This window comes from Nonomuraea sp. NPDC048901, from assembly GCF_040649695.1.
Lineage (GTDB): Bacteria > Actinomycetota > Actinomycetes > Streptosporangiales > Streptosporangiaceae > Nonomuraea.
This window is the reverse complement of the sequence record NZ_JBEZFW010000005.1, coordinates 1-56448: the sequence shown is the minus strand read 5'-3', so window position 1 is coordinate 56448 and position 56448 is coordinate 1. Positions and strand designations below refer to the sequence as shown.

Genomic DNA, 56448 nt, shown 5'->3' with positions numbered 1-56448 from the left:
GACATCGACCTGGACGCCGACACCCGCCTGATCACGACCGCCGCCTTCGGGAGCCTGGCGGGACGTCTCTGCCTGGCCACGGGCGGGCTCGACGGGACGGTGCAGGTGTGGGACGCGCAGACGCCGCACCAGCACCGGCGGACCGGCTACGGCGGGTCAGGGCTGGCGCTGTTCACCACGGAGCAAGGCACGCCCGCCCTGGCCGTCGGCACGCACAGCGACACCGTGCTCCTGGTGGACGCGGCGGACGGGAAGAAGATCGGCTCAGTGGGCTGCCGCCAGAGCGGCCGTGGCCACGACTGCGACATCTCGCCCTACGACCACTGCTGCCGAGGCTTGACGGCCGGGCAGGTGGCCGGTCGGCCGTACATCGCGAGCAGTGGCTGTGCCTCGTACGGCACCATGCTGTGGCAGCCGCTGAGCAAGATCCGCGGGATCGCGCGGAAGGACGACGCCGAGGGCGGCCGGGTCACCTTCGGCGGCCTGGACCACTCCTCACCCACCGCTCTCGCCTTCGGCGAGGTCGACGGCCGGGCGCTGCTCGCCGCCGGCGCCGAGGTGTGGGACCCGGTCACCCAGGAGTGCGTGGCCAAGCTGCCCAGGTGGGGGTTCGCGCTGAGCGAGAGCGCCTTCGGCCGGGCCGGGGATCAGCCGGTGCTGGCCACGCGGCGCGACGGCGAGGTGGACCTGTGGAACCCGCTGACCGGCCGGCACATCCGGACGCTCGGCGTGGACGACGCCGGTGCGGGCCTGGCCATGAGTCACATCGCCGATCACGACGTACTCGCCGTCGGCAGCGGGAGGTATGTACACCTTTGGGACGCCGCCGCCGGAGAGCTCCGGGAGTGGATCCCGCACACTTCGACCGTCACCTGCCTGAGCCTGGTCGAGCACGACGATCGGGTCCTGCTGGTGACCGGGACCGAGGACGGCACGGTGACGCTGTGGGACGCCGCCGCCCCGCGGCGCCGGGTGGCCGTCCTGGGCGCGTTCGCCCGCCCGGTACGCTCCGTGGCCGCGGCGACCATCCGCGGGGAACTGCACGTGTACGGCCAGTCGCGATACGGCCGCGTGCTCGCCTGGCGCGTCGACGCGGTTTGAGCGAATCGCCGGGCCGGAGATCGACCACGCGAAAACGGCGGAGGCCGCGCCGGCAGGCGCCGCCTGCAGAGGATGCGGAGTGTATCGACGCGCGCGGCCCCTCACCGCATTTTGCTGGTGAAGGGCCGCCCTGGCCGGACGAGGTCTGAACTAAGCGAAAGTACGACTTTCGCTCCGACTTTCGGCAAGCGAGTTCAGATCGTCTCTACCCAGGTATTGGTCCATGTGTTCCGCCCGACGCGACCGTCGACCACGAGAGCGTGCTCTTTCTGGAATTGGCGGCAGATTTCTTCGCTCTTTGGCCCGTAGCTCCCGTCGACCATGAGGGGCCAGCCGCGCTTGTTAATCTCGTCCTGCCACTGCCGCACATCCTCGCCGTTCATGATCGGCGGCTGCATGAGGACGCGACCGGGGAACGGCGGGGCCACCGCGCTCGGGGCCGTCCACGTCTTGTCCCACGTCGTCTCGTCGACGATGCCGGTGACCTGCAGGTGCTTCTCGGCCTGGAAGTTCTTGCAGAGACGCTCGCTCTCTGGTCCATAGATCCCGTCTACTTTGATGTGCCAGCCGCGGTCCTGAATCCGCTGCTGCCATTTCTTTACGGCTTCGCCCTCCTGAGGCTTTTTGATGACGCCGGGAAATGGCGGTGCCTGCAAAGTCGGCGTAATGGTCACGAGTCGTCCTCCGTCGAGTCGTCGGCAAGGGCGGCGTCAGTCCCGCTTTCTGGGACAATTCGCCGCCCTAATCCAGGTTTCCGGCAGGTGGATACCCGGCACCCTCGGCGGTACTCTGGGGAAGCCGACGATTTAACTCGTTCTGGAAAATGTCGATACGACCTGTTGACACCAAGCCGAGGTGCGGCACCGACACCGTCGGGCGCGAAGCTCGGGCGGCGGGTGTCACGACGGACCCGCCGCCCCGCGCTTACAGGACCGGCAGGTAGCGGCCAAGCTCGAACTCCGTGACCTGGCGGCGGAAGTCGCGCCACTCCGCCCGCTTGTTGCGCAGGAAGAAGTCGAAGACGTGCTCGCCCAGCGTCTCGGCCACCAGCTCGCTCTGCTCCATGACCGCGATGGCCTCGTCCAGCGACTGCGGCAGCGGCTGGATGCCCAGGGCGCGCCGCTCGGCGCTGGTGAGCGTCCACACGTTGTCCTCGGCGGCGGCCGGGAGCTCGTAGCCCTCCTCGATGCCCTTCAGGCCGGCCGAGAGGATCAGCGCGAAGGCCAGGTAGGGGTTGCAGGCCGAGTCGAGCGAGCGGAACTCGATGCGGGTCGAGCCGCCCTTGTGCGGCTTGTACATCGGCACTCGTACCAGCGCGGACCGGTTGTTGTGGCCCCAGCAGACGTAGGACGGCGCCTCGCCGCCCTGGCCCGCGATGGCCTCCGCGCCGCCCCAGAGGCGCTTGTAGGAGTTGACCCACTGGTTGGTGATGGCCGTGATCTCGGCGGCGTGCTTGAGCAGCCCGGCGATGAACGAGCGGCCGGTCTTGGAGAGCTGGTAGTCGGCGCCGGCCTCGTAGAAGGCGTTGCGGTCGCCCTCGAACAGCGACATGTGGGTGTGCATGCCGGAGCCCGGGTGCTCGGTGAACGGCTTGGGCATGAAGGAGGCCCAGATGCCCTGCTCCAGCGCGACCTCCTTCATCACCAGCCGGAAGGTCATGATGTTGTCGGCCGTGGTGAGCGCGTCGGCGTAGCGCAGGTCGATCTCCTGCTGGCCGGGCGCGCCCTCGTGGTGGCTGAACTCGACCGAGATGCCCATCGACTCCAGCATCATGATCGCCTGGCGCCTGAAGTCGTGGCCCGAGCTGTGCGGGGTGTGGTCGAAGTAGCCGCCGGAGTCGATCGGCTCGGGGCGCTGACCCGGCTCGGGCCGGTTCTTCAGCAGGAAGAACTCGATCTCCGGGTGGGTGTAGAAGGTGAAGCCCATGTCGGCGCACTTGGCGAGCGTGCGCTTGAGCACCCAGCGCGGGTCGGCGTGCGACGGCGAGCCGTCCGGCATGAGGATGTCGCAGAAGATGCGGCCCGCGCCCGGCGTCTCACTGCGCCACGGCAGGATCTGGAACGTCGCCGGGTCCGGCTTGGCCAGCATGTCGGCCTCGTAGACCCGGGCGAAGCCCTCGATGGCCGAGCCGTCGAAGCCGATGCCCTCGGCGAAGGCGCCTTCGAGCTCGGCCGGGGCTATCGCCACCGACTTCAGGAAGCCGAGAACGTCGGTGAACCAGAGCCGGATGAACCGGATGTCGCGTTCCTCGAGCGTGCGGAGCACGAACTCCTGCTGGCGGTCCAAAGCATCCCCTAGCGAAGACAGTACTGAGTTCCCTATCAGGATGCCGTGTCCGTGTTTCGCACACGTTACGTGGGGTCCCGGTGCGAGCCTCGCTGACAAAGAGCCCGGCCGGACCTATCGTGATCACGCAGTCAGTCTCGGGGGAGGCATTGGTGGCTATCGACCTGCTCAATCACAAGCTTGATAGGGCTTTCGACCACATCGACGCGGGCGACGGGGGCGTCATCGAGCGTGTGGACCTGCTGGGGTTGGGTGCACGGCTCCTGGTGGGATTCGGAGAGTCCCCAACCTCGGTCACCGGCAGCGATCTCGTCGCCGGTTTCGACGGGATCTGGTCGACTCTGTCCGAAGTGCTCGGCCGGGACGCCGACTGCCAGATCTTGCGGGAGGAGTTCCGCGAAGGCATGGCGGCGGCGTTCGTCGAGGGCGACCTGTACGACCCGGTGTTCCGGCCGGCCACGGCGGCCGTGGCCGACCTCTGCGACGACGACGGCGACGGCCTGATCGGGCCCCGCGAGTTCCGTACGCTGCTGAGCGCCTTCGGCACCGCCTACGACGACGTGGACGAGGCGTTCGACCGGCTCGACCGGGCGGGCAGGGGCGTGCTGACCGTGGACGAGCTGATCGTGGCCGCCTGGCAGTACTACGTCAGTGACGACCCGAGCGCCGCGGGCAACTGGCTCTTTGGTCCCCTATGAGCACCGACGTGATCACCTCGGTGCGCACCGCCCTGAGGTCCATGCTGCAGTGGAAGCCGCTGGCTCCCGGACCGCGCCGCGGGGCGCCCGCCGCCACCACGCTGCTGGTGCTCACCGAGCGGGTGCCCGGCATGGCGGAGCCCTGCCGCATGCATCCGGCCGTGTACGCGATCGAGGCGGCCGTTCTTGACTGGGCCCGGCGGACCCATCTCCACGCGGGTCCCGGTGTGGGGTTCCACCGCATGGCGGGCCGCGCGTTCGCCGAGTTCGACGCGGCCGCGGCGGCGCTGTTCGCGCAGTGGCTGACCTGGCTGTTCAACCTCGACGACGAGCTCGACGAGGGGCCGGGCCGGCTGGAGGTCTTCCAGGGCCTGCTGGCGGGCGGCGCGGCCCATCCGCTGGAGGCGGCCTTCGCCGACCTGTGGCGGGTGACCAGCGCCCGGATGAGCGACCTGTGGCGGAGCAGGTTCGCGGCCAACCTGCGGCGTCAGCACGACGCCTGCCGCATCGAGGCCGAGAACCGCGCCACGGGCCGCGTACCGACCCTGGAGCAGTATCCGGCGCTGCGCAGGGGGACCGTCGGCCCGTACCTCTACGACCTCGTGGAGCCGTGCCTGCGCGTGGAGGTGCCCGCGTGGGTGCACGCCTGCGAGCCGTGGCAGCAGCTCGTCGACGCCTGTACCGACGTGACCGCCTGGTGCAACGACGTGGCCTCACTGCCCAAGGAACGCGGCGACGGGCACAACCTCGTCGTGGTCGTGATGCACCAGCTCGGCCTGGACCAGCCGGAGGCCACGGCCTGGGTGCTCGACCGGATCGCCGAGCGCTGCCAGGACATGCACGAGGCGGCCCGGAGCCTGCCGCTCGACACGCTCACGCCCAGGCTGGCGCGCGACGTGAGCAAGGTGGCGTGCGCCTACCTGGCCGCGCCGCGCGCCCACCTCGACTGGCTCCTGGAGTCGACCCGCTACACCTGACGACCGGCGATGGCGGGCGTGGGAGCAAGCGTGGGGGCGGGCGTGACCGGCATTGCGGGCGTGGGGGCCGGCGTGACCGGCATTGCGGGCGTGCTCGCGGCCAGCGCGTCGCCCGCGGCGGTGCGGCGGTACACGACCTGCTTGCCGACGCGCATCCCGACGGCCAGCCCGCCGCCGCTGAGTACGCCGAGGTGCTGGCTGACCGCGCCGGGCGTGAGCGACATGCGCCCGGCCAGCGCCGAGGTCGTGCTGGGCTCGGCCAGCGCGAGCAGGATCCGCGCCCGGCTGCGCCCGATGAGCGCCGCCAGCGCCTCGGGCGCGGGCGGCGGGCCCTGCTCCCACAGCGTCCCGACGCCCAGCACCGGATAGACCAGCATCGACTGGTACGGGGCCGACATCACGGCCACCGACGGCCAGTAGAACGCGCTCGGCACCAGCACCAGCCCGTCGCCGTGCAGCCCGGCGCCGTCCCTGTCCATCGTGCACCACGGCCGGTCGATGTGCAGCCGCTCCCCCGTCCACTCCACGGCCGGATCGAGCGCCGCGAACAGCTCGCGGGCACCGCCCTGGGCCAGCTGCCGCGACCTGCGCAGCACGTCGCGCTCCAGCAGCCCGTAGACGCGCGGCCAGAACTCGGCGAAGCACGTCTCCCAGTAGGCCTGCAGCGCGTCGGCGACCCGGGCCACGCCCGCCGCCGGATCATCCATGAACCGTTCGATCACCGCCGGGTCGGTTCCCCGTACCTCGGCCGCCTCGGCGCGGGCCCGTTCGGGCGGAGTGAGCCGTACGCGATCCAGCTCGGCGGTGAAGTCCGGCAGCGGCGTGTCGGGCGGCGGCGTGATGAAGTCGGCGAGATAGCCGCTCGGCGGGACGAGCGCGAACAGCTCGGTCAGGTCCAGCGCCGCGAGGCGGGGGCGCACGCACTTGATCCACGGCAGGTGGATCGACTGCCTGGCCGGGTCCTGCAGCGTACGCAGGCTGGCGACCAGCTCCCACATCGGCGAGAACGCGAACCTGATCCGCGCGACGTCCTCAGGCCGCATCACCCACATCACCGACATACCTTTTAGTGTGCCCTAAATCGTTCGCGGCCACCAAAGGCGAAAGCTCAGTCTTAGTCCCATGACTAGCACTGTTGTTGAGAAGCAATCGTTCCTGAGGTCCCAGGTGGGCGGGCTCCCCCGGCCGTTCTGGGCCCTGTGGAGTGGCACGCTGGTGAACCGCCTGGGCACCATGGTGATGCCGTTCACCGGCGTCTATCTGACACAGGCCAGAGGCGTCTCGGTGGCGGGCGCGGGGCTCGTGATGGCCGTGTTCGGCGCGGGGTCGCTGATCTCGCAGTTGCTCGGCGGGTGGCTGACCGACCGGATCGGGCGGCGGGCCACGCTGTCCGGCAGCATGATCGCCACCGCGGCCGCGATGCTGGGCCTGGGATACAGCACCTCCCTGGCCGCGATCACGACCTCGATGTTCGTGCTGGGGCTGGTGGTCGACGCCTACCGGCCCGCGTCCAACGCGCTGGTGGCGGACCTGGTCTCGCCGGTGGAGCGGCCCAGGGCGTACGGACTGCTGTTCTGGGCCATCAACCTCGGCTACGCGGTCGGGATGACGGCGGGCGGGTGGCTGGCCCAGCTCGGGTTCGGCTGGCTGTTCTGGATCGACGCCGTCAGCAGCGTGATCTTCGCCGTACTGGTCTGGCGGGCGGTTCCCGAGACCCGCACGGCCGAGCGGGAGTCGGCGGGCGGGTTCGGCGTCGTGCTGCGTGACCGGGTGATGGTCGCCTTCACGCTCGTCGTGCTGGGGCAGGCGCTGGTGTACATGCAGACGGTGACCATGCTGCCGGTCGCGATGGTCAAGCAGGCGGGACTGTCCACCGGGGAGTTCGGCGTGGCGATGGCGCTGAACGGGGTGCTGATCGTCATCGTGCAGCCGCTGGTGTCCGGCTGGATCGGCCGCCTGGACGCCGCCAGGACGCTCGCGCTGGGGCTGGCCATCACGGGGGCCGGATTCGCGCTCACCGCCTTCGTCACCGACGCCGTCTGGCTGGGCGTCACCATCGCCGTCTGGACGGCCGGCGAGATCATGACGGCGGGCATCGCGGGGACCATCGTCGCGGCGCTGGCGCCCGCGCACCTGCGGGGGCGGTATTCGGGGCTGTTCGGATTCGCGTGGTCGGTCGCCTCGGTGCTGGCGCCGCTGGCCGGTGGAGCGCTGCTGGACGTGGGGCCGCAGGCCCTGTGGTTCACGGTGGGCGGCGTCGGGCTGCTGTCGGCGGTGGCCATGCTGGCGCTCGGCCCGGCGATCAGGCGGCGCGCCCTCCAGCCGGCTCTGTGAGCGAGCCCACTTTTCGTCGCTTGGACGATAAAAACGGCACCGTACTAGGCTGACCTTTGTGGCACAACTCCGTATCGCGCTGGCACAGACCAAACCGACCGTAGGCGACCTCTCCGGCAACGCCGACCGACTGCTCACGTGGACCCGCGACGCCGCGGACCGCGGCGCGCACCTCGTCGTGTTCACGGAGATGTTCTTGACCGGCTATCCGGTGGAGGACCTGGTCCTGCGTACATCCTTCGTGGACGCCAGCATCAGGACGCTGGGCGAGGTCGCGCTCAGGCTGCGAGAGGAGGGGCTGGGCGAGCTGCCCGTGGTCGTCGGCTACGTCGACCGGGCGGGGCTCGCGCCGCGCATCGGCCAGCCCAAGGGCGCCTCGCTCGACGCCGCCGCGGTGCTCCACCGGGGCGAGGTCGTCGTCCGCACGGCCAAGCACCACCTGCCCAACTACGGCGTGTTCGACGAATACCGCTACTTCGTGCGCGGCGACCGGCTGCCGATCTTCCGGCTGCACGGGGTCGACGTGGCGATCGCGGTCTGCGAGGACCTGTGGCAGGAGGGCGGCCCGGTGGCCGTGGTCGGCCAGGCCGGCGCCGGTCTGCTGGTGGCGCCCAACGCCTCGCCGTACGAGAAGGAGAAGGACGACGTACGCCTGGAGCTGTGCGCGCGCAGGGCGCGTGAGGCCGGGTGCGCGCTCGTCTACGTCAACCAGGTCGGCGGGCAGGACGAGCTGGTCTTCGACGGCGACTCGATCGTGGTGGACGCGGCCGGCGAGCTGGTGGCGCGCGCCGGGCAGTTCCGCGAGGAGCTGCTCGTGGTGGACCTGGATCTCCCGGTCTCCACCGCCGAGACCGGGTCGTTCCCGTACGACGCCGGCGACGGCTCCACCATCACCGTGGACCGCCTGGTGCTGTCGTCCGACCCGGTCGAGCCGCGCGAGCCCGTGCCCGCGCCGGTGGCCGAGCGCCTGGACCCGCACGCGGAGGTCTACTCGGCGCTGGTGCTGGCCGTACGCGACTATGTGGTCAAGAACGGCTTCCAGTCGGTGATCCTCGGCCTGTCCGGCGGCATCGACTCGGCGCTGACCGCGACCATCGCCTCCGACGCGATCGGGCCCGATCGGGTCCACGTGGTGCTGATGCCCTCGCGCTACTCCTCCGACCACTCGCTCGGCGACGCCGAAGAGCTGGTACGCAGGCAGGGCATCAACGCCCAGGTGGTGCCGATCGGCGAGATCGTCGACGCCTTCGAGAAGGAGATCGACCTGTCCGGGCTGGCCGCCGAGAACCTGCAGGCCCGCGTCCGCGGCACGATCCTCATGGGCCTGTCCAACGAACACGGCCACCTGGTGCTGACGACCGGCAACAAGAGCGAGCTGGCGACGGGCTACTCCACGCTGTACGGCGACTCGGCGGGCGGCTTCGCCCCGATCAAGGACGTACCGAAAACGATGGTGTGGGAGCTGTCCCGCTGGCGCAACGCCCACGGCGACCCGTCGTTCCGCCTCGACGCCGAGCGGCCCATCCCGGAGAACTCGATCACCAAGGAGCCGAGCGCCGAGCTGCGTCCCGACCAGCGCGACACCGACTCGCTGCCGCCGTACGAGGTGCTGGACCGGCTGCTCGACGACTACGTCGAGAAGGACATGGGCGTACAGGAGCTCATCGCGGCCGGCCACGACCCCGCCCTGGTGACGCGCATCATCCGGCTGGTGGACACGGCGGAGTACAAGCGCCGGCAGTACCCGCCGGGCCCGAAGATCACCCCGAAGAACTTCGGCCGCGACCGCCGCCTCCCCATCACCAACAGGTGGCGCGAAACCACCTCCTAAGGCAAGGTCCTCATTGCGGAGGCGCTGCGCGCCCATGGCTCGGGCAGCGCCTCCCAGGGGGCTGCCGCCCCCTTCGACCCCCGACAGGCATGGTCCTCGCTGCGCTCGGGCAGCCTCACTGGGGGCTTCGCCCTTAGCGAGGGGGCTTGCCAGCCCCCTCGCGCTCCCCCGGCCCCAGGCCTCTCCCGACTCATGCTCACTTTTCGTGATTACGCTAGCGCGGAGAGCGACGACATGTTGTCATTGGACTCGCCCTTCCCCCGGACGAGAACCTCCGATGCCACCACGTTCCCGTGCCCGCACCGCCGCCCGCCCCCGGACACAGAAAGAGCCGCAGAAAGAGAAATCAGCCCGAGAAGAGGAGCCTCACCGGCGGGTCGATCGCCACACGTTCTTGATGTGGCTGGCCGGAGCCGTGCTGATCCCAGCCATCGCCGCGATACCCGCCTATGTGCGCTTCCTCGGCGATGACACACCACCCTCGCAGACCGCGAAGGTGGCGCAGACGCTCCCATCCTTCGCAAAGGCGAGAAAGATCACCTATGCGGGTTCCGGCGTGCTCTACGCGATCTTCGCCGACGGAACCCTCCGCCGATTCGTCCACACCGATCCCGAGAACGGCGGCGCCAAGTGGCTGGCCCCAAAGGGAGAGGAACTTGGCGGCGGCTGGAACCGATTCCGCTGGCTGGAGGCAGGAGCGGACGGTTCCCTTTATGGGGTGGACGCGTCAGGCGACCTGTTCCTCTTCAAATATCAGCCGGGCGCACGTATGGAAGCCGACTCCGGCCAGGGCATCGGGCACGGGTTCAACGCATTCAGGGATTTCACCGCCGCCCCCGGAAACGGCTCGGATCAGATCTTCTACGGCCTCCTGCCCAACGGCCGACTCTGCTGGTATCGCTATCTGGGACCCGACGCTGTCGAACCATGGGTGAACGCCGGGCGCTGCAAGGTGGTCAAGCGGGGCTGGCAACGCTACCGCCGCATCATCGCATTGGAAGACGGCGTCCTGTTCACCATCGACGCACGCGGAGACCTGTACTGGCACCGCCAGCACGCACCCGAGAAAGGCGGCCGGACCTGGTTCAGAGACGATTACGAACCCAACGGCACCGGATGGCTGATCCACCAGGACGAGACGGCCTACCGGGGCGTCTTTTACATCCTGCTCCGCAGTGGCGAGCTCAGATGGTTCAAGTATCTCGAACCAGGCGTCTACAAGCCGGGCTACACCGGGTGGACATACCTCGGCAGTCCACGTTTCCCCGCCGGACAGATCACCGGCTAAGACGACCGCCTCCTCGCCCTCACCCGCACGCACGTAGGGGAAATATCCTCCCTGGAAGACGGTCAGGTGACCCGGTAGTCATATACGGCTCCGAGCGTTTCACGGTCGTCAGGCGAAGCGGCGCTTACGCCTCAGGGATGACGATCCCCAGGCTGATCGGGTCCCGCTCGTCGGGGTCCGGACCGCTGCGCACGCCGGTGTCGAGCGCGTCGACGCGGGCGATCTCCTCGGCTGACAGTTCGAAGTCGAACACGTCGAAGTTCTCGGCGATGCGGGCGGGATTGACGGACTTCGGGATGGCGGAACGCCCCTGCTGCAGGTGCCAGCGGAGCATCACCTGGGCCGGAGTCTTCCCGTGCGCGTCCGCGATCTCACGCAGCACCGGATCGGAAAGCACGCTTCTGCGGTGCTCGCCCCAGCCGGGATAGAAGGTGATGCCGCCGATGGGCGACCACGCCTGGGTGAGGATGCCGTGCTCCGCGTCGGCCTTCTGCACCTCGGGCTGGGTGAAGTAGGGGTGCAGCTCGATCTGGTTCACCGCGGGCACGACATCGGTGCGTTCGATCAGCTCGGCCAGGTGCCGGGGCATGAAGTTGCTGATCCCGATGGAGCGGACCTTCCCGTCGGACAGAAGTTTCTCGAGCGCTCGATAGGCGGCGATGGTCGCCTCGAATCCCTTCGGCGCCGGCTGGTGCAGGATCAGCAGGTCGATCTGCTCCACACCGAGCTTCCCGGCGGCCTTGTCGAAGGCATGCAGGGTCTGGTCGTACCCGTAGTCGCTCACCCAGACCTTGGTCTCGATGAACACCTCCGAGCGGTCCAGCCCCGAACGGCGGATGCCCTCGCCCACCTGGCGCTCGTTGCCGTACGCGGCGGCGGTGTCGATGTGCCGGTAGCCAGTCTTCAGCGCGGTCTCGACCGCCGCGGCGGTCTCTTCCGGAGACGACTGGAAGACGCCGAAGCCGAGAGCCGGCATCACGACGCCGTTGTTCAACTGGAGAGAAGTGGTGCTCATGACTCCACCTTAGGAAGCCTCGGCCGCGTGAGGGAGAGCACGCCAGTACCTCTCAGGCCAGGAATAGACGAAGCGCCGAACTGACAGCTTCTGGCACCACCGGTCAAGCCAGGCCCTCCCGCGGCGGCTGGGTCAGGGGCGTATGGATGCGAAGAGTTCAGCGAGGCAGCTAGTGGAGTGCCGCCTCCGCCTTTTCATAGGCCTCTTGGGCGATCTGGGGGAGCAGTTTGGCGGGATTGGCGCGAGGGCGCGGTTCCTGATTCGGGATCCGGATCTCCAGCAGATACCGCGAGGTCTGGATCACCTCCACCCAGTGCCAGATGGGGACCTTCCCGCTGCCGGTGATGCGATAGGCCCAGGCTCGTTCGCCCAGGCGTGGAACATCTATCGGCTGGATGTCTCCGGATCCGACGTCCGCATCGGACAAGTGGCGGCATCGCGCGGGCAGACTCGGATCCCCAAGACGGTTCAGCATGTCCGGGGAGCCGGTGATGATCGCCTCGTGGAAGCCCGCACCCTCGGGCCGTCGCAGGTGCTGCGTCCCTGAGTTGGGGACGGACTCGGTGATCGCGGTGACGGCCATCTGCGCACCTGCGGTGTTGTACCTACGCAGCACCTCGAACCACATTCCGGCGGTCCACTTGTCGCACTCCTCCGGCCCCACAAAAGGGGTGCTGATCTGGCGCAGTGGAATAAAAGTGGACTCCAGGTCGGCGACGGGCAACGCAACGACGGCACCCGGCACGTACGACCACTCCCGCACGTCTCGGAAGCGAGTGAGCAGGGCTGCGACCAGCCGTGGGTCGCCCGCGCCCGAACCGGGATTGGGAGTTTTGTCCTCCTGCCCCCGTTTCATGATCCTCACATCCAGCCACGCCGACGCGGACGCACTCGGCGAGGGAGACACGGATAACGACGCCGACGCGGACGCACTCGGCGGAGGAGATACGGATGTGGCGGTCCGGGCTGCGATGTTGGCCGGTTGTGCTCCACATCCCGACGCGGCCACGCCCAATACTGCGGCGACCGCTACCCACCTCACCGCCCTGTGACTTGTCATGCTCCACCTCCCGAAGCCAGGCGCTCGAAAGGTCGAGGCCGAAGATCAATTATCGACCCTTTCCGTGCTGCGCCCGCGAATGCGTCGATCTCCTGACCACCCTGCCGACGACGCACACGCCTCCCGACTGGCACCGTCGGTCACATTGATCGTGTCACTGATGAGCAGCAGCCGTACTTCGTCGTCAGGGACGCGCACCGGGAACTCGGCGATACCCGATCCCACCCAATACGCGGCAGAGACAGCCAACGAATGGGAGCGCCAGATTGCCCCCGCCCCCGTTACACTCCGGCAATGATGGATGTGATCTTCCCTCCCAAGCTGACCGATGGTGACGTCATACGAGTGGTGGCGCCGGCCGTGTCCCGCGCGTTCGTGATGGAACACGACCACACCGACATCATCAACTCCCGTTTCGCCGAACTTGGCCTGACGCTCTCCTATGGCAGCCATGTCGACGAGCGAGACGCGTTCAACTCCTCCAGCATCGCCTCACGCGTCACCGACCTGCACGAGGCATTCGCGGATCCATCGGTCGCGGCGATTCTGACGGTCATCGGCGGCTACAACTCCAATGAGCTCCTGCCGTACCTGGACTGGGAATTGATCCGCGCCAACCCGAAAATCTTGTGCGGATACTCCGATATCACGGCGCTGCAGAACGCCATCCTCACCCGCACCGGGTTGGTCACCTACTCCGGCCCGCACTGGTCGACCTTCGGGATGCGAGACCACCTCGAGCAGACCCTGCGCTGGTTCACCTCGGTCACGTTCGACACCGCCCCGATCACCCTGACCCCGGCAGCACAATGGAGCGACGATCTCTGGTTCCTCGACCAGGACAAGCGCGAACTGACACCCAACGAGGGATGGTGGCCGATCCGGCCCGGCATCGCCGAAGGGCGGATCGTCGGCGGCAATCTGTGCACCCTCAACCTGCTGCAAGGCACTCCCTACATGCCAGCCCTTGCCGACGCGATATTGATCATCGAGGACGACTTCGAGTCACAGCCGGCGACCTTCGCCCGCAATCTGACCTCGCTGCTCCAGCTTCCCGACGCTCCGGGGATTCGAGGACTGGCGATCGGACGGTTCCAGCGCGCCAGCAATATGACCCGCCCATTGCTGGAACAGATCATCGACGCCCAGCCGATACTGACCGGCATCCCCGTCCTGGCCAACATCGACGTCGGCCATACCAACCCCTTGGCCACTTTTCCGGTCGGCGGCCAGGCCCAGCTCACCGTCGCCGATGGCCAGACAAACCTGACGCTCCTACGCCACTGACCGGGGGCTGGTCGCCCTCGACGGGGTTCAGTTCGGGCGCGTAGGCGGGTAACTGGACGATGCGCGTGCTCGGCGGCGAAAACCCCCGGCGCCGGCGACATCGTGCACTTCAACAACGCCGGCTGCGGCCTGCTGGCCACGCCCGTGCTGGCCGCGATGGGTCGACCACCTGCGGCTGGAAGCGCACATCGGCGGCTACGAGGCCTCGGCCGCCCGCGCCGAGCAGGTGCGCGAGTTCTACACCGAGACCGCCGCCCTGATCAACTGCACTCCCGAGAACATCGCCTTCGCCGGTAGCGCAACCCATGCGTTCTCCACCGCCTTGTCGGCGATCCCGTTCAAGGCCGACGATGTCATCCTGACCACCCGCAACGACTTCATCTCCAACGAAGGTCGGGCGCCTGCCAGTCGGTCGGCCAGTACCCGGTCGACGTGGCCGAGATCGGCTGCGGCCGGGGACCCGCCGGTCCGCGAGCTGATCGCTGAGCCTGGTCCCGCGTTCATGCTCACCGCCACCTGCCGCAAGTTCCTGCGTGGACCTCGCGGTTCGGGCTTCCTGTACGTCTCCGACCGCGTGCTGCGCGCCGGCTATGAGCCGCTCTTCATCGACATGTACGGCGCGCGCTGGGTGGAGCCCGGCCGTTACGAACCCGTCGAGACGGCAGCCAGGTTCGAGGACTCGGAGTTCCCCTACGCCCTCGTGCTCGGCTGCGCGGCCGCCGCACGCTACGCCCGCGAGGTCGGCATGGACGCCACGCCCGCCGTACCCCCGCACTGGCCGCCAGCCTGCGCGACAGGCTCGCCGACCTGCCCGGAGTCCGCGTTCGACCACGGCCGGCAGCTGGGCGCCCTGGTCACCTTCGCCATCGACGGCTGGCAGCCGGGCACGTGGCCCCGCGACGGCGATACTGACCGCAGGGGCCGCGCTGGGCGGGCCTGCTCGTGGTGGCGATCACATGACCGCTGTCAGGCGGTGGTCGATGCGATCTGCCGGTTGTACGTATTGACGATGGCGTCCAGGAGACCAGGAAAGCGGTTCTCGAGATCCCCCAAGCGGAGTGTGGTCCAGCGACGGTTGCCGTCCTCGCGCTGGTGGATGATGCCGGCCTCTCGGAGTACCCGGAAGTGGTGCGTGAGCGTGGAGGGCGCGACGTCGACCGGGAAGGTGCCGCATGCTCGCTCGGGATCGACGCGCAGGGTTCGTACGATGGTCATGCGGGTCGGGTCGGCGAGCGCATGCAGCACGTCCAGCACGTCGAACTGGTCGGTGTCCGGGTGGGTCAATGTTGCTCGGCGGCCGTGTGACCGGGGCATCCCGCACCTCCTTTTACAGACATCGTACAAGCATGATACTACTTTCGTCGTACGACGAACGTCGAAATAGGAGCCCGTTATGCGTGCTTTGCTGATGGCCGCACCGTCACAGGGATCGGACCGCACTCAGGTCCAGGAGATCGACGAGCCACGTCCGGGCCCGGGAGAGGTGACCATCGATGTCGCCTACGCCGGGGTGAACTTCATGGACGTGATGGCGCGCCGCGGCGACCCCGGATACGCATCTGCCTGGCCGTACGTGCCCGGCCTGGAAGTTGCCGGGACCGTGCGCGAGGTGGGTGCGGACGTCGGCGACCTCGCCGTGGGGCAGCGGGTGGCCGCGTTCACTTCTGGGGGCGGCCTGGCCGAGGTCGCACGCGCTCGTGCGGCGCTCACCGTTGCAATACCGGACCAGGTCTCGTTGCTCTCGGCGGCGGGCGCTCCGATGGTGTTCACGACCGCCCTGCTCCTGCTGACCGACGCCGCCCGGCTCGGCTCTACCGACAGCGTGCTGGTGCACTCGGCCAGCGGTGGCGTGGGCAGCGCTCTCGCGCAGGTGGCGCCCACGGTAGGGGGCGGACTGCTCATCGGCACCGTCGGCCGCCCTAACAAGGTCGACTCGGCGCGCAAGAGCGGCTATGACATCGCCATCGCCCGTGGGGACGATCTGGTCGAGGCGGTACGTGCGGCCACCGGAGGCAAAGGCGTCGACGTCGTACTGGATCCTCTTGGCACCAGCATGCTCGACGTCGATCTGGCGGTCACGGCGCCCGGCGGGCGGATCGTGCTGTTCGGCAACGCCGGCGGCGCGCAACCCGCCCCGCTCCCGCCCGCAGGCAGGCTCATCGGCGGCAACGTCGCGATCGGTGGGTTCAGCATCACCGGCCTGAGCGCTTCCGCTCCCGAGCGCGTCGCCGCAGCCCTGCGCCGCGTCCTGGACATGCTCGCCACCGGCCGGCTCGACGTTGCCGCCACCGAGGTCGACTCACTCGCCGGCGTACCCGCCGTGCACCAGCTGCTCGCAGACGGGCGCGGCAACGGCAAGTACGTGGCACGAGTGACCGCCGGCGAATAGCACTCCCATGCCAACATCAACATCGATTGCCCCGTCCACGCGGCCTGGACTACAGGATCCTCTCGTGTTTCGCGGTTTTCCTTGATCATTATGCATGCGGGAGGGGGATGTTTCCGCGTGCCTTCGCTGGTCTGCGGGGCGGATATGGAGATATCAGAGGAGCATCGGCGGTGTCTGCAACACCCTGCTAGAAGGTGAATCCGCCGATGCTCTACCCGTTCTTGGCGCCATCCATACTTCTGATCCCAACGCCGACGGCCCCACAACCGCCGTACGTGCTCGAACCGCTTGCCGCGCCCGCCGGGCGAGTGGCACCTTGATCGCCATGACTGCTGTGCCCCCGGCCTGGGTCGACGACCTGTTCCCTTTTCCCACGCCGCCCGCGCTCGCCAAACTGGTCGACATCGCCTGGCCGCACGCCTTCATCGACGAGGAGCTGTACGACGACGGACTCCTGACAACGCACTACGACTTCATGTTCGACCTGGAATCCGTTCCCCGCGCTCCCGACGGCTGGGAAGAGGCCTATCCAGGTCCGGCGTGGCGAGGTGACCACGTGCCGTTGTTCGCCACGCCGGAGTATCTGCAGTTCGGCCATCTGGGCAATGGCATATACGTCGGATGGGTGGTGCCCGCGCCGGAACTCGGCGGAACCGACCACCCTGTCGCCCTCTTCGGCCAGGAACCCGGAGGACGCGTCGTCGCCAGGGACACTCGGGCCGGTCTGGAGTGGATGCTCTCGTTCGGCCTCCGCAAGGAGAACCTCAGCGACGACGACCGCTCCCTCATCGCCCGCGTCGCCGCCGAGCTCGACCTCGACCCCGCCTCTGAACGCGCCGTCACCCCGGACGGTTTCGACGTGGTGGTGCCCCTTGAGCTCGCGGTCCCGTCCGGATGGAGACACGAGCCCGGTGCGTACGGAATCGGCCCCGGGGTTCTGGCCCCGGCGGACGCGTTCGCCCCGGACGGCCCCATGGACTCCTACCGGCTGGATGACGTCCTCGCCGACGCCGCCCAACTGCTGGGCGCGGGGTTCCCGGCAACCGCCCTGCACGGAATCATGGACGCGTTCCACCGTGACATCGCCCACTTCACCAGCCTGCTCCCCCTCTGGGTGCGCGCCTACCAGGACCTGGGCCGACCGCAATTCACGACCCGGCTCGATCACATCCTGCCGATGTACGAAGGCCTGCAGCCGCTTTCGTGATTCGCGGTACTTCGCGACAGCCGGATTCATTTTCTGGACAGCACGAGCCCTTGGGGGAAGGTGGTCATGGGCACGAGCAGAACCAACTGCTCCCCCTGACGAACAAGGTGAGCGCCTAATCCCACTAAGTCTTCAAAACTGACAAAATTCCAAGAGAAGCGCATTACGACTACTCTTGACTTCTTCGGGAACTCCACTTTGACCTCCCAGGCTGGCGCGTCCCGATATGTGCGCATATCGTAAGTGGCATGGCAGAACATAATGGTCCTGTTCTGTGGCGGGCAATGCGGCCGGTCATGCCGTAACTGACGAAGAAGGCCCTCGATGACATCGAACAAGCCGGATTTCATTACACTCGTGCTCGTAGGGGCATTCTCCCTCGCCCTGGCCGCCTGCGATGCCCATGGCCAGATGGCCATTCGCGGGAGCACATCCGCATCCCCATCGAAGGCAGCCGTCAACGCACCATCGCCATCCCCGTCCGTTTTTGCCACCGGGCTATCGACGACTGGGGCTACACCAGATCCGAACAACGACTCCCCTGTGCTGAACATGATCCAGGAGCGCGGAGGCGGCAGCCTTGCCGCCCCGAGGGGAGCCATGGCCTACAGCGACAATCCCAGGAATACTACGGTTGTAGTACCCCAACAAGAAGGTTCCGAGTACTGGGGGACGGACTGGTGTCATTACTTCTACCGCCAGGCTCGCTGGTACGGGGATCTTTGCTTGCGACAGGCGCTCGCCGGTAATGGCCAAGCATTGACCAACATATACAATTTTTATCTCTACCAACCTGGCACGCTCGGCCAGTTGGTCCTGCAGGCTGATTTCAACGATCCACGCTGGAGAGTTATCAGCAGCCCGCTATTTCCGATGTCCAATGTGGTTCATTGGTTGGCGTGGCCAACTGCTGGCGAGGCGACGGCAAACACGCTGTGGCTTAACATGACAGACTACCAACAGAACCAGAATATCTGGCTTCCCTACCAGAAAGTGGCTGCTGAGATTCGAGCCGGAAACGGTTCCCGATTCGGCATTCAGGCAAACCAGCCACCACAAGACCTGTCCGCATGGGCTTGGGGGGTCTCCACTTTTACCAGCATGACCAACGCCATCGGCACACAATGGACTGCGCCGCAATGCGCCGCCAGCTATAACGGCTGCGGAACAGGTTGAATTCGTAGAGTGAACGCCACCTGGGCCTTCCATGCGCCTTCTTCCGCCTGCACCTCGACACCTGACAGCATCTGAGCTTCGACCGTGAACCCGGCATCGCGCAGCCAGGCTGCCACCTGGGCGGGCTGACGGTGGTGAACGTGGACCTTCATGGGATGGCCGCCATAACCTTGCGTCTTCAATCGTGACCCGTCACGACATGGAAGCCGACCAACACGAGTCCGCCGGGCCGCAGCACCCTCTGGAAGTGGCCGAAGACAGCGGGGATCTCAATATCTGGGACGTGAATCACCGACCAGAAGGCGAGCAGCTCGGCGTCTCAGGCCTCCTGGCCGAACTGACCGGGACCGGGGTGTGCGGCGTCCTCCGCTTCGCGGTCGCCACCGGCGGCCCGGAGTCCTGATCCGGTGACGAGGGCGTCGCCGAGCTCCGAGCGTAGATAGAGGACCGAGCGGCCGTGGCGGGCGCTGGCGAGGAGGCCGGCGGCGCGGAGGGTGCGGAGGTGCTGGTTGACGGCCGATGGGGTGACGCCCAGGCGGCCGGAGAGTTCGGTCGATGAGGCGGGGGTCTCGAGCATGGTGAGCAGCCCTGCCCGGGTGGCGCCCAGAAGGTCGGTGAGCACCCCTGGGGAGTGACGGGGCTCCGGTTGCCACAGCGTGCCGACGCCCCGAGTGCCGTACATGATCAAAGGGGGCTCGGACGGGGAGATGGGGACGGTGGAGGCCCGGGTGAAGAGGGTCGGGACCAGGGTGATGCCCTCGCCGCTGGTGGAGCGCCGGTAGCGGGTGTCGCTGATCAGCCTCATGCGTACGACGCCGTCCTTCAGCTGAACACGCTCGCTGAGGTCGGCGAACATCGTGGCCAGGCCGCGGGCCGAGATGACCTGGCCGCGGTGGACCACGTCGGCCTGCAGGACCGCGCGCATCCTGGGCCACCAGGGCGCGAAGCAGGTACGCCAGTAGTCCCGCAGCGCGTCCAGGATGCGGGACGACGGGTCGCCGCGCAGCGGCTCGGGGAGCCGGGGGTGGATGACGCGCAGGTCATCGAGCACCCGGTCCACCGGGACGCGGGCGACTGTGGCGAGTTCGTCGTCGATGCGGGTAAGCGGGGCGTGGGGGCGGGGCGACAGGTAGTCCGGTGTCCACATGTCGTCGTTGGTGAGCGCTTTCAGCAGGGGCACGTCCAGCGTGGATCGGGCCTGCTCCGTGCGGCGCAGCCAGGGCAGGTGCACGGGATAGCGTCCGGGGTCGCGGAACGTGCGCAACGACAACGTGAGCTCGTTGAGCGGCGAGATGGCGAAGCGGACGTCGGCCACATCCATCCCCGCGAGCTCGTACTCGACCAGCCCGGCCATGAAGCCATACGCTACATCAATTGGCGACAAAGGCCCTATTGCGAGATAAAAGCCCCCGTGATCCAGACCTTCTTCCCTCAGGACCGCGTCGCCCGCTCACTGACCGTCAGCACGATGGCGTTCGCGCTCTCCAGCGGCGTCTTCTACACCGTCAGCACGCTGTACTTCACGCTCGTCATCGGGCTCAGCGCGACGACGGTGGGTCTCGGGCTGGGCATCGCGGGCGGCACCGGGGTGATGGCCTCGTACGCGGGAGGGTGGCTGGCTGACCGGGTCGGCGCGCACCGCGTCCAGACGGTGGCGACGGGGCTCAACGGGGTTGCGCTGCTCGCCTACACGTTCGCCTCCGACGCCGTCGTGTTCGCCCTGATCGCCTGCTTGGCCGTGATCATGCGTTCGGTGTGCTCCTCGTCGAAGCAGGCGATGCTGGCGCGGTGGTACACCGGCCCGGAGCGAGTCGAGGTACGGGCCCGGATGCGCGTGGTCACGAACGTCTTCATCGGCCTGGGCACGGTGGCCGCTGCGGCGGCGCTCCTGATCGGCACCGCTTCGGCGTACCGTGTGGCGATGATCGTCGCCGGCGTCTTGCTGCTGGCGGCCACCGTGCCGCTGGCCGGGCTCGGGCGTCAGGTGCCGGAGCTCGCCGCCAGGATGACCGCCGTCAGGGAGCGCACCGCGTCCACCGGGCCTTCGCCGCTCCGGGACCGTACGTACATCGCGAGCGTGGCGTGCAACGCCGTGGTGGCCACGCACTTCGGCCTGCTGACCGTCGGCATGCCGCTCTGGGTGGCCACCATCGACGCGCCCACCGCCATCGTCTCGGTGCTCCTCGTCCTCAACACCGTGGTCGTGGCCGCACTCCAGGTGCGCGCCTCGCGCGGCACCGACGACGTGCGCAAGGCCGGGCGCACGGTCAGGCGCGCGTCGTGGCTGCTCGCGATGGCATGCGGTCTGTACGCCCTGGCCGGCTACGGAAACATGATCGTCGCCTGCGTCCTGTTCGTCCTGGCCGCGTTCGCCCACACCATGGGTGAGATCCTGGGCGAGGCGGGTGGCTGGGGCATGGCCTTCGAACTGGCCGACCAGCGCAGCGCCGGTGCTTACCAAGGCCTCAGTCAGACCGGCTACGCGATCGCCGCCATGTTCTCCCCGATCCTCGCCACCACCGCCGTCGAACACGGCACCGCGGGCTGGGTCGGCCTGGCCGCCCTCTTCGTCCTGGCGGGCACGGGCGCCGCCGCGGTGGCCCGGCACGCGGCCACGATGATCCCCGCCGCCTAGCGAAGAGACGGAGCTGCGACGAGTCCACGTCCAGATGGTCCCGCTCCCGACCACACCAGGCACACCGTCGAGGCCGCTCACCGCGTGGATGGTATGGCCGGAGAAGCAGTGGAACATCCGAAGATCATTCATGCGCGAGACCGCATCCCCGCTAGTGGGCGGTGTGGCGCGGGAGTGCCGGTACACCGTCCAGGTGTTCAGGTCCCGCTAGTCATGGATCGGAGGGCGTCGGTGACGTGCCCGCGGGCGAGCCTGACGCCGCGCGGATGGTTCCAGCCGATCGCCGCGGTGGGGACGCCGTCCACTTCGGCCAGGGCGGCGAACCGGCCGCTGCCCGGCTCGCCGTCGAGTGGGCGCAGGCGGGCGCCGGGTGGGATGTGGCCGTGGATCTGGAGCTTGACGTCGTACTGGTCGGTCCAGAAGTACGGGATCGGGGTGTACGGCGCGCCGTCGCCCATGATGTCGGCGGCTACGGCCATGGCTTGCTGGGTGGCGTTGGTGCGGTTCTCCAGGCGGATGCTCGTACCCAGAAGCTCGTGGTGCCAGCGGGCCACGTCGCCGACGGCGTACACGCCCGGTGCGGCCCGGCAGTGGGAGTCGCACTCGACGCCGTCGGTGAGCGACAGGCCGCTTCCGGCCAGCCAGCCGGTGGCCGGGATGGACCCGACGGCGATCACCACCACGTCGGCGGGGACACTCTCGCCGCTGGTCAACTCGACGGCACCGACCCGCTCGGCCGGACCACCCCCGCCTAGACGATCCGCACCCGGGCCGTCCCTGCCCGAACCATCCCCGGCAGCCGCTCCTGTCAGGCCGGCCACGCCCACCCCGGTGCGTACCCGGACTCCATGGCTTTCGTGGAGTGCCCCCACCAGGCTGCCGAGCTCGTCGCCCAGCTGGCGGACCATCACGGTCGGCAGGGGGTCGACGAGCGTGACCTCGGCGCCCAGGGTGCGGGAGGTGGCGGCGATCTCGCAGCCGAGTACGCCCGCACCGATGACCGCGACCCGCCGCGCCCCGCGCAGCCGCTCGCGCAGGGCCAGGGCATCGTCGAGAGTGCGCAACGTATGCACCCCGCCGAGGTCATCAGCGCCCAACGTGTGCGCGCCGGCAAGGTCCCGCAGGAACGGCGGTCGGCGCGGGCTCAGCCCGGTGGCGATGACGAGCGTGTCATAGGACAGCGTCCGCCCGTCGTCGAGATCCACCGTACGGGCGGTGGTGTCGAGCCGTTCGGCGCGGCGGCCGAGGATGAACTCGGCGCCGAGCGCGTCGAGCCGCGCGGGGTCGCGCAGGAAGACGCGTTCGGCGGGCCAGGCTCCGGCCAGCACCTCCTTCGACAGCGGTGGCCGGTCATAGGGCAGATGCGGCTCCTGCCCGACCAGCCGGATCTGCCCGGCGTACCCCTTGGCCCGCAACATCTCCGCCACGGTGAGCCCCCCGGCCGAGGCGCCGACGATGAGCACGCCGCTCACGGCTCCTCCGTCAAAGCGATGGCCGTGGCCGGGCACAGCAGCGCGGCCTCGCGGACGGCCGCGTGGAGTTCGGGCGGCGGCGCGGGGTCGAGCAGGACCACTACGCCGTCGTCGGGGTGCTGGTCGAAGACTTCAGGAGCGCTGAGCACGCACATGCCCGCGGCGCAGCAGCGTTCCGGGTCCACGTCGATGCGCATCACACCACGTCCCAGGTGACCGGGAGCCGGTGCACGCCGTAGATCATCATGTCGGTGCGCAGCGGCACCTCCTCCGCCGGTACGTCCAGGCGCAGCGTCGGGAACCGCTCGAACAGCGCGGGCAGGCCGACCTGCAGCTCGACGCGGGCCAGCTGCTGGCCCAGGCACTGGTGGACGCCATGGCCGAAGGCCACGTGCCCGGTGGCCGGGCTGCCCAGGTCGAGTACGTCGGGGTCGGCGAACTGGTGCGGGTCGTGGTTGGCCGCCGGGATCGACACGGTGACGGTCTGACCGGCCTTGATCAGCTGCCCGCCGAGCTCGATGTCCTCCAATGCGGCCCGGTGCAGGCCGGGGACGATGCTCAGGCGACGCAGCAGTTCCTCGACGGCCCTGCCGGCGTCGGCGCGCAGGAGCGCGAGCTGGTCGGGGTGGCTCATCAGGGCGAAGGCGCTCAGGGCGAGCATGTTCGCGGTGGTGTCGAACCCGGCGCCCATGAGGATGCCGCCGATGACGGACAGCTCGTCGTCGGTCAGGTCGCTGTCGTTGGCCAGGCCGCTGAACAGGTCGTCGGTGGGCTGGACGCGCTTGGCCGCCGCCAGGTCGCGCATGAACCCCTGCACCGCGGCGAAGGCGGCGACCTTGTCCTCCGGAGATATGCCCATGCCCCCGAGCACGGCCATGTGGTGCTGGAACTCGGCCCGGTCGGCGGTCGGCACGCCCAGCAGTTCGCAGATCATCAGGGCCGGGAGCGGCAGCGCGAACGCCTCCACCAGGTCCACCGGCGGGCCGTGCCGCTCCATCGCGTCCAGGTGTTCGGCGGTGATCTGCTCGATCCGGCCCGTGAGCTGACGCATCCGGCGGACGGTGAACTGGCCGGTGAGCAGCTGGCGGTAGCGGGTGTGCTCGGGCGGGTCCATCGAGGGAAAGGCGCCGGGCGGCGCGGGCCGGGGCTTCGCGCTGAGAGTCGCCCCGGGGAACGGGCTGTGGGTGAGCTCGGCCCGGTGGCTGAATCGCTTGTCGGCCAGGACCGCGCGGACCAGGTCGTGCCTGGTCACCAGCCAGCCGATATGGCCGTCGGGATAGGCCATCGGGGCCACGGGATGTTCGGAGCGCAGGTGCCCGAGCTCTTCGGGCGGGTCGAAGGGACAGCCTGGGCGACGCGTCATCGGAATCGGGATCGGGCTCGGGTACGAGGGTGCGGACATCTCATTCCTCTCTGGTCTGGAGGTGACGCGGCTCCACCTAACACCACTAAGAGCAAAAATACAACTAGTGTAAAAACAGTCGTGATGTAAGCTCGTCCCCGTGGAGGAGACACGGCGTGAGCGCAAGAAGCGCCAGACCAAGCAGCTGCTCGTCAGCACCGCGTACCGGCTGTTCAGCGAGCAGGGCTACGAACGGACCACCGTCGCGCAGATCACCTCCGAAGCGGATGTGGCCACGAAGACGTTCTTCAACTACTTCCCGAGCAAGGAGGACGTGCTGTTCTCCGACGCCGAGCACTACTACGAGGCGGCGCTGGAGGTCCTCGCCGAGCGGGCACCGGATGAAGGGGTCCCGGAGCTGCTGCTGCGGACCTACGACCGGGTCATCGCCCGCTATCTCGCCGACGGTCCGCTGGCCGGCGACCGCGAGCGGATGGAGGTCTACGGCAACCTGATCATGACCGTCCCGGCCGTACAGGCGAAGGCCCTGCACGTGCTGTTCGACCTGCAGAGCAGGATCGCGGGCGCGTTCGTGAAGGCCTTCCCGGACGAGCTGGACCCGATCAGCGCGGCGGCCGCGCTCGGCTCCCTGCTGGGCGCCGTCCAGGCGGCCACGCGCGCCTGCGGGGAACTGCACGGCCATTCGGAGGAGGAGTACTTGAAGGCGGGCCGCCGAGCCGTCGAGATCGCCATGCGCGGACTGGGGACATTGTGACCGGGCTCTTCTCGTACGAAATGCCGATGAACCCCGCCATGCCTAGTCCGCGACCACACGCTCAGGTGTGTCAAGCCAGAGCTGCTGCCCCTGAGAAGTGACGGTCATGCCGTACCTGGAGGTCATGCGCACCCGGGTGCCGGGCAGACACCAGATCAACGCCCGCTATGACGTCTGCTGCGCGCTGCCCACCCAGGGCATCGCGCCGGCCGCCCTAACGCCGGAGGCGTTGCCGCGACGGGCGCGACCATGAACGCTGGTCCATCACCGCCCCAAACCCCAGGAACCCGACCCCTCCCTTTCAGAGGCATGAGCCACGCAGCGCCGCTCATGAAACACGTCCTACATACCGTCTCCCACAAGGCCAGTTAACCGGCGCCTTCAGACGTCACCAACGTCGCCAGAGCATCGAGGATCGGCGACGAGGTGATAGCAACATGATATCAACCAGCTATCAGGCAGCACTGAGGCTCGTTGACTGCTGGACTCATCATGAGCGCGAACACGGGCAAGGACATGTCCGCACGTCGAATCGGTCGACGGCGGCGGTCGCAGGCGTCAATCGCACGGCGGCCGAGCGTGAGATCTTCGGGCCGCGCGGCGAACGGTCCTCGCCGACCGGATCCGTCGAGCGGCGTCGAGCCGGCCGCCACCTCTTCCGGCTGGTCCTGCGCTACGGCGATCGCGAAAGCCCTACCGATACGACCGGTGGTGATCACGACCGATGGTTGACGGCGTGGATGTGACGAGGTCGCCGGCGGGTTCCCGATCGTGGGCGGTGCCGTGGCCGGTGTGGCTGGTGGCCGGGCTGATGGTCGCCGGGTTGCTCAGCCTTTCGGGGGCGTACGGCTTCCATGGTGACGAGATGTACTTCGCGGTGGCGGGGCGGCATCCGGCGTTCGGGTACGTGGATCAGCCACCGCTGACGCCGTTGCTGTCGGCGGCCTCGGTCGCGATCCTGGGGGCCTCGCCGACGGCGGTGCGGATCCTGCCGGCGCTGGAGATGGCCTCGGTCGTGATGATCGTGGGGTTCATCGCCCGCGATCTGGGTGGCTCGCGCCGGGCGCAGATACTGGCCGCGGTGACGGCCGGCCTCTCCGGGTATCTCGGCGCGGGGCATCTGGACACCACCACCGAGCTGGACCTGCTGGTCTGGGCGGTGGTGATGTGGTTACTGGTGCGGCTGCTCGCCGGCGGGGATCGGCGGCTGTGGGTGGCGGTGGGGCTGAGCGCGGGCATCGGGCTGGAGAACAAGGACACGCTGCTGTTCCTCGCCGCGGGGCTCGCCATCGGGGTGCTGCTGTGCCGGCGCTGGGAAGTCGTCCGCTCACCGTGGGCGGGGGCTGCGGCCGTGATCGCGGCCATGATGTGGGCCCCGAACCTGGCATGGCAGGCCGTGAACGGCTGGCCGCAGCTGACGATGGCCTCGCAGATCGCCGGGTACGCGGCGACGAACCGCGCCCAGGCCCTGCCGTTGCTGTGGCTGTTCACCGGTCCCTTGCTGTTCCCGGTCTGCGTCATGGGCCTGGTCTGGGTGCTGGGGTCGCGGGCGGCCGCGCCTTGGCGACCGCTGGGGGTCGCCGCCCTCGTGGCCATGGTCTTGGTCCTGCTCAGCGGCGGCAAGGCGTACTACGCGATCGGCAGCGCCGCGCTGTTCATGGCGGCCGGCGGGATCGTCCTGGACAAGTGGATCGCCCGGGGCCATCGACGGCTCAAGATCGCGGGGTTCGGCGCGGCGGGCGTCGCCTCCGGTGGGCTGATCGCGCTGCTGACCCTGCCGGTCCTGCCGGTCGGTGCTTACGCCAAGACCACCCTGCCGGCCACGGTGCCCGACGTGGCCAACCAGATCGGCTGGCCACAGTTCGTTGGGACCGTGGAACAGGTCGTAGCCGGGCTGCCCCCGGCGCAACGCGCCCACGCGGTGATCCTGGCCAACAGCTACAGCGAGGCCAGCCCTCTCATCCTCCTCGGCAAGAGCCTGCCGCCGATCCACTCTGGCCACAATTCCTACTGGACCTGGGGACCCCCGCCCGCCGAGCGCACCGTCGTCGTCCACGTCGGGGACTGGCGACCGGCCAACTGGGCCCAGTACTTCACCGGCTGCCGGGACGCGGCCCGTATCGACAATCGGCTCGGGATCGACAACGGCGAACAGGGCAAGCCGGTCACGGTGTGCACCGGCATCCGCGCCCCGTGGACAACGATATGGCCCGCCCTCCGCACCATCAGCTGACCCAGCAAGCCCGCCTTGACCAGCAGCGCCGCAGCCCACGTCGCCGCCGTGAACCTCGGTATCCCGACATTCCGCGACATCGCCAGCGAACGATCATCGGGAACGAACGCTCAGGGCATTGACCCGGCTCAGCCGGGTTCCGGTGGGGTCTGCTCAGGACACCGATCGCGTGTCACGCGTACGGCCGCCCCGTGAGCCGCCTCTTAGCTTGACGTTTAACCTGCGATCTACACATTTGCCGTGAGGGTCGCATGGGTGACGTCTGCTGCTGTAACGGATTGTGGCGATCTGGGTACGGGCAGGCGCTATGCGTAGGGCGGCCATCGCCTCATCGTCGAGTTGAGAAGACCACGGGGAGAGGCGGTGGCCGTGACCTCCATTTTGGCGTGCGCGACGGCGAGCGTCCCAGCACCGGTCGGGGAAGGCTCGCGTACCCAGGCGCTGGATGACCTGTCGGAGTTCCGAGCCGAACTCTACGACCCCGCGTGTTCGGCCGGCCACCAGCAGTCCTTGCGCTCGATCCCGGACAGCAGCCCGGACAGATGGGCGCGGGCGGTACGGCGCGGTTCCACCCGGCAGAACCGGTCCGCGACCCGGCCCATCAGTTCCTCGAAGGTGACCGGCCAGTCTTCAGGCCCTACGCTGTCGCCCGCGGCCACGTCACGAGCGTCTCGAGTTCGAGCAGGCGCTCGAACTCACTGATGATCACGCGGTGGCCGTACTCATGTGGCCTCAACAGCGAGATCGCGAAGTGTCGCTGGGGCCCTCCCCTGGAGTGCTAGGAGACAGCGCATGCCCACGAAGCCGTCCCTGCCCGAGGTGGTCGCAGCGCTGCTACGCCGGGACCCGGTCGTGCTGTGTACCCGACTGGCGCTCACACACGAAGGAGTTGCCCGGCTGCCGATCCCGGGGCGCCGGAAGTTTTGGGTAGTGAGCGATCCCGACTGCCTTCATCGAATCCTGGTCACCGACGCGACACAGTTCGACAAGGGCGGGCCCATCTATCGGATCATCGCCGATGCCCTGGGCGAGGATGGACTATTCACGGTGAACGATGAGGCGACCTGGCGCCTGCTGCGCCAGATCATGAATCCCGCCTTTCGCCGAGCCGAACTGCGCACCGTAATGGAGTTGACGGCCGATGCTTGGCGGAGCCGAATGGACGCATGGGATCTGCGCGGTCCGATAGACATCTTCAGCGAGCTGAAGCTGCTGAGTGTCGAGGTGTTGATGCGGCATGCGCTGGGGAACGCAGTCGATACGGCCGAGCTCACGCAGCTCGCCCTGCCGGTCTTCGACGGCATGGCGGGGCGAATCTTCCTCCCGCACTGGGCACCTGGGGCGAGCGGCTATCGAAAGGCCATCGCGGCGCTGGATGACAGAGTTAGGTCAATCATCTCCTCGCGCCGGGATCAGGGCACCGAGGCCGGGGACCTGCTCGGGCAGCTGATGACCGCCACCGATCCGCAGACCGGTCACCGCCTAAGCGACCGGCAGGTACGAGACCAGGTCTTCACGCTGTTGATGGCGGGATTCGACTCCACGGCAACCGTGCTGTCGTGGGCGTGCGTCCTGATGGCCGAGCGAGGGGATCAGCTGGACCGGCTACGGACCGAGGTGGTCAATGTCTGCGCGGACCGCACCCCTACACTGGAGGACCTTCCGCGGCTCGTCACCGTGCAGGCTCTGCTGCAGGAGTCGCTGCGCCTGCATCCCGCGTTCCCCATGTTTTTCCGCAACGTCAAGGCGGAGACTCAACTTGGTAAGCACCGGCTCGCCGTGGGCGACCAGATCATCATCGCCCCCTATGCGACGCACCGCGATCCAGCCCGATGGCCCGGCCCGGCGGGCTTCGACTCCGGCCGATTCGCCGGCAGGCTCGACCACGAGCAACGGGCGGCTTATCTGCCGTTCGGCGAGGGAAAGCGGAAATGTATCGGTGAGGACATGGCCACCATGACCGGGCTCCTCATCCTGGCTATGTTGGCGCAGCGGTTTACCGCTTTTCGCCGCCCGGATGGCCATAGCGGCCAGGCGGCCCGATACGCGATGACCCGTCCATCGAGGGACAACGCCCGCTTGATCCTCACGCCGATCGGTGAGTAGGCCGACCTGGTGCGGCAGCCTCCATTTGTTTAAGCTGAGCTGCTTGTATGCGCTGGCCAGGCAGATTTGTTGGTGGAACCAGCGGGCGCGGGCTTGGTGCTGGCGTCGCCAGGCTGACCAGTGGGCGGTGTGTTCCAGTTCGTCGCGGGCAGAAATTTCGGCAAGATATGCGCGCACTACCATGTCGGCGGTCGCGTTAGCTTTTGGCAGGGCAGTGTTTCAGCGCGTTTGGTGGTCTTGCCAACGTCGTGGTGATGGGCAGGAGCCCGGTTCTTCGAGCCCGGGGTCTGCCGGGGCCGGGCCGGGTAGGTTTCGGTGCGCCGGCAGGTAGAGGCAGGCGCGGGGCGCAGGTGCCGAAACCCTCGGCGGACGCGAGCGGGGGTTAGTCGTTCAGGTGGAGCGGGACGTTCCCACGGGCGGCGCAGGTCGGGTGCAAGCAGGCGGGCGAGCCGGGGCTGGGCGTAGACGATGATGATCAGCCAGGTCCAGCGATCGGCGGCGTGCGGGTCGCGGATCTTCGGGGCGGTCCAGCCCAGGGTCTGCTTCCACATGCGGAAGGTGTGCTCAAGCAACGTCAAGCTAAGAGCAACTAACAAAATGACCCATCGGACGGCTGCCGATCGAGAGCATGACGGAGTGTGTAGTCCGCAGTGGCGTAGACGCCGCCCTGAAGCGGGTCACCGGTGAAGTACTGGGTCGCTCCAGGGATCCGGTCCGCATAGACCTCCGCGTCATCTTGAGGGCGATACCCGAGTTGGTCGTCGAGCTCCCAGAACCGGCGGGTATTGGCCGATACCGCGTACGCGGCGGTGAAGGTGATGTCGGGCCGGGTCAGGGCGGACCAGATGAACCCGGCGCAGTCGCGCGGGCTCAGCCAGGTGGCCAGGTGCCGGGGCTCGCTCGGCTCGTGTTCGAGGCTCCCGATGCGCAGGCACACTACCTCCATGCCGAACTTGTCGGCGTACAGCCGCCCCAAAGCTTCCACGGCGACCTTGCTGACGCCGTACAGGCCGTCGGGGCGAGGCGGCAGGTGCGGCGAGACCGTTTGCGCGGCCGGGTAGCAGCCGGTCAGGCGGTTGCTGCTGGCCAGTACCACGCGCTTGGTCCCCGTCCGCCGCGCCGCCTCCAGAACATGGTGGGTGCCCAGGACGTTGCCCTCCAGGAGGTCGGCGAGCGGCGCTTCATCTGGCACTCCGGCCAGGTGCACGACCGCATCGGCACCCCTGATGACCGACATCACGTCCTCGATGCCGGTCAACGAAGTTTGGCGGACTTCCTCGTTCGGCCCTTGAACGGTCAACGGCGCCCGGTCGACGGAGATCAGCCGGCTGAGTCGCCGCCGCAGCGGCTCACGCAACACACTTCCGACCCGTCCAGCGGCACCAGTAAGAACAACCGTCTCCATCGTCATGAACGGCAGTATGTCAACGCCGTCCGACGCTCCTGATCGCAGGAGGTCCCGCATTGATCTTCTCGCGACCGATATCCATGGGTGGGGCGCGGTGGGGATCGTTTTGTTTCGGCTACGTCGCAGCACCCCAGCACCTTCAGGCGAAGAGCAGGGTCAGGCCGCCGATCGTGTAGCAGATCATCAGGACGAACAGCGGGATCTGCCCCGCCACCGCCCTGTCGGGCCGCAGCGGGCGGACGGATCGGTCATGCGCGGCGACCACCCCAACCACGTGCCCGATCACGATGGCCAGCACCTGGACCGTGGCGATCGTGGCCGGGCTGACCACGTTCTGGTCCACCGAGGTGTCGAGGCCGAGTGACAGGATGATCGCGCGCTGGCCCTCGATGACCAGCAGTGAGAAATAGTGCGCGATCAGGTAACCGATCGCGATCGGCACCAGCGAATGGGCGAAGCGGGGCGCCAGTCCCCTGGTCCCGCCGATCAGTCCGGCCAGCCCGAGGCAGGCGCCGTACAGCACCGCCACCCCGGCGATGGCCGCCAGCAGGCCGAGCGTGCCGAGCCCGGCTCTGCCCAGGGAGCCGGACTGCAGGGCGTTCACCCAGGCGGGCGACGAGGAGAAGCCGTCGTAGCCGGTGCCGCCGAGCAGTACGCAGACGGTGGCCACCAGGCCGGGGGCCGGTTCGAGGGCGTCGAGGCCGTCGAACGGATTCCGCAGCACCGGCTTGCCGTCGGCCCGCCTGCCGAAGGGTGCCAGATGGCCGATCAGGGTCGAGTACACCTCGAACGGGTCGCCCCTGGACAGCCACGCGTGGCCGTACACCAAGGTCCCGGCCAGCTGCGCCATGCTGTACAGGCCGCAGAAGACCAGCAGCGTCGCGGGCGCGGCGGGCTCGGGCGCGACCAGCTCCATCCAGGTGTACGCCAGCAGGCCGACGGCGGCGGGCCAGTAGCCGAGCCGCGGTGGCAGTGGCGCGCGCGGCCGGTCGGGCAGCAGCCGGAACGGGTTCAGCACCCGCCACACCGGCCCGAACAGCAGCGAAGCGGGCACGAGTCCGACCCAGAAGAGCACATACACCAGGTACGGGCCGGCGTTGCCGTCAGCGGGGCCGACCACGAGCCAGCCCAGCGTGTACGCGACCGCCAGGAGGGTGAGCACCCGCAACGGCCGGGCAGGTGGGCGCAACGGGAGCACCCATCCCGCCCGATCGCCGCGGAAGCGGGAGTCCGCCCAGAGCAGCCCGAGCGCCAGGAATGACACCACGAGCGCGGCGAATGCCCCGGCATAGGCGTAGAAAAGCGGAATCGGCAGATCGCTGCGACTACCAATCCCATGCGCCAGCACGCCGGTCACCTATCCGCCCACCGTCTCGACCGCGCGCCCGCTACTTGGGCGCCCGCCATCTCGACCGCGCCCGTCATCGAACCGCCACCTGGGTGAGTACGAGCTTGCTCCGGTGTGTCTCCACCTGGAACACGCCGGTCAGGTCCGCGGTGAACCGCAGCGTCACCGGCTCGCCGGGTCGCAGCTCGGCCTTGAGGTCGTAGCCGTGCACGTGTACCTCGTCCGCGACATCACTGGTCACCGTGATGCTGACCGGCTGCCCCTTGGCCACCTCCAGCCACCCCGACGGCGGGCTCACCTTGCCCCCGGCGATAGTGATCGCCGTGTTCGGCCGCGCGCTGGGCTGTCCCGTGGAGACCTCGTGGCTGTTGCCGGGATTGTGGTGGGTCTGCGACAGCGGCCCGCACCCCGTCACCAGCCCACACGCCAACGCACACACCGGGGCACACACCAGGGCGACGACGGCTCTCCTCACGTGAGCACTCACCCGAGCACTCACGCCGGCATCCCGGCCTCGGCCGACGCCGTCTCCGCCGTACCGCCGCGCCGCCTGGGCGCCAGGACGACCACCGCGCAGAGCACCCAGAACCCGGTGAGCAGCCCGCGAACCCAGCCAGGCCCCAGCGGAATCACCGGGATCAGATAGACCACCCGGTCGAACGCGTCCAAAGCCGCCAGCACCCCCAGCACGATCGTGAACCAGCCGAACACCGGCCGCCCCCGCCGCAGCGCCGTGCCCAGGCAGAGCCACCAGCCCGCCATGAGCAGCAGCGCGAGCGCCGCCACCAGCGTGCCGCCCGTGGCGGCGGCCACCACGTCGAACGCCAGACCCATGAACCCGCACAGGCTCCCGGCCACGACCAGCCGGTGCCGGTACTCGCTGCGCGCGGCCATCGCCGGGGGCACCCCGTTGGCCGCCGGATCGCCCTTGCGCCGCCGTACGGCCTGGCCGGTCCGTCGCCAGAACAGGGCCGCGAGCAGCGCGAGCACGGCCGAGCCGCCCAACGCGAGCTGGGCCTCCACCTTGCCGAGGCCCGCGGCGCCGAACCAGTCGCAGCCTGCGGGCAGCCGCGCCTGCGCGGCGCTGAAGTCGGCGCACAGGTAGAGCTTGATGAGCTTCACCGGCTCGGCCAGCCAGCGGCTGGAGCCACCGGACAACGCGGGCGCCTCGGCCGCGCAGACCGGCAGCACCGCGGGCGAGGCCCGGCCCACGTCGGCCTGCCAGCAGTTGCCGGTCCCCTGGCCGTCCCACCAGACGTCCAGAGCGTTGGGGCGCCGCTCGCCGGTGGGGCTCACGCCGAAGACGTTGCCCTCGTAGCGGTTGAAGTTGGAGGTGTCGGCCTGCTTGGCGAGGTCGTTCTCGCCCCTGATGAACGCGGGGACGCCGAAGAGCCCGAAGGCCGCGCGGTTGTGGCCCCAGATCTGGTTGTTCTTGAAGACGTTGTAGTTGCCGCCCGCGACCAGCACGCCGGTGCCCGGCGGGGCGCCCGTCTGCGAGCAGACCACGCCCTGCTCGTAGCCGCGCTGGGCGGGCGGCTTGGCGCAGGTGCCGTTGCGCGTGTACTCGTAGTAGTCCTTGTTGTTGTCGTGGATCTTGTTGTTCTCGAACTTGGCGTGGTTCTGCGGCAGGCCAGGGTGGCTGGGCCAGAGGCTGTCCATCGTGGCGCCGACCATGTTGTCGTAGAACTCGTTGTCGTGGACCCACATGGAGTCGCCCGCGGTGCCCGAGTAGCCGAGCGCGTTGTCGTGGCTCTTGCAGCGGCGAATCTCGATGGCGTAGCGCGGGACCTCGTGGCCGCGGCCGTTGTTGATGTTGGAGGCGCTGCCGGGGTAGAGGCCGCCGTCGCCGTTGCCGTACGCCTCGCAGTCGGTGTAGAGGCCGTGGTCGCTGGCGAAGGTCAGGAAGCCGTACTCGTCGTTCCAGCGGGTGAGCACCTGGTCGATGACGAAGCCGTCGGTCTCCAGGATGTACAGGGAGTTGAACGTCGTGCGCTGGGCGGTGAGGTTCCTGAAGTAGACGCCGTCGGTACGGTCGGCGCGGATGGCGTTCAGCTTGCGGTACTGGGCGTCGACGATCACGTCGAGAGGGGACGCGCCGGTGCCCTCGATCTGGAGGTCCTTCTTGCCGAGGATGGCGACGAGGTTCTGGTTGTGCGGGCAGCGCTGCTGCTGTTCGAAGGAGAGGATCTGGTAGCCCCAGGTGGACCAGCGGGCCGGGAGGTGGGCGCAGTCGCCGGTCGGGGCGGCCTGGCTGGGTTCTTCCTGGTACAGGCCGGGGAGTACGGCGATGGTCATGCCCGGCCGGTCGACCTTGTCGACGGCCTCCTGCAGATCCCTCACCCCCTTTTCCCGACATTTCGCGAAAAGGTGGAGGTTGCGTTGTTTGATGGGTTCCGGGAAGGTCGCGATTCTTCGGGCGAAGTCGTCCGCGTCTGTTTTACAGACCAGCAGATCGGGCTCCGCCCCGCGTAAGCCGGGTCGTAAGACGGGTAAGGTGCCCGAACCGTCGGGCAGCGTGACCGGGCGCTCTTCGTGGGCCAGCGCCGGGGCGGCGAGCATGAGCAGCAGGGACGAGCTCAGGGCGACGACGGTGGCGACGGTGGCGAACCTGCGCATGGGGGGCATGGCCGCGAGGCTAGAACAGGACTCATGTTCTGCCTAGAGCCAAGATCAAAACGGCCGGGAGAATCTCCCGGCCGTCCGAACCTCAATCCTGAGAGCTGATCTCAGCTCTGGGGACCGATCCCCGCTATGACCGCGTCGACGATCCGCTCGGGCAGGTCGGCGGGCAGGTCGCCGGCGGGCGCCCACTTGGTGTGGTGCATCATGGTCCCGGACAGCATGGCCATGGCGAGGTCGATGTCGAGGTCCGGCCTCAGCTCACCCGAGGCGACGCCACGCTCCAGCGTGCCGCGCATGGCCCGCTTGCGCGGCTCGATGGCGCGCTTCATGAAGCGCTCCATCAGCCGCGGGTAGCGATCCGCCTCGCTCATCGCGATGTTCATCACGCACCGGCCCCGGGACTCGCCCGCTTCCTTGCGGATCAGTTCCAGCAGGACGATCAGGTCATCGCGCACCGACTCTTGGAGTAGCGGCGGCAGCGGTGCCCTGAGCGTGGCGAGCGCGTCGACCACCAGGTCTTCCTTGTTGGACCAGCGCCGGTAGATGGTCGTCTTGCCGACGCCCGCCCTCGACGCGATCGCCTCGATGGTCAGCTCCGACACGCCCATGCCCTCGGCGATCAGATCGAGGGTCGCCTCGATGATCGCCTTCTCGGCCTTTTCGCTGCGCGGACGGCCCGCCGGACGGGCCGTCGTGGATTCCTGGATCGTCATCGCGGCCTCACACTACCGCTGGTTCTTTCTTTTCCACCTGCTGGACCGGGCGCGCCTTGCCCGGCATCCACTTCAGCACCACCAGCACGCCCAGCAGCGCGATGACCGCGGAGACCAGGGCCGTGGTGTGCATCCCGTGGAGGAAGGCGTTGAAGGCGGGCTGGATGAGCGCCTGCCCGTGCTGGCCGAGGGCGTGCGCGGCGCCGACCGTCGCCATGATCGACTCACCGGCGGCGTGCTGGGCGTCGGCCGGGAGGCCGAGGCCGGACAGGGCGGGCGCGATCTCGCCCCGGTAGCTGGAGGACAGCACCGAGCCGAGCACGGCCACGCCGAGCGCGCCGGAGATCTGGCGGACGGTGTTGCTCATGGCCGAGCCGACACCGGCCTTCTCCCTGGGCAGCGCCTCCATGATGGCGGTGGTCGCCGGGGGCATGATGTTGGCCATCGCGGCGCCCTGCACGAAGAAGATGATCTCGATGATCACGATCGGCGTGCTCTGGTCGAGGAACGCGTAGCTGGTGAGCGCCGCGGTGACCACCAGCATGCTGACCACGGAGGAGAGCTTGGCTCCGAAGCGCTGGTTAACCCGCTGGCTGAGCGGCGCGAAGATGAGCTGCGCCGCGGCGAACGGGATCATCAGCGCGCCCGCCTGCACCGGGGTGAAGCCCAGCACGATCTGCATGTAGAAGGTCAGGAAGAACATCCCGCCCATCATCGCGAAGAAGACGATGCCCATCATGCCGATGGCGGAGGAGAACCGGACGTTGCCGAAGTTGCGCACGTCGAAGGCGGGGTGGTCGGTACGCCGCTCCCACCAGACGAACGCCGCCAGCACCGCCACACCGATCAGCGTCGGGGTGAGCACCTCGGCGGAGGCCACGGTGGCCAACTCGCCGCCGCGGATGATGCCGTAGACGATGGCGACCAGGCCGATGATGGACAGCACCACGCCGATCGGGTCGAGCTTCGACGGCTTGGGGTCACGCGACTCCGGCACGATCGTGCCGATGAGGATCATGCTGATGATCACAATCGGCACGTTGACCAGGAAGACCGAGCCCCACCAGAAGTGCTCGATGAGCACGCCGCCGGTGATCGGGCCGATCGCCACCGCCAAGCCGACGCCACCGGCCCAGACGCCGATGGCCTTGCCGCGCTCGCTCGGCGGGAAGACGTTGGAGATGATGGCCAGGGTCGCGGGCATGATGGCCGCGCCGCCGATGCCCATCGCCGCCCGGGCCAGGATCAGCTGCATTGGATCTTGTGCGTAGGCACTGGCCAGCGAGGCCAGGCCGAACATCAACATGCCGATGAACAGCATCCGCTTGCGTCCGGTGCGGTCACCGATCACCCCGAAGGTGAACAGCAATCCGGCGAACACCAGCGTGTAGGAGTTGATCGCCCACTCCAGCTCGCTCTGGGTCGCGCCCAGACCGACGTTGGGGTCCGCGATGGTCTTCATCGCCACGTTGAGGATCGTGTTGTCGAGCACGACCGCCAGCAGGCTGAACACCAGCACGCCGAGGATGGGCCAGCGGCGTGGATGTCCTGTGTTCGCATCCATGGAAAGCACCTTAATTTCGATACGCTTGAGTTTCGCAACGCTACCGTATCGCAAGGATATTCCGATACGCAACGGACTCGTTTCGTAAGGGTTAACTTGTGGCGACGACTGGCTCGGCCGGCTCCGTGACCACGGTCGGCGGCGCCTCGACCGGCTGGGGTCGCCGCCGCCAGAACGGCAGCGCGACCAGCACCATCGCCACCCCGGTGAGCCCGGCCACCACGAACGCCCAGGCAGGACCGTGCGCGTCGATGATCGCCCCGGCGACCGGCGCGGAGAGCGCGCCGCCGATCAGCAGGGCGGTGCCGTGGAAGCCCATCGCCTCTCCCCTGGCGCCCGCGGGCACCCAGCGGCTGACGGTGTCGACCGTGGAGGACAGCGAGGGGGCGCAGAGCACACCGGCGGGCAGCAGGGCCAGCATGAGCCACCACCAGTCGCCACCGGCCAGCGAGGCCAGCACGGTCAGCAGCCCCATGCCCGCGATGAGGGCCAAGGGCGAGACGCCGCGCGACAGCCCACCGTACACGAAGCCGCCCGTGAGTGAGTAAAGGCACCAGATCGCGACCGCGAGCCCGATCCACGGGGTCTGACCGGCGTGCTCCATGGTGCCGACCAGGGCGAGCTCGGTCGCGGTGAGCACGAACGTGGCTGCGGCCACCGTGCCCAGCAGCGCGACGAAGGCAGGTGTGAGCCACTGCCGCCGGGGCACCTTCATCGCCGGCGCCTTCAGCTCCTCGGCCGACCGGGTCGGCGGGTTGAGCGCGATCAGCGCCACGCCCGAGCCGGTCAGCCCGACCGCGATGGCCGCCAGCGTCGGCCCGCTGCCGAGGGTGGTCATCCCGGCCACGGCCAGCGCCGGGCCGACCATGTAGGCGAGCTCGACCAGCATCGAGTCGAGCGAGAAGCCGGCCCTGCGGTGCTCGACCGGCACCATGGCCGCCAGGCACTGCCTGATCACGCTGAACACCGGCTGCCCCAGCAGCCCCGCCACCGCCGCCGCCACGACCAGCCCCGCGTACGGCAGCGCCCACGCGCCCGCCCAGAAGGCCGCCTGCGCGACGGTGGTGACGGTGAGGATCGGCCGCAGCCCGTATTTGTCGACGAACCTGCCCGTCAGCGGCGACCCGACGGCCATGCCGACCGTGCTGGCCATGGTGACCAGCCCCGCCTGCCCGAAGCCGAGCCCCAGGCCGTTGACGACATAGAGCGTCAACGCCATGCCCGTCGCGGTGGTGGGGATGCGGGCGATCAGGCCCACCAGGAGTAACGTACGCACGCCGGGCAGCCGGAACAGCCGCTTGTAAGGGTCGAGAGCCATGTTGATTGCTTACCTCCAGGTCCATTGTGGCAAGCGGCACCGACAATTCCGCCACTGGTTATCGCCGTGCGCCGTCAGCCTCGTGCCATCATCGGAAGGGTCCGGGTACGCCACAGGGGCGCCTCGAGACTTCACCGGAGGGTTGTCATGTCCTCTTCCACCACGCTGAACGGTTCCACCACGCTCTACGGCGGCGCCACGGGCCGCCGCGTCACCGTCCGGGACCTCATCGCGGCCAAGGAGCGCGGAGAGAGGTGGCCCATGGTCACCTCCTACGACGCGATGACGGCCCGCGTGTTCGACCAGGCGGGCATCCCCGTCCTGCTGGTCGGCGACTCGGCGGCCATGGTCGTCTACGGTTACGACTCCACGCTGCCCGTCACGGTCGACGACCTGCTACCGCTGACGGCCGCCGTCGTCCGCGGCTCCGCGCGCGCCCTCGTGGTCGCCGACCTGCCGTTCGGCTCGTACCAGGGTTCGGCCCAGCAGGCGCTGGAGACGGCGGCGCGTTTCATGAAGGAGGCCGGCGCGCACGCGGTCAAGCTGGAAGGCGGCCGGCGTGTCCTGCCGCAGGTCGAGCTGCTGGTCTCGGCGGGCATCCCGGTCATGGGGCACCTCGGCCTGACCCCGCAGTCGGTCAACGTCCTCGGCGGCTACCGCGTCCAGGGGCGCGGGCAGTCGGGCGACGAGCTCATGTCGGACGCCAAGGACCTCGAACGGGCGGGCGCCTTCTCGGTGGTGCTCGAATGCGTGCCCACCGAGCTGGCCGAACGGGTCACCGCCTCGATCGCCATCCCGACGATCGGCATCGGCGCGGGACCGGCCACGGACGCGCAGGTGCTGGTGTGGCAGGACCTCATGGGGCTCACCCCGCGCCCGGCCAAGTTCGTCAAGCAGTACTCGGGGCTGGCCACGGAGATGGACCGCGCCGTACGCGCCTTCGCGGCCGACGTGACCTCGGGCACCTTCCCGGAGGCTGGTCATTCGTACGAGTGACGCGAGTGACCGGCCACGGCCAGACCCCTGGACACATCCCGACAAATGGGAAAAAGTTTATTGACAGCTTATAGTCCGGCCGGTTGGGGTGCGCGTCATGCCTTTCGTGGGACGAGAGCACGAACTCCGACAGCTGGCCGACGCCCTGAGCCGTCCCCCGCTCGTCCTCCTCATCGAGGGCGAGGCGGGGGTCGGCAAGACCCGGCTGCTGCATGAGCTCACCGGCCAGCCGATGCTCGTCGGGAGCTGCCACCCCATGCGGTTCCCGTACGGGCCGGTCGTGGAGGCGTTGCGCGAGGTACGCCCGCTACGCGACCTCAACCCGATCACCGGGGCGTTACGCCCGTTCCTCCCGGAGTGCGGCCATCTGCTGCCGCCCGCGCCGCCCCCGATCCAGGACGCGATGGTGGAACGGCATCGGCTGTTCAGGGCGGTGCTGTCGCTGCTGGGCTCGCTGCGGCCGATCACGCTGGTGGTCGAGGACGTGCACTGGGTCGATCCGGGGACCAGGGAGCTGCTGGCGTTCCTGGCCCGCTGCCTGCCCGACGGGGTCAACCTGGTGGTCACGTACCGCACGGAGGACCTGAGCCATCCCGTGACCGAGCTGCTCGCGCATCTGCCGCCGCGGATCGACCACGCCGAGATCGCGCTCGCCCCGCTCGCCACCGCCGAGACCGCGCTCCTGGTCAAGCATCTGCTGCCGGGCGCGGCCGACCTGTGGCCGCTCACCGGCGGCGTACCCCGCGCCATCGAGGAGCTGACCCGCATGCTGGCCGACGGCCAGGAGCCGGGCACGCCGCCCGCGCTGCGCGACGCCGTGCTGGTGAAGCTGGCCGCGCTGCCGCGCGCGGCGCGCCACATCGTGCAGGCGGCCTCCCAGGTCGAGCATCCGGTGTGCGAGGACGTGCTGACGGGCGTCGCGGGCGTGCCGCCGGAACAGGGCGAGCGCGGCCTCACCGAGGCGGTACGGTGCGGCCTGCTGCGCGAGTGGGCACCCGGCAGGTACGGCCTGCGCCAGCCGCTGGTCAGGCAGGCCGTCTCGGAGACGATCACCCCGGCGGCCGGCAGGCGGCTCCGGCGCAGGCTCGCCGGCCCGGCCGAACCTCAGGGCACGCTGTCGCCGCGCGAGGAGGAGGTGGCCAGGCTGGCCGCCGACGGTCTCACCAACAAGGAGATCGCCGAGAGCCTGTTCCTGTCGCCGCGCACGGTGGAGGTGCACATCGCCAACGCGCTGCGCAAGCTCGGCCTCACCTCACGCAAGCAGCTCAACGTCGGCACGACGTGAAACGCACTAAGTAGTCGCAATACGTGTCCTCCACGTATGGCCGCGAGCGCGCTTCTGACTCATGTTTTCAGTGATCCCCGTCCAATACCCCAGGAAGGGTTCACACCTGTCATGCGACCACGCACCCTGATGCTCGCATCGCTCGTCGGCGCGCTGGCTCTGTCCGCGGCGCCGCTCCCCGCCTCGGCCGCCGCGCCGGAGACCAGCACGTACATCGTCCAGCTCAACCCCAACGTCCGCGCCGGCACGCAGGCCGCCGCCCAGGACCAGGTCAGCAGGTACGGCGGGCACCTGATCGGCGTCTACGAGGACGCCTTCAAGGGTTACACCGCCACCTTGACCGCGGAGGCCGCGGAGAAGCTCCGGCAGACCCCTAACGTGCTCACCGTCGAAAAGGACGCCGTCGTCACGGCGTTCGCGCAGACGGTCCCGACGGGCGTCCGGCGGATCTTCGCCCCGTCCAACCCGAACCTGGACATCGACGGCGTCGACGACGTCCAGATCAACACGGACGTGGCCGTCGTGGACACCGGGGTGGACTACACCCATCCCGACCTGAACGTGGTGGCGCGGACCAACTGCGTGACCGGCGTCTGCGTGAACAACACGGGCACCGACGACAACGGCCACGGCTCGCACGTCGCGGGCATCATCGGCGCGCGCGACAACACCATCGGCTCCGTCGGCGTGGCCCCGGCCGCCCGCATCCACGCGGTGAAGGTGCTCAACGCGGCCGGCTCGGGCACCCTGTCGGCCATCGCCGCCGGGCTCAACTGGGTCGTGGCCCGCGCCTCCACCATCGAGGTCATCAACCTGAGCCTCGGCTGCAACGGATGCACGAGCAGCGCCATCAGCACCGCGATCACGAACGCCACCAACGCCGGCATCGTGGTCGTCGTCGCGGCGGGCAACAACCACGCGAACGCCTCGTCGTTCTTCCCGGCCAACCACCCCGACGTGGTCACCGTCTCGGCGCTGACCGACAACGACGGGCTGGCGGGCGGCCTCGGCGGCAGCACGCTGTCGTGCCGCAGCGAGACCGACCAGGACGACACCTCGGCGTTCTACTCGAACTTCGGCGCCACGATCGAGATCACCGCGCCCGGTACCTGCATCTACTCCACGTGGATGAACGGCGGCTACAACACGATCAGCGGCACCTCGATGGCCAGTCCGCACGTCGCGGGCGCGGCCGGCATCCTCACCTCGGGCGCCCGCAAGCCCACCAACCGGGCAGGGGCGCTGGCCGTGCGGAGCAAGCTGATCTCCACCGGCAACTCCAACTGGACCGACGACTCGGGCGACGGCGTCAAGGAGCCGCTGCTCGACGTACACGACGCGACACAGTACTGACCCCTCCCCTTCACTGACCGCTCCCCCTCACTGACCGCTCCCCCTCACTGACCGCTCCCCCTCCAGGTGCCCGGCACGCCGGGCGCCTGGAACGTCAGGCGAGCGTGGCGGGGTCGGTGTTCGAGCCGCACACCACGACCGCGACCCGCTCGCCGTCAGCGGGCACGTACGCCCCGGACAGCAGCGCGGCGTACGCGGCCGCTCCCGCGTGTTCGGTGGCCAGCCGGTGCTCCTCCCAGAGGGCATGGCGGGCGGCCACGATCGCGTCGTCGGACACGAGCACGCTCTGGACACTCGCCCGGGAGAGGACGTCGTAGGCCACGCCGCCGACCTGGCTCGCGCCCAGCGCGTCCGCTCCCACACCGCTGACCTGCACCGGCACCGGATGGCCCGCCCGGAGCGCCTCGTGCAGAGTCGGGCACAGCACCGGCTCGACGGCGACGATCCGCGGCCCGCTCCCGCCACCAGAGGCACCGACACCGACCGTGATGCCCGCGGCGAACCCGCCGCCTCCCACGGCCACCACTACCGTGTCCACCCCGCCCGTCTGCGCCATCAACTCCAGACCCGTGGTCCCCTGCCCCGCCACGACCTCCGCCTGGTCGTAGGCGTGCACCGCGAGCGCCCCGGTCTCCGCCGCCCGCTTGGCCGCCGCCTCCGCGGCCTCCGAGTAGATGGCCCCGATCTGGTTGATCTCCGCGCCCAGCCGCCGCAGCCCGGCCACCTTCACCGGGCTGGTCACCTCCGGTACGAAGATCTCCGCCCGGACGCCCAGCGCCCTGGCGGCGTAGGCGACGGCGAGGCCGTGGTTGCCGCCGCTGGCCGCGATCACCCCGCTCGGCGGCAGCTCGCCGGCCGACAGGATGCGGTTGAACGCCCCCCGCACCTTGAACGATCCCGAATGCTGCAGCTGCTCCAGCTTGAAGAAGAGCCCGGGAGAGATCTCGAGCACCGGTGTACGCAGCACATGCCCGCCGATCCGCTCGGCCGCGCTCGTCACGTCCTCGTACGTCACCGTCATCGAGATCTCCCTCCGAAGCATTTAGGCATTTTCCTAATTCCCTAAGCGTTATGTCAACGCCTGGGAGATGTCCGCCCACAGATCCTCGGGGTGCTCGATGCCCACGGCGATGCGTACGGTGCCCTCGCCGATCCCGTGCCTGGCCAGCTCCTCGGCGCTGAGCCCGAGGTGCGACGTGGTCGCCGGGTGCATGACGAGCGTCTCGACACCGCCCAGCGAGGGAGCCAGCAGCGCCAGCTTGATCGAGCTCATGAACTTCTCCCCGGCGGCCCGGCCGCCGACGAGGTCGAAGGAGAACACGCCGCCGAAGTCGGGCAGGAGCTTGGCCGCCAGCTCGTACGACGGGTGCGACGGCAGTCCCGGCCAGTGCACGGCGGCGACCGCCGGATGCTCGGCGAGCCGGGTGGCGAGCAGGCGGGTGTTGGCGCAGTGGCGTTCCATGCGCAGCGCCAGCGTCTGGATCCCGCGCAGCGTCAGCCACGCCGCGAACGGGTCCGCCGAGGCACCCAGCTTCGTCGCGAAGCGCCACACCTTCTCGTACAGCTCCTCGTCGGCGAACACCGCGATGCCGCCCACCACGTCCGTGTGCCCGGACAGGTACTTGGTCGTGGAGTGGACGACGATGTCGGCGCCGTGTTCGATGGGACGGCACAGCATGGGCGTGGCGAAGGTGTTGTCCACGACGGACACGATGCCGAGCTCCCGCGCGACGGCGAACATCCCGGGCAGGTCGGCGACCTGGGCGATCGGGTTGGCGATGGTCTCCAGGTAGACGAGCCTGGTCTCGGGGCGCACGGCGGCGCGCAGGGCGGCGGGGTCGTCCTCGGGCACGTAAGTGACCTCGACGCCGAACCTGGCGACCAGGTCGTTGATCATCCCGGCCGTCCCGCCGTACAGGGCCTTCTGGGCGATCAGGTGGTCGCCCGGCTTGAGCAGGCCCAGCAGCACGGTGTTGATCGCGCCCATGCCGGAGCCGGTGGCCATGGCGGCGACTCCGCCCTCCAGGCCGGAGACGGCCAGTTCCAGGGCTCGGACGGTGGGATTGCTGTAGCGCCCATACACGAACGGGCCGTCGGGGCGGCCCATCGCGTCGGCCATGATCGCCGGGTCGTCGAAGACGAAGCCGGAGGTCTGGTAGATGGGCATCGTGATCGGACGGCTGCCCTCGATGGGTGGCTGGGGCAGATGCACGGCTCGGGTCTCGGGGTGCAGTTCGCTCATACAGCGAGAATGTCCCAAGATGTGGCTCTTTGTCAGATCCAATGATAGAGAATTGGTCCATGAATGGGGCCAATCTCGATGACCTCGTCGACCTGCTGGGCCGCTGGGCGTCCGGGCGCGGGCCTCTCTACCTGCTGCTCACGGGCCGCCTGCGGGCGCTCATCGACGACGGCGTACTGCCGCCCGGCGAGCAGCTGCCGCCCGACCGGGCGCTGGCCAGGCGGCTGGCGGTCGGCCGGGGCACCGTCGTGGCCGCCTACGACCTGCTCCAGCAGGAGGGCCGCGTGGTGCGCCGCCAGGGCAGCGGCACCCGCGTCGCGGCCTGCGACCTGCCCTCCACCCGCGCCACGGACAGCGTCGTCGCCAACCCGCTGCTCCTGCACATCCTCCATCCCCCGGACGGCGTACAGCTGCTGACCTGCGCCGCCCCCGACGACCCCCCGCCCGAGCTGATCGAGGCCTACCAGGAGGCGGCCGGCCGCCTCGCCGGTATGCGCGACCTGGGTTACCAGCCCGCCGGGAACCCCGCCCTGCGCGAGGCCGTCGCCGCCTATTACCGCGAACGCGGCGTGCCCACCACCGCCGGGGAGATCCTGGTCACGAACGGCGCGCAGCAGGCGCTGACGCTGCTGTCGGGCCTGCTGGTCGCGCCGGGCGACACTGTGCTGACCGGGTCGCCGACGTACCCGGGCGCGCTGGAGGTGTTCAGGCACGCCGCCGCGGCCGTCCGCCCCGTGACCCTGGACCCGGTCCCCGCCGAGGCGATGCGCGAACGGCCCGCCCTGGTGTACGCCGTGCCGACCGCCAGCAACCCGGCCGGTTCGATCATGGAATCGGCTGACCGGAGGCGCCTGGCCGCCCTCGCCGCCGAGTACGACGTGCCGGTGATCGACGACGAGGTCTGCGCGGAGCTCTGCTTCTCCGGCGAGATCCCGCCGCCGCTGGCCGCGTACGGGACCGGCGAGCAGGTGATCACGATCGCCTCGCTGAGCAAGCTGGTGTGGGGCGGGCTGCGGGTGGGCTGGATCCGGGCGTCCGCGCCGCTGGTCTCGCGGCTGGCCCGGCTGCGGGCCGTACACGATCTGGGGGGCGAGATCCTCGGCCAGCTCGCCGCCGCCACGCTGCTGGGACGGCTGGCGGAGATCAGGCGAGCGCGCGTACGGACGCTGCGGGCGCGCCACGACCACCTCTGCGCCGAGCTGCGCGAACACCTGCCCTCGTGGGAGTTCGAGCCCGCGTGCGGCGGCCAGACGATCTGGGTACGGCTGCCGCGCGGCGAGGCCGACTCGTTCGCGCAGGTGGCGCTCAGGCACGGGGTGGCGGTGCCGCCGGGGCGCTCGTTCGACCCGCTCGGCGGGCACGCTGAGTACACGCGGCTGCACTTCCTGTTCCCCGAGGAGGAGCTGTCGCGGGCGGTCGCCGGCCTGGCGCGAGCCTGGCGCTCCTACGACGGCGCCCACGAGCCCGCCGCCCGCCACACCCTGATCGTCTGATTCGCCATCGTCTAATTCGCCATCGTCTGATCCGCTCTCCGCCGAGTCCGCCGACAGCTGACATCGGCGTGGCCGGATCATCGCGTGCGGGAAAGTAGAAGCATGAACGTGACGTTCGTGCTCGTGCACAGCCCGTCAGTGGGGCCTTCGACCTGGACGCCGGTGGCCGAGGCCCTGGGGCGCAGGGGTTATGCCGCCGTGGTGCCCGACCTGACCGGGGTGGCGCGGAGCGGCTCGCCGTACTGGCCGAAGGTGGTGGAGGCGGTGCGCGCGGCCGCGCCCGAGACGCCGCTCGTGCTGGTCCCGCACAGCAACGCCGGGCTCTTCCTGCCGGTGATCAAGGAGGGGCTGGGCGAGCGGGTGGTGTCGTGCGTGTTCGCCGACGCGCACATCCCGCCCCGTGACGGGCTGGTGCGGGCGGCGCAGGAGGCGTTCCTGCCGTTCCTGCGTGATCTGGCCGACGACGACGGCGTGCTGCCGCGCTGGACCGACTGGTGGAGCGACGACGACGTGGCCGCCATGCTGCCCGATCCGCGCGTCCGCGCCACGGTGGTCGAGGAGCAGCCGCGCCTGCCGCTCGGTTACTACACCGAGCCCATTCCCGTCCCCGCCGGGTGGGACGCGGTCAGGTGCGCCTGCCTCTGGTACGGCCCGCCCTACGACAAGGTGGCCGAGGAGGCGCACGGGCGGGGCTGGCCCGTGCTGCGGACGCCCGGCGAGCACCTGCAGCAGGTCGTCGATCCCGAGGGGGTGACCGACGCGCTGCTCAAGCTCTCACGGAAGTCGTGAATTCTTCACGGGCGCCGACCCGCACCTCCCGAAATAGTCGTACATATGACAGCGATTCATGTGGAAGAGGTCAGGAAGCGCTACGGGGACTTCGCGGCGGTCAAAGGCATCTCGTTCGAGGTCGCCGAGGGGGAGATCTTCGCCCTCCTGGGCCGCAACGGCGCGGGCAAGACCACGGTGATCGAGCTGCTGGCCGGGTTCCAGCAGCCGGACGGGGGCGCCTGCCGGGTGCTCGGCCTCGACCCCGCACGGGACCGGTCGGCCGTCAGACGGCGCACCGGCATCATGCTGCAGGACGCCGGGTTCTTCCCGGATCTGACCGTCGCCCAGACCGTCGACATCTGGCGTGACCTCACCGTCGCGCCGAGGCCCCGCGAGGAGGCGCTGGAGCTGGCGGGCCTGCTGCCGAAGGCGGGCACCCGGGTGCGCCAGCTCTCCGGCGGCGAGAAGCGGCGGCTCGACCTGGCGCTGGCTCTGCTGGGCCGACCCGAGGTCCTGTTCCTGGACGAGCCGACCACCGGCATGGATCCCGAGGCGCGCCGGAACACCTGGGAGGTCATCCGTGACCTGGCCGGGCAGGGCACCACGGTCCTGCTGACCACTCACTACCTTGACGAGGCGCAGCGGCTGGCCGCCTCGATGGCCATCATGGACGGGGGCGAGATCGTCGCGTCCGGCGGGATGGCGGAGACGCTCGCCGCGCGGAGCGGGCGGGTGGCGTTCCGGCTGCCCCCGGGGACGGCACCGGACGACCTGCCGCTCCCGGTGACCCTGGAGGGTGAGACGGCCGTGTGCCGGGCGGCCGATCCCGATCTGGCCGCGCAGACGCTGCTGAGCTGGGCGGCCGAACGCGGCCTGCGGCTGGCGGGCCTGGAGGTCCGCACCGCCACCCTCGAAGACCTCTTCCTCGACCTGTCCAGGAGCGCCCGATGAGCTACGCAGCGACCTACCGGCTCGGCACCAGGTTGTTCTGGCAGGACCGGGCCATGCTGTTCGCCTCGGTGATCACGCCCGTGGGGCTGAGCGTCGGCCTGCCGGTGCTCATGCGGCACGTGACGGCCGACGGCGTGGCCAACGCCACCCATCTCTCCCAGGGCATGACCTCGATCCTGCTGTCGCTCACCGCGTTCATGAACGTCGCCGTGGCGCTGACCACGCGCCGCGACCAGCTGGTGCTCAAGCGGCTGCGCGCCACCGGGCTGACCGACGGGCAGATCCTCTCCGGCCAGATCGCCAGCACCGCCACGCAGACCGTGGTCGTGGCCGCGCTGTGCGCCGTGGCGGTGCGCCTGCTCGCCGACGTGCCGGTCCCCGCGAACCCGCTGGTGTACGCCGGGGCGGTCGTCGTGGGCGCGGTCGTCATGGCCACACTCGGCGTCGCCTACACCGTGGTGATCCCGCGCGCCGAACTGGCCGCCGCCACCACGATGCCCATCTTCCTGGTGTCCGGGATCGCCTCCGGCGCGATGGGCCCGATCCGCGACGCCCTGCCCGCCTGGGTGGGATCCGTACTCGACCTGCTGCCCACCTCCGCCGTCGTGCACGCCCTCAGGACCGGCGAGGTGGCGCTGCCCGCGCTGAACCTGGCCGTGTGGGCGGTCATCGGCGTCGTCGCGATCCGGCTCTGGTTCCGGTGGGAGCCCCGGCGGTCATAATAAGTCCGGACATGAACTCCTCCTCTGCGCAGCGGCTCGCCCGCGTCCTGATCACGGCCGTATCTGTCGCGTACTCGTTCATCGGGCTGCTCTACTTCGCCAGCGGCCCGCGCAACGGATTCGTGGCGAGCGCGGCCGTGATCGGCGTCGTCGTGACCCATTACCTGAACATGCGGGCGGGGCTGCGCGGCGAGCGGCCGCCGCTCTTCCCGCTGACGCTGGTGCTGCAGGTGCTCGCCACGTACGTGCCCGACTACCTGCTGCCCTCGGGCTGGTCGGCCGTGTCGGCGCCGATGCTGGCCGGGAGCCTACTGGTCTTCCTGCCGCTGCGCTGGAGCGGTCCGCTGGTCGGCGCGATGACGCTGTGGGACGGCGGCTCGATCTTCGCCTGGTCCGCCAACCCGGTTTTAGCCCTCTTCTACGGTCTCTCCGTATCCACCACCGGCGCGATGATCTACGCCATGGTCCGGTTCGTCCGCGTGACCGTGGACCTCTCACACGCCAGGGCGGAGCTCGCCGAGGCCGCCGTACTCAAGGAACGGCTGCGCATCTCTCGTGACCTGCATGACGGGCTCGGCCGCAGCCTGACGGCGATCGCCCTCAAGGGCGACCTCGCCGCCCGCCTGATGGACCGCGACCCCACCGCGGCGCGCGGCGAGGTGGGCGAGCTGGTGCAGGTGGCCAGGGAGGCGGCGCAGGATGTACGGCAGGTGGCGCGGGGATATCGAGAGCTGTCACTGGTGAGCGAGGTGGATCGGGCGGTGGCGCTGCTGGAGTCGTCGGGGGTCGGTTGCCAGGTGCATCTGGTGGACGCCGCGCTGCCGGAGCGGTCGGAGGCGGCGCTGGCGTGGGGCGTGCGGGAGGCGGTCACCAACGTCCTGCGCCACAGCCGCGCCACCACCTGCACGATCAGCACGTCCCTGACGGAGGACCGGCTGCGGCTCGAAGTGGTCAACGACGGCGCCCCTGACGCCGATGGCCGTGAGTCCGGCGGAGGGCTGACGGGACTGGCGGAGCGGGCCGCCCAGGCGGGCGGGACGGCCGGCGCCGCCGCGACGGGCACCGGCGGATTCCGCCTGACCATGGAGGTACCCGCGTGATCCGGGTACTGCTGGCCGAGGACATGCACATGATCAGAGCCGCCCTCACAGCCCTGCTCCGCCTGGAGCCGGATATCGAGGTGGCGGCGGAGGTGACCCGGGGCGACGAGATCGTACCCGCCGCCCTGAAGACCCGGCCCGACGTGGCGATCGTGGACATCGACCTGCCGGTGATCGACGGCATCACCGCCGCCGCCGAGCTCCGCGAACAGCTGCCGTCGTGCCGCATCCTGGTGCTCACCGCGATGGGCCAGCCCGGCCAGGTGCGCCGCGCGCTGGGGGCGGGCATCGAGGCGTTCCTGGTCAAGGACGCCCCCGGCCACCGCCTGGCCGACGCCATCAGGCGCACCGCCGCCGGGCTCCGCGTACTCGACGCCGAGCTGGTGGCATCGGCGATGGAGTACGGCGAGAGCCCCCTCACCCCACGGGAGACCACCGTGCTGCGGGAGGCCGCCCGTGGCGCGTCGGCGGAGGAGATCGCCGCCCGCCTCCACCTGTCGGCGGGCACGGTGCGCAACCACCTCACAGGAGCGATCACGAAGACGGGCGCCCGCAACAAGATCGACGCCATCCGCATCGCCGAGGACGCGGGCTGGCTCCCTTAAATGGTCGTCACACGTCGGTGACGCGGACTCCGGCGTGAGCCTTGTACCGGCGGTTGATGGAGATCAGGTTCGCCGTCAGTGCCTCGACCTGGAAGGCGTTGCGGAGCCGTCCGCCGTAGACGCCGCGCACACCCGGAATGACCGACGCGAGCGCCTGCACCGTGTCGGTCGCCTCCCGGTCGTCACCGAGCACCAGCACGTCCAGATCGACCTTCTCCACGGCCGGATCCATCAGCACCACCGCCGACACGTGGTGGAAGGCCGCCACCACCCGGCTGTCCGGCAGCACCGCGGCGGCCTGCTGGGCGGCGCTCCCCTCCTCGACGGGCAGCGCGTAGGCGCCCTGCTTGTCGAAGCCCAGCGGATTGACGCAGTCGACCACGATCTTCCCGGCCAGCTCGGTACGCAGCGACTCCAGCAGCGCCTTGTGCCCGTCGTACGGCACCGCCACGATCACCAGATCGGCCTCGGTGGCGACCACCGCGTTCTCGGCCCCCCGGGCGCCGGAGCCGATCGACTCGGCCGCCTCCTGGGCCCGCCCCGCGTTCCGCGACCCGATCAGCACAGGGTGCCCGGCCAGCGCGAACCGCCGCGCCAGCCCCTTCCCCTGGTCTCCGGTCCCGCCCAGAATCCCGATCGAAACACCGCTCACAGTCATGTCGCATTCCTATCAGCCCGTTTCGCCCCTGAGCACGCCGGGCCCCAGGAGCGCGCCGATAACGGGCGAAAGGCATGGTCCCTCATAAGGGCGCGCTTCGCGCGTGGTGTCTCGGGGCTGTTCTTCCCAGGGGCCTGCCGGCCCCTTCGACCCCGGCCCTTGGCCGTCTGGGTGACCACGATCGGACAGAGGTGCCGCCTGGCACATTTCGTAGCAGGGGTTTGTGCACCCGCATGTCCCCGCGATGACGTGCAGGCCACAGCCAGCGCCGACGTCCCCTTCTCATCGTGGTCGGGCTCTTCGCATCGTGGTCGGGATCGGTCAGCCGAACGTCAGTTGATCGGCCACAGGCGGCAGTTGATAGGGGCCTACTAGGTTGTCCCGTTCTTCAACGACCGCTTTCCCGGCGTTGTCCGGCCGGTTAGTTTCGATCATTAGATCTGGCATCTGATCGGACCTGCTCAGGGGCGCGATTCATCCCGCCCACGGCGCAGTCCATGCAGCGAAGGAACCCCCTGATGCGAGTTGTCCAGCTGTTAACCGCGACGGTCGCTGTCCTGACCGGCTTGACCGGCTTGGCCGGTTTGACCACCCCGGCCATGGCACAGGTCACCCCCACGCCAGCCGACGCCACCCACACCCGGCCCATCGAGGTCCGCCGCAACCACCCGGACACGCGGATTCCTGTCATCGTCCGGAAGTCCGGCGAGGCACTCATCGACCTGAACGCGTCCGCACCGAACACGGACTGGGCGAAGGCGGGCGCCGAATCGGCCGTCGTGTCCATCTCGGTCGACAACCGCTATGTCGCCGACCTCGTGGTCTCCGGCGCCCAGCCCCTGCACCGGCAACTCGCCCTGGGCCGACTCAAAGCCGGAGTACACCAGCTGCGCCTGCACTTCGCCGGCGAGCGCTCCGCTGCAGGGAGCAAATCAGTCGCGGTGGACGCACTGAAGGTCTCTACATACGCGCCGGGAAGCCCCGAGTACCTGGTACTGCGATACGCACCCGTCGTCTATGGCCGCAACCTCGCCGCCCTCGGCAACCCGTACCAGAACGCGACCACCGACACCCCACTCATCGCCTGGCACGACGCGGCACCGGCCACCACCCCCGGCCACACAAAGCTCACGTACTCGGTGATCTGGAGCAACGAGGACGGCGGCACGAACACCCCCGCGCTGATGGCCCGCTGGGGCCGCACGACCGACATCGAGTGGATCTACAGCGTCGAGGTCGACCAGAACGGCGACCGGGTCGCGGGCAGCGACACCTACCAGGCCCCTGACCACCAGACCCTGCGCTTCTCCGGCCGGTACGAGAACGACCACGCTCTCCTGCAGACTTGTACGTCGAACAACAACATGTGCGACACCGTGGACGACCCGATGCGGTTCTTCCTGTCCTACCTGCCGACGCTGCCGGCTAACCAGGCTCGCGAGTACCTCATGGACGCCAACCCCTGGACCTACGAGATCATGGCCAAGGAAATGCTCCGCGAGGGCAAGATCGAGGCCCCCTCAGCCACCACACCGACCACGCCCGAGGTGAGCGACCAGCGCAACTACCTCTACGCGGTGGTCAAGAAGACGACGCAACCGGCCAACGCGGGAGCATCCTGGGTCGGGGTCTCGCTCGGCGTACGCCTGGTCAGCGGCGACACCGTCTATCTGTCCAACCACGTGGATCCGACCTGGTCCATCCAGCGCGACGACCCGGCGGCGACCACGGTCGAACTGCCTGCGGGCACGACGGCTGACGACATCGCCGAGGTGACGGCCCACCGCGTCGTGGTCGGCACCGACACCGGCGCCACCGTGCACGTCACCGGGATCAAGCGCGGCTTCCTCCTCGGCCAGAACTACCTCCCCCAGCAGTCGTTCCTGACCTGGAACGGCGACGTCACCCTCGACAGCACCACCACCTCAGCCGCCCTCTGGCACCGCTGACACCACGGCGTGGCGGGCATCGGCAGGTGCCCGCCACGCCCACATTGCACGGCCTGGAGCCTCTTCTCAGTGGAGTAGACCGAGCAGCAAAGCACTCCACTGCGCATCCGCATGCTTGGCAGGCCATCTATCGCTTTCATCGACGATCCACGCGTTCGACCCGATACGCGTGCGTCGAATGAACCGCTGGCCGCCCACCTGGCACAGTTCGTAGAAAGGGCTGCTGCACTCGCACGTACACGCGATCACGCGCACGCCACGGTCGCCCTCATGCGGCGCGTTCCACGTCAACCGCTCGGCATGCGACCGCGCTGGGGACGTATGCGGACTTGTGCAGTGAGGAAACCACACTTGATCGACTATCCAGGACACCCCAAAGCACCTCATTTCCGCCCTCCCGTCCTTGCCACGGAGGCCGACGTACCGTCCTTCGTGGACATCTCCACCCACACGACCCGCCGCCGGTAGGCCTCATCTCGCACACCCCACCCGACCGCGACCGCCTCCACCAGCCACAGCCCCCGGCCGCCACACTCACCGGCATCGGCGTTACGCACCTCGGGAATGGTCACCGACCCTTCGTCGATCACCTCGATGTAGGCCGTCACGGCATCCACGGAGGAGATCTCCACCGTGACGAACCCGCCAGGCTCGCGAGAAGCGGAGTGGGACACGGCATTCGTCACCAACTCACTCACCACAAGCAGCACGTCGTTGAGGTCCTCATGCCCGGCGACAATCAGCACCTCCCTCACACACCGACGAGCCACCGCCACAGAACGCTCCACCCCCGGCAACACGATCTCGGCCAGGAACAACCCGCTCATTGCGCAAGCTCCCAGATCCGATCGGCCGCACTCACGTCAAGCGCGGCCACCTGCCGGAGTCGGCCCCACCCGCACATGAACGCCCGCCGCTCGTCCCGCAACACGGCCTGCGCCCGCGCACAGGATCCCGTCGCGCTCGATAGCGCGATGAACGGCTCCCATTTGCGCAGTAATCCAACCTCAGCAGGCACACCCATCTGACGCAGAACACAGGCCAGTGCCACCAGACGGAGATATTCCTCCCGGTCTCGGATGGACCGCGTCCGGTAATGCCACATCGCGTCAACCGCCCTTCAGCGACTTGCGCCTGATTCGAAATAGAAGGAAAGAGCAGAATGCCCCTTTTGGCGGCAATCCCGCTTCCGGCTGGTAGTCTCCAGCATGGCCGAGCAATTGCGGCTACGCAATTGCGTCTAAGCAACTGGCGCGACATCGACGCGTTTGCGTGGGTTGCCGCCGATGGCCAGACTGAGAGCGAGCAGGACGAGAGGAGCAGCATGCCCACCAGCCCTACCGCGCGCCGGCGACGCCTCGGACACGAGCTTCGGCGCCTGAGGGAGGGTGCGCGGCTACGAGCTGACGAAGTCGCCGAGCAACTACAGTGGTCTGCGACCAAGATCTCGCGAATTGAGACCGGGCAAGTCAGCGTGCATCACGGAGATGTTGCCGACCTTCTTGTCCTCTACGGCGTCAATGATCCGGCCCTCAAGGCAGAGTTGACGGACATGGCCCGCCAGTCGCGACAAAAAGGCTGGTGGCATCGTCACCGCGATGGTTTCAAGCGCGGGTTCGACTCGTATATCGGCTTGGAAGCTGAAGCCAGTCGTATACGCACCTATCAGGGGCAAGTAATTCCCGGCCTTCTCCAGACCGAGACGTACGCACGGGTGGCGATAAGCGCTACAGCGATGGAACAGGCAAGCGGGACAGACATCGACGGCAAAGTCGCAGTCCGCATGAGTCGCCAAGAGCTGATAACCCGCACGCCACCGCTTCGTCTGCATGTCATCCTGGATGAAGCAGTGCTACGCCGCCCGGTAGGCGGCGCGGCGATAATGGCCGAGCAACGTCAATCCCTCGTCAGCCGAGGAGAACGAGACAACGTAACGCTGCAGGTACTCCCCTTCGCTGCCGGGGCTCATGCAGCCCTGGACGGCGCGTTCAGCATGCTGGAATTCCCGCACGCCAAGGATCCAGACGTTGTCTACCTGGAGCAGGCAACGAGTGGCCTGATACTGGAAGACGCCGCGGAGTTGAAGCGCTATGCCGAAATATTCGAGCACCTGATCCGTCTCGCACTCGATCCTGACGAGTCGATTACCTTTATCAAGTCTCTCGCACAATCGAAGGGAAGCGCCCGATGACGGTTTCTCAAGAGCCACATGTCGCATGGCGCAAGAGCAGCCACAGCACCAATGGCGGAGATTGCGTCGAAGTGGCTACCATCGCCCATGGCTCAGGCAAGTCCCCTGGCATTACGGTACTAATGCGTGACTCCAAAGACCCCGATGGGCCTAGGCTCGAATTTACTGACGCCGAGTTTCAGGCTTTCGTCCAAGGAGTAAAAGACGGGGAGTTCGACGGCCTGATTTAGCCGTTGGACCCGTCTCGCCGCATCCTTACACCTACGTCTGATTGTCCGGGCGCAGGTGGAACCTGAGCAGGAACGGGCAACCATCTGACCACGTGATCTGGCGATGGGCGGGAGCGCGCGTTCCGGGCGGCGAAAGTGTCACTGTAATTCCACATCCGTGGGAGGAGGGACGGCATGGAAGACAACGACCTGCTTGGCGCCAGTTGGCGGACGAGCAGCCTGAGTGGTGGAAACGGTCAGTGCGTAGAGGTTGCCTTCATCGGCCAACGTGTAGCCGTGCGAGACAGCAAAAACCCTGGCGCGGCAGTACTGATCTTCACCCCAGACGAGTGGCGCGCCTTCACCGGCGGCGTCCACTTGAACGAATTCGAAATCCCTACCGACTGACCTGCCAGACCGCGACTGATCTCCTCACGAAGAAACTATCCTTCCCGGAGCCATCGAGAGCCCTCGCCATTCCCGGTAAGGGCTCAAATATGAGTTCGCGAGCAGGTAACCTGGGCAGGCAAACACACCGCCACCACCGATGACTCTCCTCTCCAGCCGCCCAGTCGGAGCACTTGGCGTAACATCCGCGGCTTGTCGGGCTGATCCTGCAACCCGACGACGCCGGCCCGACCAGCACCCAGATCATCGACTAGCTCAATACCGAAGGCCTGCGCCCTTCCAAGCGGGTCGCCATCCCCGGCGCCCAGACGCTCCAGGACGTGGTACACCCCCTGCGTACCACCACCGACCAGCCGGGCCGCAACCTGGCCCAAGCAGCCACAAACCCGGCCACCATGCCTGGCAACCAGCCGAACTCGCCCGCGCACTGGCCATGCCCCAGTTACCCTCAACAAGCTCGATCCGCCACGGCTGGGTGACCACAACCCACGGCTCTACGAATTCTGCCTGTGGTAGCGCACAATAGCCGCCATGAGCTATCTCGCCCCAACAGACAATCAGGGCTTAATGCAATTTCTGAGCAGCTGGTACGGCAGCGCAACATTCCCCAATTCAAGCTTGAGAGAAGCGTCTGCGGCCCCCAGGGAACTTGTTGAATGGCATGACATCTCCGCACGATGGCACGGAGCGATCACCTCACATAACTACCCCATTCCTGTTTCGGAACTCACACCAGAAGACGGAAAGGTACCGTTCTGGGTCGAGAACCAAGGAACTTGGGCGTGGGCATTTGACCCAGACGATGAAGCCCATTGGGTATACGAGCGAGAGCCATCCGATAACCCGAACCCATGGACACGCACCGGCGAGCAGCTCTCAGACTTTTTGATTCACGCCACAGTCATCGAGGCAATCCTGGGAGCTCCTGCAACTAAATTTGCGCGAGAAGTACAGGCCGATTGGATCCAATCCCAGGAAGGGAGTCGCGAGCTCGGCCTTCCGGCATGGAACTGGCCGACTCGCGATTCACGCATCTTCCTCGGCGAGCAGTGGCTGGCCCTCGTACACCCGAGCGACGAACCCAAAGCGGGATATGACGTCACGCTGGCAGCGACTACACCAGAGCACCTGGCGTGGGTGGAGAATACCCCAGAAATCAAGTGGCACTCCTACTCTGCTCCTCAGAACTACACAACTGAACCTTTTTCATCCCCAGGCGGCAGGGGTGCTGGTCGCAGCATGATCGCGAGCTTGGTGTTCGCCTGACGACGTAAGAAACCCCTGGTAGACGGGTTGATCACCACAACCAGATCCGTCACAACCAGGGGCT

54 protein-coding genes (1 of these 54 only partly in view) are annotated in these 56448 nt (G+C 68.6%); 30 read left to right on the top strand and 24 right to left on the bottom strand.

Annotated elements, in window-relative coordinates; genetic code table 11:
* Positions 1–1101: the final stretch of a WD40 repeat domain-containing protein gene (locus AB0C30_RS17905; protein WP_357944770.1), read on the top strand. Its footprint begins 1197 nt before the window's first position; 1101 of the gene's 2298 nt are visible here — the last part of the coding sequence; its start codon lies beyond the left edge, outside the window; the stop codon is at positions 1099–1101.
* 194 nt (positions 1102–1295) lie between these two features.
* Here AB0C30_RS17905 and AB0C30_RS17900 read toward each other — a convergent pair whose 3' ends face one another.
* Both AB0C30_RS17900 and glnA read right to left on the bottom strand, forming a co-directional pair.
* Positions 1296–1775, bottom strand: coding sequence for a peptidoglycan-binding protein (locus tag AB0C30_RS17900; RefSeq protein WP_357944767.1), 480 nt, complete (start codon positions 1773–1775; stop codon positions 1296–1298).
* 250 nt (positions 1776–2025) lie between these two features.
* Positions 2026–3387, bottom strand: a complete 1362-nt coding sequence (glnA, locus tag AB0C30_RS17895; protein ID WP_357944764.1) for a type I glutamate--ammonia ligase — start codon at positions 3385–3387, stop codon at positions 2026–2028.
* A gap of 152 nt (positions 3388–3539) precedes the next feature.
* Here glnA and AB0C30_RS17890 point away from each other — a divergent pair, with 152 nt between their 5' ends.
* Positions 3540–4085: a hypothetical protein gene (locus AB0C30_RS17890; protein ID WP_357944762.1), complete on the top strand. Its 546-nt coding sequence runs from the start codon at positions 3540–3542 to the stop codon at positions 4083–4085.
* Entirely contained in the window at positions 4082–5062 is a 981-nt protein-coding gene (locus tag AB0C30_RS17885) for a terpene synthase family protein (RefSeq protein ID WP_357944760.1), read from the top strand. Before AB0C30_RS17890 ends, AB0C30_RS17885 begins: the two co-directional genes overlap by 4 nt.
* On the opposite strand, the gene AB0C30_RS17880 is transcribed toward AB0C30_RS17885, so the two are convergent.
* Positions 5053–6123 (bottom strand): DUF5937 family protein, encoded by a 1071-nt coding sequence (locus AB0C30_RS17880; protein ID WP_357944757.1) that lies wholly within the window; start codon positions 6121–6123, stop codon positions 5053–5055. The genes AB0C30_RS17885 and AB0C30_RS17880 overlap by 10 nt on opposite strands.
* 61 nt (positions 6124–6184) lie before the next feature.
* Here AB0C30_RS17880 and AB0C30_RS17875 point away from each other — a divergent pair, with 61 nt between their 5' ends.
* From AB0C30_RS17875 to AB0C30_RS17865, 3 genes are all read left to right on the top strand, one after another.
* A complete protein-coding gene (locus AB0C30_RS17875; RefSeq protein ID WP_357944754.1) occupies positions 6185–7396 on the top strand; it encodes an MFS transporter in 1212 nt (403 codons plus the stop codon).
* 58 nt (positions 7397–7454) lie between these two features.
* Entirely contained in the window at positions 7455–9227 is a 1773-nt protein-coding gene (locus AB0C30_RS17870) for an NAD+ synthase (RefSeq protein ID WP_357944752.1), read from the top strand.
* A gap of 277 nt (positions 9228–9504) precedes the next feature.
* The gene (locus AB0C30_RS17865) at positions 9505–10515 is read left to right on the top strand and encodes a tachylectin-related carbohydrate-binding protein (protein WP_357944750.1); all 1011 of its coding nucleotides are present in this window, start codon (positions 9505–9507) and stop codon (positions 10513–10515) included.
* Between the two features lie 124 nt (positions 10516–10639).
* Here the strand turns inward: AB0C30_RS17865 and AB0C30_RS17860 are convergent, their stop codons facing one another.
* Both AB0C30_RS17860 and AB0C30_RS17855 read right to left on the bottom strand, forming a co-directional pair.
* On the bottom strand, positions 10640–11530 hold the full coding sequence (locus AB0C30_RS17860) for an aldo/keto reductase (RefSeq protein WP_357944747.1): 891 nt from the start codon (positions 11528–11530) through the stop codon (positions 10640–10642).
* Positions 11531–11699: 169 nt separating this feature from the next.
* Entirely contained in the window at positions 11700–12386 is a 687-nt protein-coding gene (locus AB0C30_RS17855) for a hypothetical protein (RefSeq protein WP_357944745.1), read from the bottom strand.
* Positions 12387–12884: 498 nt separating this feature from the next.
* Between AB0C30_RS17855 and AB0C30_RS17850 the strand changes: the two genes are divergently transcribed.
* Entirely contained in the window at positions 12885–13877 is a 993-nt protein-coding gene (locus tag AB0C30_RS17850; protein ID WP_357944743.1) for a S66 peptidase family protein, read from the top strand.
* A 237-nt stretch (positions 13878–14114) separates the two neighbouring features.
* Here AB0C30_RS17850 and AB0C30_RS17845 read toward each other — a convergent pair whose 3' ends face one another.
* Both AB0C30_RS17845 and AB0C30_RS17840 read right to left on the bottom strand, forming a co-directional pair.
* Complete coding sequence (locus tag AB0C30_RS17845; protein WP_357944740.1) at positions 14115–14381, bottom strand: hypothetical protein; 267 nt, start codon at positions 14379–14381, stop codon at positions 14115–14117.
* 462 nt (positions 14382–14843) lie between these two features.
* Positions 14844–15191 (bottom strand): metalloregulator ArsR/SmtB family transcription factor, encoded by a 348-nt coding sequence (locus AB0C30_RS17840; RefSeq protein WP_357944737.1) that lies wholly within the window; start codon positions 15189–15191, stop codon positions 14844–14846.
* Between the two features lie 79 nt (positions 15192–15270).
* Here AB0C30_RS17840 and AB0C30_RS17835 point away from each other — a divergent pair, with 79 nt between their 5' ends.
* The 3 genes from AB0C30_RS17835 (at position 15271) to AB0C30_RS17825 (ending at position 18649) form a co-directional block, all read left to right on the top strand.
* Positions 15271–16266, top strand: a complete 996-nt coding sequence (locus tag AB0C30_RS17835) for a zinc-binding dehydrogenase (protein ID WP_357944734.1) — start codon at positions 15271–15273, stop codon at positions 16264–16266.
* Between the two features lie 325 nt (positions 16267–16591).
* Positions 16592–17473: a hypothetical protein gene (locus AB0C30_RS17830; RefSeq protein ID WP_357944731.1), complete on the top strand. Its 882-nt coding sequence runs from the start codon at positions 16592–16594 to the stop codon at positions 17471–17473.
* Positions 17474–17797: 324 nt separating this feature from the next.
* Complete coding sequence (locus AB0C30_RS17825; protein ID WP_357944728.1) at positions 17798–18649, top strand: hypothetical protein; 852 nt, start codon at positions 17798–17800, stop codon at positions 18647–18649.
* Here AB0C30_RS17825 and AB0C30_RS17820 read toward each other — a convergent pair.
* Together AB0C30_RS17820 and AB0C30_RS17815 are read right to left on the bottom strand one after the other, a co-directional pair.
* Positions 18625–18801 (bottom strand): hypothetical protein, encoded by a 177-nt coding sequence (locus tag AB0C30_RS17820; RefSeq protein ID WP_357944726.1) that lies wholly within the window; start codon positions 18799–18801, stop codon positions 18625–18627. The two genes, AB0C30_RS17825 and AB0C30_RS17820, sit on opposite strands and share 25 nt — an antisense overlap.
* A 167-nt stretch (positions 18802–18968) precedes the next feature.
* Positions 18969–20003 carry a DUF5937 family protein gene (locus AB0C30_RS17815; protein ID WP_357944723.1) on the bottom strand — a complete coding sequence of 345 codons (1035 nt, stop codon included), beginning with the start codon at positions 20001–20003 and terminating at the stop codon, positions 18969–18971.
* Between the two features lie 57 nt (positions 20004–20060).
* Between AB0C30_RS17815 and AB0C30_RS17810 the strand changes: the two genes are divergently transcribed.
* Entirely contained in the window at positions 20061–21284 is a 1224-nt protein-coding gene (locus AB0C30_RS17810) for an MFS transporter (RefSeq protein WP_357944721.1), read from the top strand.
* Positions 21285–21481: 197 nt separating this feature from the next.
* On the opposite strand, the gene AB0C30_RS17805 is transcribed toward AB0C30_RS17810, so the two are convergent.
* Genes AB0C30_RS17805 through AB0C30_RS17795 form a run of 3 tightly spaced genes read right to left on the bottom strand, consistent with a single transcriptional unit; the run spans position 21482 to position 24119 of the window.
* Positions 21482–22756, bottom strand: coding sequence for an FAD-dependent oxidoreductase (locus tag AB0C30_RS17805; protein ID WP_357944718.1), 1275 nt, complete (start codon positions 22754–22756; stop codon positions 21482–21484).
* On the bottom strand, positions 22753–22953 hold the full coding sequence (locus AB0C30_RS17800; RefSeq protein WP_357944715.1) for a ferredoxin: 201 nt from the start codon (positions 22951–22953) through the stop codon (positions 22753–22755). The genes AB0C30_RS17805 and AB0C30_RS17800 overlap by 4 nt, the downstream gene beginning before the upstream one ends.
* Positions 22953–24119: a cytochrome P450 gene (locus tag AB0C30_RS17795; protein WP_357944713.1), complete on the bottom strand. Its 1167-nt coding sequence runs from the start codon at positions 24117–24119 to the stop codon at positions 22953–22955. Before AB0C30_RS17795 ends, AB0C30_RS17800 begins: the two co-directional genes overlap by 1 nt.
* Before the next feature lie 139 nt (positions 24120–24258).
* Here AB0C30_RS17795 and AB0C30_RS17790 point away from each other — a divergent pair, with 139 nt between their 5' ends.
* The 4 genes from AB0C30_RS17790 to AB0C30_RS17775 all read left to right on the top strand — a co-directional run bounded on the left by AB0C30_RS17790 (position 24259) and on the right by AB0C30_RS17775 (position 27106).
* The gene (locus AB0C30_RS17790; RefSeq protein ID WP_357944710.1) at positions 24259–24873 is read left to right on the top strand and encodes a TetR family transcriptional regulator; all 615 of its coding nucleotides are present in this window, start codon (positions 24259–24261) and stop codon (positions 24871–24873) included.
* Between the two features lie 106 nt (positions 24874–24979).
* On the top strand, positions 24980–25126 hold the full coding sequence (locus AB0C30_RS17785) for a hypothetical protein (protein ID WP_357944707.1): 147 nt from the start codon (positions 24980–24982) through the stop codon (positions 25124–25126).
* A gap of 184 nt (positions 25127–25310) precedes the next feature.
* Positions 25311–25619, top strand: a complete 309-nt coding sequence (locus AB0C30_RS17780) for a hypothetical protein (RefSeq protein WP_357944704.1) — start codon at positions 25311–25313, stop codon at positions 25617–25619.
* Positions 25610–27106, top strand: a complete 1497-nt coding sequence (locus AB0C30_RS17775; RefSeq protein ID WP_357944701.1) for a glycosyltransferase family 39 protein — start codon at positions 25610–25612, stop codon at positions 27104–27106. Before AB0C30_RS17780 ends, AB0C30_RS17775 begins: the two co-directional genes overlap by 10 nt.
* Before the next feature lie 473 nt (positions 27107–27579).
* Here the strand turns inward: AB0C30_RS17775 and AB0C30_RS17770 are convergent, their stop codons facing one another.
* Complete coding sequence (locus AB0C30_RS17770) at positions 27580–27765, bottom strand: hypothetical protein (protein ID WP_357944698.1); 186 nt, start codon at positions 27763–27765, stop codon at positions 27580–27582.
* A gap of 133 nt (positions 27766–27898) precedes the next feature.
* On the opposite strand from AB0C30_RS17770, the gene AB0C30_RS17765 reads away from it, so the two are divergent.
* Positions 27899–29212 (top strand): cytochrome P450, encoded by a 1314-nt coding sequence (locus AB0C30_RS17765; protein WP_357944695.1) that lies wholly within the window; start codon positions 27899–27901, stop codon positions 29210–29212.
* A gap of 589 nt (positions 29213–29801) precedes the next feature.
* Here the strand turns inward: AB0C30_RS17765 and AB0C30_RS17760 are convergent.
* From AB0C30_RS17760 to AB0C30_RS17730, 7 genes are all read right to left on the bottom strand, one after another.
* Positions 29802–30623 carry an NAD(P)-dependent oxidoreductase gene (locus AB0C30_RS17760; protein WP_357944692.1) on the bottom strand — a complete coding sequence of 274 codons (822 nt, stop codon included), beginning with the start codon at positions 30621–30623 and terminating at the stop codon, positions 29802–29804.
* A gap of 136 nt (positions 30624–30759) precedes the next feature.
* A complete protein-coding gene (locus AB0C30_RS17755; RefSeq protein ID WP_357944689.1) occupies positions 30760–31977 on the bottom strand; it encodes a hypothetical protein in 1218 nt (405 codons plus the stop codon).
* A 64-nt stretch (positions 31978–32041) separates the two neighbouring features.
* Positions 32042–32443 carry a hypothetical protein gene (locus tag AB0C30_RS17750; protein ID WP_357944687.1) on the bottom strand — a complete coding sequence of 134 codons (402 nt, stop codon included), beginning with the start codon at positions 32441–32443 and terminating at the stop codon, positions 32042–32044.
* 20 nt (positions 32444–32463) lie between these two features.
* Positions 32464–34593, bottom strand: a complete 2130-nt coding sequence (locus tag AB0C30_RS17745; protein ID WP_357944684.1) for a right-handed parallel beta-helix repeat-containing protein — start codon at positions 34591–34593, stop codon at positions 32464–32466.
* 101 nt (positions 34594–34694) lie between these two features.
* Complete coding sequence (locus AB0C30_RS17740; protein ID WP_357944681.1) at positions 34695–35303, bottom strand: TetR/AcrR family transcriptional regulator; 609 nt, start codon at positions 35301–35303, stop codon at positions 34695–34697.
* A gap of 7 nt (positions 35304–35310) precedes the next feature.
* The gene (locus AB0C30_RS17735) at positions 35311–36867 is read right to left on the bottom strand and encodes an MFS transporter (RefSeq protein ID WP_357944678.1); all 1557 of its coding nucleotides are present in this window, start codon (positions 36865–36867) and stop codon (positions 35311–35313) included.
* Between the two features lie 91 nt (positions 36868–36958).
* A complete protein-coding gene (locus AB0C30_RS17730; RefSeq protein ID WP_357944676.1) occupies positions 36959–38185 on the bottom strand; it encodes an MFS transporter in 1227 nt (408 codons plus the stop codon).
* A 147-nt stretch (positions 38186–38332) separates the two neighbouring features.
* Between AB0C30_RS17730 and panB the strand changes: the two genes are divergently transcribed.
* The 3 genes from panB to AB0C30_RS17715 all read left to right on the top strand — a co-directional run bounded on the left by panB (position 38333) and on the right by AB0C30_RS17715 (position 41819).
* Positions 38333–39181 (top strand): 3-methyl-2-oxobutanoate hydroxymethyltransferase, encoded by an 849-nt coding sequence (gene panB, locus AB0C30_RS17725; protein WP_357944674.1) that lies wholly within the window; start codon positions 38333–38335, stop codon positions 39179–39181.
* Between the two features lie 97 nt (positions 39182–39278).
* The gene (locus AB0C30_RS17720; protein ID WP_357944671.1) at positions 39279–40466 is read left to right on the top strand and encodes an AAA family ATPase; all 1188 of its coding nucleotides are present in this window, start codon (positions 39279–39281) and stop codon (positions 40464–40466) included.
* Between the two features lie 111 nt (positions 40467–40577).
* Complete coding sequence (locus AB0C30_RS17715) at positions 40578–41819, top strand: S8 family peptidase (RefSeq protein WP_357944669.1); 1242 nt, start codon at positions 40578–40580, stop codon at positions 41817–41819.
* 94 nt (positions 41820–41913) lie between these two features.
* Here the strand turns inward: AB0C30_RS17715 and AB0C30_RS17710 are convergent, their stop codons facing one another.
* Positions 41914–42840 carry a serine/threonine dehydratase gene (locus AB0C30_RS17710; protein WP_357944667.1) on the bottom strand — a complete coding sequence of 309 codons (927 nt, stop codon included), beginning with the start codon at positions 42838–42840 and terminating at the stop codon, positions 41914–41916.
* A 48-nt stretch (positions 42841–42888) separates the two neighbouring features.
* Positions 42889–44061 carry an aminotransferase class I/II-fold pyridoxal phosphate-dependent enzyme gene (locus AB0C30_RS17705; RefSeq protein WP_357944665.1) on the bottom strand — a complete coding sequence of 391 codons (1173 nt, stop codon included), beginning with the start codon at positions 44059–44061 and terminating at the stop codon, positions 42889–42891.
* A 59-nt stretch (positions 44062–44120) separates the two neighbouring features.
* Between AB0C30_RS17705 and AB0C30_RS17700 the strand changes: the two genes are divergently transcribed.
* From AB0C30_RS17700 to AB0C30_RS17675, 6 genes are all read left to right on the top strand, one after another.
* The gene (locus tag AB0C30_RS17700; protein WP_357944662.1) at positions 44121–45554 is read left to right on the top strand and encodes a PLP-dependent aminotransferase family protein; all 1434 of its coding nucleotides are present in this window, start codon (positions 44121–44123) and stop codon (positions 45552–45554) included.
* Between the two features lie 102 nt (positions 45555–45656).
* Positions 45657–46343 carry an alpha/beta hydrolase gene (locus AB0C30_RS17695; protein ID WP_357944659.1) on the top strand — a complete coding sequence of 229 codons (687 nt, stop codon included), beginning with the start codon at positions 45657–45659 and terminating at the stop codon, positions 46341–46343.
* 45 nt (positions 46344–46388) lie between these two features.
* Positions 46389–47276: an ABC transporter ATP-binding protein gene (locus AB0C30_RS17690; protein WP_357944656.1), complete on the top strand. Its 888-nt coding sequence runs from the start codon at positions 46389–46391 to the stop codon at positions 47274–47276.
* Positions 47273–47998, top strand: coding sequence for an ABC transporter permease (locus tag AB0C30_RS17685; protein ID WP_357944654.1), 726 nt, complete (start codon positions 47273–47275; stop codon positions 47996–47998). Before AB0C30_RS17690 ends, AB0C30_RS17685 begins: the two co-directional genes overlap by 4 nt.
* Positions 47999–48009: 11 nt before the next feature.
* Positions 48010–49098 (top strand): histidine kinase, encoded by a 1089-nt coding sequence (locus tag AB0C30_RS17680; protein WP_357944652.1) that lies wholly within the window; start codon positions 48010–48012, stop codon positions 49096–49098.
* On the top strand, positions 49095–49703 hold the full coding sequence (locus AB0C30_RS17675; RefSeq protein ID WP_357944650.1) for a response regulator transcription factor: 609 nt from the start codon (positions 49095–49097) through the stop codon (positions 49701–49703). Before AB0C30_RS17680 ends, AB0C30_RS17675 begins: the two co-directional genes overlap by 4 nt.
* 7 nt (positions 49704–49710) lie before the next feature.
* On the opposite strand, the gene npdG is transcribed toward AB0C30_RS17675, so the two are convergent.
* Entirely contained in the window at positions 49711–50361 is a 651-nt protein-coding gene (gene npdG, locus AB0C30_RS17670) for an NADPH-dependent F420 reductase (RefSeq protein WP_357944648.1), read from the bottom strand.
* Between the two features lie 518 nt (positions 50362–50879).
* Here npdG and AB0C30_RS17665 point away from each other — a divergent pair.
* Positions 50880–52310 (top strand): hypothetical protein, encoded by a 1431-nt coding sequence (locus AB0C30_RS17665; protein WP_357944645.1) that lies wholly within the window; start codon positions 50880–50882, stop codon positions 52308–52310.
* Positions 52311–52693: 383 nt separating this feature from the next.
* Here AB0C30_RS17665 and AB0C30_RS17660 read toward each other — a convergent pair whose 3' ends face one another.
* Positions 52694–53137 carry an ATP-binding protein gene (locus AB0C30_RS17660; RefSeq protein WP_357944642.1) on the bottom strand — a complete coding sequence of 148 codons (444 nt, stop codon included), beginning with the start codon at positions 53135–53137 and terminating at the stop codon, positions 52694–52696.
* 335 nt (positions 53138–53472) lie between these two features.
* Between AB0C30_RS17660 and AB0C30_RS17655 the strand changes: the two genes are divergently transcribed.
* From AB0C30_RS17655 to AB0C30_RS17640, 4 genes are all read left to right on the top strand, one after another.
* Entirely contained in the window at positions 53473–54501 is a 1029-nt protein-coding gene (locus AB0C30_RS17655) for a helix-turn-helix transcriptional regulator (RefSeq protein ID WP_357944639.1), read from the top strand.
* Positions 54498–54731, top strand: a complete 234-nt coding sequence (locus AB0C30_RS17650) for a DUF397 domain-containing protein (RefSeq protein ID WP_357944637.1) — start codon at positions 54498–54500, stop codon at positions 54729–54731. Before AB0C30_RS17655 ends, AB0C30_RS17650 begins: the two co-directional genes overlap by 4 nt.
* A 174-nt stretch (positions 54732–54905) precedes the next feature.
* Positions 54906–55118 (top strand): DUF397 domain-containing protein, encoded by a 213-nt coding sequence (locus tag AB0C30_RS17645; protein WP_357944635.1) that lies wholly within the window; start codon positions 54906–54908, stop codon positions 55116–55118.
* A gap of 531 nt (positions 55119–55649) precedes the next feature.
* Positions 55650–56384 carry a hypothetical protein gene (locus AB0C30_RS17640; RefSeq protein WP_357944632.1) on the top strand — a complete coding sequence of 245 codons (735 nt, stop codon included), beginning with the start codon at positions 55650–55652 and terminating at the stop codon, positions 56382–56384.
* The last annotated feature ends 64 nt before the right edge of the window (positions 56385–56448 follow it).

Coding starts and splice junctions, on each gene's coding strand:
- AB0C30_RS17885 (WP_357944760.1), top strand. CDS start 4,082: ATGAGCACCGACGTGATCACCTCGGTGCGCACCGCCCTGAGGTCCATG.
- AB0C30_RS17880 (WP_357944757.1), bottom strand. CDS start 6,123: ATGTCGGTGATGTGGGTGATGCGGCCTGAGGACGTCGCGCGGATCAGG.
- AB0C30_RS17875 (WP_357944754.1), top strand. CDS start 6,185: ATGACTAGCACTGTTGTTGAGAAGCAATCGTTCCTGAGGTCCCAGGTG.
- AB0C30_RS17865 (WP_357944750.1), top strand. CDS start 9,505: ATGCCACCACGTTCCCGTGCCCGCACCGCCGCCCGCCCCCGGACACAG.
- AB0C30_RS17860 (WP_357944747.1), bottom strand. CDS start 11,530: ATGAGCACCACTTCTCTCCAGTTGAACAACGGCGTCGTGATGCCGGCT.
- AB0C30_RS17855 (WP_357944745.1), bottom strand. CDS start 12,386: ATGAAACGGGGGCAGGAGGACAAAACTCCCAATCCCGGTTCGGGCGCG.
- AB0C30_RS17850 (WP_357944743.1), top strand. CDS start 12,885: ATGATGGATGTGATCTTCCCTCCCAAGCTGACCGATGGTGACGTCATA.
- AB0C30_RS17845 (WP_357944740.1), bottom strand. CDS start 14,381: ATGAACGCGGGACCAGGCTCAGCGATCAGCTCGCGGACCGGCGGGTCC.
- AB0C30_RS17840 (WP_357944737.1), bottom strand. CDS start 15,191: ATGCCCCGGTCACACGGCCGCCGAGCAACATTGACCCACCCGGACACC.
- AB0C30_RS17835 (WP_357944734.1), top strand. CDS start 15,271: ATGCGTGCTTTGCTGATGGCCGCACCGTCACAGGGATCGGACCGCACT.
- AB0C30_RS17830 (WP_357944731.1), top strand. CDS start 16,592: ATGACTGCTGTGCCCCCGGCCTGGGTCGACGACCTGTTCCCTTTTCCC.
- AB0C30_RS17825 (WP_357944728.1), top strand. CDS start 17,798: ATGACATCGAACAAGCCGGATTTCATTACACTCGTGCTCGTAGGGGCA.
- AB0C30_RS17820 (WP_357944726.1), bottom strand. CDS start 18,801: ATGAAGGTCCACGTTCACCACCGTCAGCCCGCCCAGGTGGCAGCCTGG.
- AB0C30_RS17815 (WP_357944723.1), bottom strand. CDS start 20,003: ATGGCCGGGCTGGTCGAGTACGAGCTCGCGGGGATGGATGTGGCCGAC.
- AB0C30_RS17800 (WP_357944715.1), bottom strand. CDS start 22,953: ATGCGCATCGACGTGGACCCGGAACGCTGCTGCGCCGCGGGCATGTGC.
- AB0C30_RS17795 (WP_357944713.1), bottom strand. CDS start 24,119: ATGACGCGTCGCCCAGGCTGTCCCTTCGACCCGCCCGAAGAGCTCGGG.
- AB0C30_RS17785 (WP_357944707.1), top strand. CDS start 24,980: ATGCCGTACCTGGAGGTCATGCGCACCCGGGTGCCGGGCAGACACCAG.
- AB0C30_RS17780 (WP_357944704.1), top strand. CDS start 25,311: ATGATATCAACCAGCTATCAGGCAGCACTGAGGCTCGTTGACTGCTGG.
- AB0C30_RS17765 (WP_357944695.1), top strand. CDS start 27,899: ATGCCCACGAAGCCGTCCCTGCCCGAGGTGGTCGCAGCGCTGCTACGC.
- AB0C30_RS17760 (WP_357944692.1), bottom strand. CDS start 30,623: ATGACGATGGAGACGGTTGTTCTTACTGGTGCCGCTGGACGGGTCGGA.
- AB0C30_RS17745 (WP_357944684.1), bottom strand. CDS start 34,593: ATGCCCCCCATGCGCAGGTTCGCCACCGTCGCCACCGTCGTCGCCCTG.
- AB0C30_RS17740 (WP_357944681.1), bottom strand. CDS start 35,303: ATGACGATCCAGGAATCCACGACGGCCCGTCCGGCGGGCCGTCCGCGC.
- AB0C30_RS17735 (WP_357944678.1), bottom strand. CDS start 36,867: ATGGATGCGAACACAGGACATCCACGCCGCTGGCCCATCCTCGGCGTG.
- AB0C30_RS17730 (WP_357944676.1), bottom strand. CDS start 38,185: ATGGCTCTCGACCCTTACAAGCGGCTGTTCCGGCTGCCCGGCGTGCGT.
- panB (WP_357944674.1), top strand. CDS start 38,333: ATGTCCTCTTCCACCACGCTGAACGGTTCCACCACGCTCTACGGCGGC.
- AB0C30_RS17720 (WP_357944671.1), top strand. CDS start 39,279: ATGCCTTTCGTGGGACGAGAGCACGAACTCCGACAGCTGGCCGACGCC.
- AB0C30_RS17715 (WP_357944669.1), top strand. CDS start 40,578: ATGCGACCACGCACCCTGATGCTCGCATCGCTCGTCGGCGCGCTGGCT.
- AB0C30_RS17710 (WP_357944667.1), bottom strand. CDS start 42,840: ATGACGGTGACGTACGAGGACGTGACGAGCGCGGCCGAGCGGATCGGC.
- AB0C30_RS17705 (WP_357944665.1), bottom strand. CDS start 44,061: ATGAGCGAACTGCACCCCGAGACCCGAGCCGTGCATCTGCCCCAGCCA.
- AB0C30_RS17700 (WP_357944662.1), top strand. CDS start 44,121: ATGAATGGGGCCAATCTCGATGACCTCGTCGACCTGCTGGGCCGCTGG.
- AB0C30_RS17695 (WP_357944659.1), top strand. CDS start 45,657: ATGAACGTGACGTTCGTGCTCGTGCACAGCCCGTCAGTGGGGCCTTCG.
- AB0C30_RS17690 (WP_357944656.1), top strand. CDS start 46,389: ATGACAGCGATTCATGTGGAAGAGGTCAGGAAGCGCTACGGGGACTTC.
- AB0C30_RS17685 (WP_357944654.1), top strand. CDS start 47,273: ATGAGCTACGCAGCGACCTACCGGCTCGGCACCAGGTTGTTCTGGCAG.
- AB0C30_RS17680 (WP_357944652.1), top strand. CDS start 48,010: ATGAACTCCTCCTCTGCGCAGCGGCTCGCCCGCGTCCTGATCACGGCC.
- npdG (WP_357944648.1), bottom strand. CDS start 50,361: ATGACTGTGAGCGGTGTTTCGATCGGGATTCTGGGCGGGACCGGAGAC.
- AB0C30_RS17665 (WP_357944645.1), top strand. CDS start 50,880: ATGCGAGTTGTCCAGCTGTTAACCGCGACGGTCGCTGTCCTGACCGGC.
- AB0C30_RS17660 (WP_357944642.1), bottom strand. CDS start 53,137: ATGAGCGGGTTGTTCCTGGCCGAGATCGTGTTGCCGGGGGTGGAGCGT.
- AB0C30_RS17655 (WP_357944639.1), top strand. CDS start 53,473: ATGCCCCTTTTGGCGGCAATCCCGCTTCCGGCTGGTAGTCTCCAGCAT.
- AB0C30_RS17650 (WP_357944637.1), top strand. CDS start 54,498: ATGACGGTTTCTCAAGAGCCACATGTCGCATGGCGCAAGAGCAGCCAC.
- AB0C30_RS17645 (WP_357944635.1), top strand. CDS start 54,906: ATGGAAGACAACGACCTGCTTGGCGCCAGTTGGCGGACGAGCAGCCTG.
- AB0C30_RS17640 (WP_357944632.1), top strand. CDS start 55,650: ATGAGCTATCTCGCCCCAACAGACAATCAGGGCTTAATGCAATTTCTG.